Below are 57,671 nucleotides of genomic sequence, written 5' to 3'. Positions count from 1 at the left end.
CAGGTGGGATTCCTACGCAACAGGCATTTAGTCAGGATAAGCGTTGGGATAGTTTAGATACTGACCGTAAAGACGGGTGTATTCGTAGTATAGAACATGCGTATTCTCAAGATGGCGGATTGGCAGTTTTATATGGTAATATTGCTGAGAATGGTTGTGTGGTGAAAACCGCTGGTGTTGATAAATCTATTTTGACCTTTACAGGAAATGCAAAAGTATTTGAAAGTCAAGATGCTTCTGTTGAAGGAATTTTGGGCGATCAAATTGAACCTGGTGATATTGTGGTTATTCGTTATGAAGGGCCAAAAGGTGGGCCTGGTATGCAAGAAATGCTTTACCCAACCAGTTATTTGAAATCTAAAAATTTAGGTAAGCTTTGTGCATTGTTAACAGATGGCCGTTTTTCAGGAGGAACTTCTGGACTTTCGATTGGTCACGTATCTCCAGAGGCTGCATCTGGTGGAGCTATTGGCTTGGTTGAGGATGGCGATAAAATTGTGATTGATATTCCTAATCGTTCTATACAATTGAATGTTTCAGACGCAGAGTTACAAAAACGCCGCGTCGAACAAGATAAAAAAGGCTGGAAGCCAGCTAAACCACGTGCCAGAAAAGTCAGTATGGCGTTAAAAGCTTACGCGATGATGGCAACAAGTGCTGATAAAGGTGCGGTTAGAAATAAAGAGTTGTTTGAGTAGGATTAAAGGGAGCCCTATAGAGATTATTCTATAGGGTTTTATTATGGTTCAATTAAAATATCGTCGTATGAGAATTTTAGATGATGCATTTTGTATGCATGGTGGATATGTTCTGGATTTTAGTAACAGAACATTCTTTGAATATTTTCAGGATGAATTTAATATTAATATTTATGATAATAAATATGCAATAAATGGAGGATCAAAAGCTAAGCATTTGCGAGCTTTTATAGAGCTTGAACCGTCTAGTATAGTTTTAAAAGTTTTAAAATCCTTATGGGATTATCGTATCAAACATTTTTCTTGTAATGAGACGATTGAAGAAAAAGAGGATATAGAAAAGCGCTTCTTACGGTTACTTGAGGAAATTGAAGGTCAGAGTGATGTTATTCAAGCTGACGGGGTAGATAGTTTTATACAAGATCAGACTTTAGAGGAATTAGTTCAATCTATTAAACAGTATATTGATAATAATAAACCTCATGTCGCTATGGATCGTCTTCATACATATTGTATGAAAAAATTTGCATATTTGATTTCTCAGAAGGATTCAACAGTTTGCGTAGAAAGTGATCCTTTACATAGCCGTGTTGGTAAATATATAAAATTATTGAAAAACGAAAAAAAGTTAACCACGACTTCAGAAGCGATCATTAAGAGCTCAATTAGTATTTTTGATAATTTAAATGATATTCGTAATAATCAATCGTTAGCACATGATAATAATTTGCTAGATTATTATGAAGCGAAGTTTATTTTTAATAGTATTAATCTGATTTTACGTTTTATTAGAGATATTGAAAAAGAGCAATTCGAAAAAAGTAGTGTGTGATAAGCGGATAATATGCTTATTGTATATAGACAATTTTTTCTATTTTGGTTGGTTTCCTCAATGAAAACATATTGATATAAATAAAACTTACTAGAGTATTTCTTTGTGGGATATAAATAAATTTACTCTGGAATAGTATAGACAATATGTTTATTACTTCCTTGAGGATAGGTATTAAACGCACTTTTTACACAATATTCCATCACAAAAGAAGCAACATTTGCCGTGCCCGAATAGGTGCAGGTCGCTGTAAAGAGTTGCTGAGCGTCTGTAATCTTTTGTGGTGAAATGCAGATATTGTGATTTTGCTGTTCACTATCGCAATTTAACAGACTATTGTTCGGAGATAAGGGTTTGTAAAGATTCATAGAGTAATGGATATTACTTTTATTTAATGAATCTTGTTGAGCATTCACGACTGCAATTAAAGTTGGGCTTCCTTTATTACTCGAAGCCAGCCCTGTATCAACAACAGAATATCCTAAACGAGTAAATGTTTCTTCAGTTTTGATTTTCGCTTGCGTTATATAGTTCCAGTTATAATTCGTAAATGGATCTTGTGTCGTAATAGACCGATCAGCAATAACGCGAATAATAGCTTTGCTTGGGATAGGGGTATTATAGTGCTGGCTTTGCTCTTGCGTAGTAATATTCTCGGCGCATGCGCTTAGTGCGACAACAATGAAACCAAAAGAAAATAGTTTGACTATCGTGTGAGAGTGAATGGTAATCGACATGATATTTCCTTGAAATTTATTGTTCTTTTATGATTTGGGTAGGAATATATCCATCAGGTGTATTTTGGAAATAAACAAGAGAATTTTGATTCAGAGGATAGGTTGCAAAGATAGCATCTGCCATTTGTTGATATTTTTTAGCATCAATATTTGTATATATTTGATCGGCTATTGGCGTAACATTCGCAATTTTGCTTGATTTATAGTTGGTTTTACTGGAGAAAATGGGATTTTGTTTATAGCCTTTAGAGTCAATATATTGATTAATATCATTAGGAACAGTCTCAGGGCGGTAAATGGTTAAATTATAATCATATATATATGTAAGGGTAGTATGTAACTGGTTATAACATACCGTATATGCATTTTGACTACTACCATAACTATCAATAGGTTGTATGCTAGACATGTCAAGGAAATGCATTTCACATACCAGTTGTCCCTTTTCAAAAGATCTTATTGTCAAGTCTGGATCTATGATTACAAATATATTTGGTTTTATGGAGCTATTTTTTTCAACGACTGTATAACCGCGTTCGGTTAAATGTGATTTTACACGTTCTTTAGCGTCTTTAAATATTCCAAAACCTTCAAATATTGGATGACTGGTTGTGACAAGAATAACATCTGTATGTTGAATAAGTTGTGGAGAGGCAGTATTCTTCACATGCAGTGACATATTTCCAAGATGGTAACATCCCGATAAAAGGCAGCATATTAATAGGCTATAACCAATTTTTGATATAAATTTGAACATATGTTTACTGAGCAATACTGTTTTTTATTCGCAATATTCATATGTAAAATGAAGAGTGATGAAAAGCAATTATTTTTTATGATTGGTATCCCGTACGGGATTCGAACCCGTGTTACCGCCTTGAGAAGGCAGCGTCCTAGGCCTCTAGACGAACGGGACATAGGCTATGTATCATAGCAAAAATATTAGCTTATTATAGTATGAGATTTAGTAATTCGCAGCAATCACATTTTTAAATGATTGGCGTCCCGTACGGGATTCGAACCCGTGTTGCCGCCGTGAAAGGGCGATGTCCTAGGCCTCTAGACGAACGGGACAGAGGCAATGTGTTCTTTTTGAATAGCAGAACGAGCTATGTAGTCTAAACACCAACAATCATAGTTTAAATGATTGGCGTCCCGTACGGGATTCGAACCCGTGTTGCCGCCGTGAAAGGGCGATGTCCTAGGCCTCTAGACGAACGGGACAGAGGCAATGACGTTCTTAATACATGTGAAGGGTAATTAGGTCAAGAACAAAAAAACATTTTTATGCAAAAGCTGCATCTTTTATAAAAAAGTCGGCATTTTCCCTGCCATTCCAGCTATTTGTGCGTAACCAACCTGCTAAATGCATCGGACGACGATTATTATAATCTTCTAAATAAGGTGTAATTGGATTCTGATCAGCTTTAAACATTAATGCTTTGATACTGGAACCATTTTCACCCTGCAAAGTTAATCGTAACGTATTATTATCTTTTCCAATCCTGTCCGAACGAATAATATGAACATGGGATAAGGCAATTAAAGGCTCATCATTGCCATTACCAAAAGGGGTTAATCGTTCAATTTGCTTTGCGAGTTCCACAGAAGCTCCAGAAACCGTTGAAATACCTTCGATTTCTAAATCGACAACCGTTGGATGTTCTGAGGCTTCCGCAAGATATTGATTTAAAAATTGGTGAAGTTCTTCAGCCTTGTCTTTTTGATAGCTATATCCAGCGGCCATTGCATGACCACCACCACTTAATAGCAGGCCAGCTTGTCTGGCAGCAATAATTGCAGCACCTAAGTCTAACCCTGTAATCGAACGCCCAGAACCTTTAACCGTGCCATCTGATAATTCTGCACCAATTAAAGTTGGACGATTAAGTTGCTCTTTGATTCTTCCAGCTACAATGCCAACAATACCAGGATGCCAGTCTGCATGATGTAATAAAATAACAGGAGCACCTTTTTCATGTTGCTCTATCGCTAAATCTGTTGCTTGTTGTAACATGCCTTGTTCGACATTTTGACGTTGCTTGTTAATTGTGTCTAATCGTTCAGCGAGCTGATGTGCTTCAATCGGATTAGAGCAGGAGAGGAGCTTTAATCCTAAATCAGATTCTGAAATACGTCCGCCAGCATTAATCCGAGGCCCCAATGCGAAGCCACAGCTGAATGCATCAGGTGTTTTTTGCACGCCTGAGACTTCTAATAACGCAGCAAGTCCGATACGCTCTCTTTTGGCTAAGATTTTTAATCCTTGCGTTACCAATGCACGATTTAACCCTGTTAAAGGCATCACGTCACAAATGGTTGAAAGTGCGACTAAATCTAATAATTGTAATAAGTCAGGTTTAGGATAATTTTCAAAATAATTTTGTTGTTGTAAAGCTCTGTTAACGGCGATGGCAGTAATAAAACTCACCCCGCCAGCACATAAATATCCTAATCCTGAGGTGCAGTCTAAACGGTTTGGATTAACCGTTGCAAAAATATTGGGCGCACTTTCACATTTATGATGGTCTAAAACAATAATATCGGTATTTTCTTGATTGGTCTCATCAAAAACTGTATGAGATGCAGCACCACAATCTACGCAAATAATAAGCGTTACGTCTTGATCGATGAGGCTTTGCAGGGCTTTGGTGTTCGGGCCATATCCTTCTTTAAAACGGTCAGGAATATAAGTGATCGGTTGATTGCCTAGACTGTTAAAAAACTGCTTTAAAATTGCAGAAGAACAGCCGCCATCAACGTCATAATCACCAAAAATCGCAATTTTTTCATGGTTGATAATGGCTGTTGCAATGCGATCAGCAGCTTTGTTCATATCTTTTAGGCTAGATGGATTAGGGAGTAAATTCTTTAATTTTGGATCAAGAAAATGTTCTACTGATTGAGGAGAGACCCCTCGAACCGCAATCATTCTGCCAACAATATCGTATAAAGATGCTTTTTGAGCAATATGTTGGGCATGTCGATCCAGTGTTGTAGAATCATAAGAAGAAGGCATGCGCCATAGCCACCTTCGTCCAGAAAAGCTTTGTTGAACATTCAGGACAAGGGGAGCTTCAATAGAAGTATTTTCTGTTAAATTAGACACGGGCTGATAAGGGCTGTACTAGTAAATCATGGCGGACATTAAAAAATCTAACGGTTTTAGAACGAGATCGTGTGACTAAAGAGTTTGTCCATACATGTTTTCCTCTCCATTTTACGCCTTGAAGAATATCTCCACTTGTAACACCCGTTGCAGAAAAGAAGACATCTCCACTGGCCATATCGTTTAAAAAGAGCTTTCTTTGAGGATCTTCTTTGCTCATTGTTTTTGCACGGTCAATTTGTGATTGATTTTCGAAGAGTAAACGTCCTTGCATTTGTCCATCAAAGCATCGTAGTGCTGCCGCTGCTAAAACACCTTCTGGAGCACCACCAGAGCCAATGAAAATATCAACATTACTGTTTGGAATACAGGTGGCGATAATTCCAGCGACGTCACCATCAGATAGTAATTTTACGCGTGCACCGATTTCATGGGCTTTAGCAATAATTTCTTCATGACGGTCTCTATCCAAAGTACTTAAGATAATTTCAGAAACATCAACCTTTTTTGCCTTGGCAAGGTTGCGCAAATTGGTTTCAATAGAATTATCAATATCGATAATTCCTTCAGGATAATCAGGGCCAATTGCAATTTTGTCCATATAAATATCTGGAGCATGAAGGAATTTTCCTTCTTCTGCCAATGCAACTACGGTAATTGCGTTGGGAAGGTTTTTTGCAGTTAAATTAGTGCCCTCCAAAGGATCAACAGCAATATCCATTTTTTGGCCACCAGAGCCAACTTTTTCACCAATATATAACATTGGTGCTTCGTCCATTTCTCCTTCGCCAATGACGACGGTGCCAGAAATGCCGACAGTATCAAAAGCACGCCTCATTCCTTCAACCGCGGCATTATCTGCTTCATTCTTTTTGCCACGACCAATCCAATGGAATGATTCGATGGCTGCCGCTTCGGTAACGCGTACTAATTCAAGTGCTAAGTTACGATCAGGGACACGATAAGCAGTAACAGGAGAAGAAAGAGGCATGGAGGAATATTCCTTACGTGATACTTATGCTTCTTCTATACGAAGCATAATATGTTTTTCTGTAATAGCAGGTAGTTTTTGAATTTCGCGTAAAGCGTATAATAAAGATTCTTCTTTGGTTTGATGGGTGACCAGAATGATAGGAACAATATTAGAAGTGTCAATATCAGAAGATGTTCCATGCTGTAATAAGCTACGTAATGATACGTTATGCTCTTTCAGAATGGTTGCAATATCTGCAACAACACCGGGTTTATCTTGTACCATTAAACGAATATAATAGGCTTTATAAAATTCGTTGCGAGACACAACCGTTGCTGGTGTTAATTCTTTCCAATCAGTTCCCCACATTGGAATATTAGAGCCTCTAGCAATATCGATAATATCTGCGCTGACGGCAGTAGAGGTAGGGCCTTCACCAGCACCAGCACCTTCGAGCATTAAACGGCCAGAGAACTCACCTTCGGTAAAGACGGCGTTGGTAACACCGTTTACTCGTGCTAAGGGGGTTTCACATGGGAGTAACGCAGGGTGCACACGTAATTCGATACGATTATCGGCATGTTGCTGTGCAACGCCGATTAATTTAATGGTATATCCTAACTCTTGTGCATAATGTAAATCATCAGGATTAATACCACGAATACCTTCAACGAAAACATCTTCAAAATGAATGGTGTGTCCAAATCCAAGGCTGGCTAAAATTGCCAATTTATGTGCAGCATCAAAACCATCGATGTCTGTGGAAGGGTCCGCTTCAGCATAGCCAAGCTCTTGGGTTTCTTTTAAAATATCATTAAAATCGCAGCCTGTTTTTGCCATTGCGGTTAAAATATAGTTACAAGTGCCATTTAAAATACCGCCAATACGTTTTAAACGATCTGGGGTTAAGGCCTCTTTAATGGTTTTAATAACTGGAATTCCACCAGCAACAGCAGCTTCAAATAAAAGAGGTACATTTTTCTCTTCAGCAAGTTTTGCTAATTCATCGCCATGTAAAGCAATCAGGGCTTTGTTTGCAGTGATGACCCCTTTATTTGCACGTAAGGCTGCGCATACAAGATCGTAAGCAATACCATTTGCCCCGCCAATCAGTTCTACAATCACATCAATATCAGGGTTGGAAACAAGATCAAGAGCATTATCATACCATTGAATATTGGATAAATCGATTCCTCGATTTTTCGCTTTGCTTCTTGCACTGATGGCAACGATTTCAATAGGGCGACCTGCTTTGTGAGTAATGGATTGTGCGTTGGTTTGTAAAACACGTACAACACCACCACCAACAGTTCCAAGACCAGCTATTCCTAGCTTTAAAGGTTTCTGAGAAGAAGGGGTATTCATAAAAAATGTTCTCCAGTTTACGATAGAAAAATGTAAAGTTACTTTGAATACGAATTCATAAAAGTTTTAATCGAACGACAAGCTTGCCTTAATCTTTGTGTATTTTCAACTAGTCCGATGCGAACAAAATCATCTCCATATTCACCAAAGCCAAGGCCAGGAGCAACGGCGACTTGAGCTTCTTTAAGGAGTAATTTAGAGAATTCCACGCTGCCTAGATGTTTAAATTGTTCAGGAATTGGTGCCCAAGCAAACATAGACGCAGGTGGTGAAGGGACATCCCATCCTGCATTATGTAATCCTTTGATTAGAGTATCTCTGCGGTCTTTATAAAGGTCACGCATTTCTTGAATATAATCTTGTGGGCCATTCAATGCTGCAACGGCTGCAATTTGAATCGGAGTGAATGCTCCATAATCTAGATAGGATTTAATACGTGTTAAAGCGGCAATGAGTTTTGGATTGCCTGCAGCAAATCCAATTCGCCATCCAGCCATCGAATAAGTTTTGGACATCGATGTGAATTCAACCGCAATATCTTTTGCTCCAGGAACTTCTAGAATAGAAGGTGGGATTTGATCGCCATAATAAAGTTCTGCATAAGCGAGGTCAGAAAGAATCCAAATTGACTCTTTTTTAGCAAAAGCAACCAGTTCACGATAGAAATCTAAACTTGCAACATAAGAAGTTGGATTAGAAGGGAAGTTAACAATCAGTGCAGTTGGTTTTGGAATAGAATGATGAACCGCACGTTTTAGTGCTTCTAGCATATTTTCATCAGGTGTTGCTGGAATAGAGCGGACAGCAGCGCCAGCAATAATGAATCCAAATTGATGAATGGGATAGGAAGGATTAGGGACTAGGATCGTATCACCTGGGCTGGTAATCGCAGACGCCAGATTTGCTAATCCCTCTTTTGATCCAAGGGTAACAATAGCTTCTTTTTCTGGATCTAAAGCAACATTAAAACGGCGCTCATAATAACTGACGAGAGCTTTGCGTAGTCCAGGAATACCACGGCTAACTGAATATCCATGAACTCTAGGAGAAGATGTTGCTTCAACCAGTTTTTGCACAACATGTTCAGGTGGACGGCTGTCTGGATTGCCCATGCCTAAATCGATAATGTCTTCACCGCGGGCTCGTGCTGCTTTTTTCGCCGCGTTAACTTCTGCAAAAACATAAGGAGGGAGACGGCGGATGCGATGAAATTCTTCAGTCATGGGCTTTTCAACTCAATTAAAAAATGGAAATAAATTATTTATTCATTCATCCATACGAATCCTTACGCCATGACCAATAGCATGCGCACGAATTGCAATAGATGATTCTGGTACATTATGGGCAATTAACATTTTTGCAACTGTTTTTGCACGTAACAATGCCAAAGATAACGCTTGAGACTGTGATTCTGGAGAAATAGAATTTGCGTCACCATAACCATGCACGTAAATCATACGCCCTTGACGCATCCAAGCAATTGAGTTGATTAAACCGTTTTGTCCAATGTTTGGGGTATCAGAATCAATTGGAAATGTTACTAATTCCCCTTTTGGAGCTTCTAATGGTAAAGCGGAAGGTTTGAAAGGTGCAGGTAAGTTTGCATCAGAAGGAATATTAAAGCCTGGGAATTTTGATGGGGAAGGAGGGTTCACAGGAATAGCTGGAATCACAACTGCTTGATCGTCGATCTTTGCACGTAATTCTGGCATAACCACGGGAACAGGTGTAGGTGGTGGTGTTGGTTTCGATTCTTTTGGTTTTTCTTCTGTTTTTTTCTCATTTTGAGGCGCTTGACCAGTAGGTTGATTCGTGGTTGGCGCTGGGTCTTGACCTACAGCATCAAAGCTTGCTGAGCTTTCTTGTGAGTTTTGAGGGTTTGTTTCTGTTTTTGAAGAACCAGCATTCGCAGGAGCTGTCACAGCTTGCTGTGGTGCTGGAGGGATCTTAGGAATTTCAAGAGGCGTAACTGTATTTTGCCAATCAGATAAGGTTCTGTCTTTGGTTAGGTTATCAGTAACTTCCGCTCTGAGCGCAGGTGATGGGAGCGGAGGAGCTTGGGTCGGGGTTAGTCCGACATAAGGGTAAGTCTTTTCATTCCCAGGTACAGGTAATCGAGGCTCAGCTACGATTCCACCTTCAAGATTATGATACCAACCTACAGGTGTTTTAACAATAGGATTGCTTGCACATCCTGTGATAGATAATAAACCCATTAATAAACTATATCGAAAAATTGGCTGATAGATAAAGGGCACGCTTTTGAACCTTAAATTTTAAAAACAGTATTAAATAATTTTAATAGTATTATAGGTTTTTTTTCGAATGCGCTATTTTCCTTTTGCAACACTCAGAAAATAATCACTAAAATAATGTTGTAAAAAAGAAAATATTACTAAAAATAATGATTTTTGATAAGAAATGCTAAAATATTTTCTATTCTGTTTGTTGAAGTGTATAAGAATTATCAATAAACTGATTTATATAAGATTAATAAGATTTTATTAATTCTACTGTTAAGGAAAAATTTGATGAATTTTATGCAAATGACAGCGCATAACAAAATAGTTTTAGATGATAACGATCCTGAAGAGCCCGTAAACCCTTCAGAAAAATCTGAAAAAGAAAACGAAGATGCTGCACCAGGTGCTGCGTTAGAAGGGAAGCTTTTTAAAGAACGCAAAATCTTAATTTTTGGTGAAGTTAATGATAAGCTTGCCAAAGAGGTAACTGCACGTCTTTTGGCATTGGCATATGATTCTGATCGTCCCATTGATATTTATGTAAACTCACCTGGTGGGCATGTCGAAAGTGGTGACACAATTCACGATATGATTCGTTTTGTTGATAGTCATGCACCGATTAATATGATTGGTACAGGTTGGGTCGCATCAGCTGGTGCATTAATTTTCTCAGCTGGTCATAAAAAACGTCGTTTCTGTTTGCCAAATACGCGCTTTTTACTTCACCAACCAATGGGTGGGGTTAGAGGTCCAGCAACCGATATCGATATCGAAGCTAGAGAAATCATCAAGATGCGTGAACGTTTAAATCATATTTTCGCTAAGGAAACAGGCCATCCTTATGAAAAAATTGCAAAAGATACAGACCGTAATTATTGGATGTCTGCAAAAGAAGCTATTGAATATGGATTAGTACATAGCATTATTCACACATGGACGGATTTAAAATAATTTTATTGTTGGAGATTTGATTAAATGTCTAATTTAGAAGCAATTTACACACAACTACCTGAAAACTTGCGTGATTTACCTCAGCCAAAGTCGGATGAAGAGCTAGAGGAAATGAATTACCGCGTAAGACATTGGATGAGTAGTATGCCAGGGTCGATTAAGATCGGTAGCAAAGAGCATAAGCAGGCTGTGTGTCAAATGTTTCGCGAGACATTTAATCCATATCGTCCAACTTTTATGGATTGGCCAAAATTAAGCGAAGAAGAAATTAATCGCTTAAAAAGCCTTCCTATTTGGGATATTGCTGTTCATACGGAAGGGAAAGCCCGTCTGAGAATGGCAGCTTATGTCAAAGAATTACTTGATCCAGAGATGGCTGATGCGATTGCTAGAAATGCTTGGGAAGAAAATCGCCATAAAGAAGTGCTTGCTGATTTAGTCAAATTTTATGGTATTCCATTAGCTCAAGAGCAAGAATATAAAGTTCCTAAAGACGCAGAGTGGGCCTATATGGTCACAGGCTTTAGTGAGTGTTGGGATAGTTTTTTTGCATTTGGTTTATTTGCTGTTGCACAAAAATCAGGTTTCTTTACAAAAGAGCTCATTGAGACTTTTGAACCCGTGATGCAAGAAGAATGTCGTCATATTTTACTTTTTGCAAATTGGTTAGCTTGGCATCGTAAGAATTTATCTTTGTTAAAAAGGGTTAAATTTGAAGCTAAATTATGGGCAGTTCATGCGTTCTTGATTTATGAACGTTTGGGCTTAATCAAAGATGTGGATGTTGATGGTCAAGAATATTATGAAGATAATAACTTTACTATCAATGGTGTTGCAGAGCTTGGCAAAGAAAAAACAAGCATTAAAGATTTTTTAAAGCTTTGTCTTTCCGAAGATGATCGTCGTTTTGCAGGATATGATCGTAGATTAGTCAGACCTACAACGGCACCATTTTTAGCGAAGTTGCTTTTGCGTATTTTGCCTGAAAAAATTGCCAATAAACAATTAGGTTAGCTCTATCTATTCTATTTGTACATAATAATGTTTGTAAAAAAATCCTCTTCATATAGAAGAGGATTTTTTTATGGATTTTTTATAAATGAGTAGCGATGCAAAATTGTTTTGCTGTTTTACTAGAGTCAAGATCGTTAGGCACTTTTCCTAATAATTTAAACTCATCGATATATTGAGCAACTTGTTCCCATAGTTGATTATTAATAGGGGTAATACTTTGATTTTCGTTCTTAAACATTGCAAGGATTTGTTTGGCGTTCATGTCTTTCCATTGATCTGCAAGTAATATGCTAGCCTCTTGTAAATGCTGAGTTCGCCACTTTGAAGCCTCACGAATGCTGAGCGCTAGAGGTCTGGCAATATTCGGGTTTTGAGTTAAAAATTGATTATTAATCCCTAATATATGGTTGGCACGTTTACTCCAGCTGCCGCTTTGGCTGCCTGCAAGTTCAAATAGTTCTTTTTCCGCATGGCTTAATATCTCCCATATGAAAGGGTCATAACCAATAATGGCTTGAACTTGATTCGAGAGTAAGGCAGGTAAAAGCTCTTCTTGTTCCATTTCAATCCATTTAATATTTTGTTCAGGATTTAATCCTTTGCGTCGGAGTAAAATAGAAAAGAAAAGTCGTTCTTTATTTGCGTGGCGGCGTGTGGCAATTTTTAGTCCAGCTAGGTCAACTAATCGATCGATTCGCTGTTTGCGAGATACTAAAAGACGAAAGTTTCCTCCTCCAATACCGACTAATAAACGTGCCTGCATCCCTGTAAGTAGGTTAGGTAACCAATCGAGAGCGGATAAGACAGTGGCATCGCACAGATTTTGCTTTAGTGCGTCTAATGCTTGTAAATGATTTTGAATATTAGGAAGAATCGTAACATTTAATGCATATTTTTTGAAAATATCTTCACTTTGAGCAATGGTTAATAGCGAATCAATTTCACTTTTAGGCCATGCAATCCGAATAGATTGAGGTATAAAATCATGAATAGGGTTTTGTTTATGTGAAAAGAATCGATAAGATGCATATCCTCCCCCTCCGGCAAGGAAAACAGAGCCTCCTAAGCCCAAGAGTGCTTTTCTTCGTGATATCAATGACTTTTTGTCTTTATTTGGGTCGATCATAGAACTATTTTACTAAAAAATTAAAAAAATATTAAAAAAATTAAAAAAAACACTTTACCATTAATATCGAATTAGGCTATAGAGAGTTCATGGCTGATCCCGAATAGCTCAGTTGGTAGAGCTAGCGACTGTTAATCGCTCGGTCGTAGGTTCGAGTCCTACTTCGGGAGCCATATTTAATTATCATTCAAATTATCCCCCATAAAATTAAATATTAATAAAACGTTGTTTACAATTCCGATTTGTAAATATTCTGTTTCTATTTCGACACTGTGTTTGTTTTTTTGCATCATATTGTAAATTTGTCATTCTATTTGTGTTGAGAGTTGAGTAATCATAACTTTATGACAAAAGATCTTTCTGGTTTTAGTTATTACTCTAGTTTTTAAAGCATAAAACGCTCTTCTTATTTTGTTTATATGCTTTAGAGGCTAGCAACTCTTAACTTTATAAGCATGGTAATAGATGAATATGGCGTTATTTTTGAACAAATCTAGCCTTTTACAAAAAAAACAATTCTATTTTCTTTCTTGTTTTTTAATGATGGGCAGCACAGCCTTATTAACCCCTCTTGCAAAAGCGGAAGACAGTAAAAATACTCCTGTAACACATAAAGCCGAAAATAGTGATTCTGCTATTGATGGTATGACAGATGGGTATTTAGTCCCAGTTGGCGGTGGTGGTGACTGGTTAACCAGTATTGGTCGTGTACAAAGTAATCCTTCAGATATTGCTAAAATAGAAAAAATTGGGAACCCCCTTCTTCCTCAACCAGAACATTTTTTAGGTACATGGGGTGGGATTCAACCTTGGTTATATCAACGTGGTATTAACTTTAACCTTGATAATCAAAACGAATTCGCTGGTAATATAACTGGTGGAAAAAGAAAAGGTGCAACAAATGCTGGAGCAGTTGATGCGAACCTTGACGTTGATTGGGCAACATTGGTTGGCCGTAATTGGATGACTGATGGTCTGGTTAGTCATATGACTGTTTTAGGTCGTTATGGTAATAACTTAGGTAAAGTCATTGGTGAAAATATTACTCAGGTGCAGGAAATCTATGGTGCTGGTGGGAATGTTGTTGCCAAGCTCGTGAACCTTTACAGTGATAAATATTTTATGGATGGTAAGATAGTCACCTCCTTTGGTCGTACCAGCGTTGGTGGTTTTTATGCAACCAGCCCAATCCACTGTTATTTCATGAATAATGGTCTTTGCGGAAATCCTAAGCCTTTGAGCGGACAAGCAGCTGGATTTAATGCGTGGCCAGATTCAACTTGGGGAATTACCACTTTATTTAGACCTACGGATCATCTTTCTGTTCGTATTGGTATGTTCCAAGTTAACCGTTATGCTTATGGCAATGAGGGTGGAAAACGCGCAGGCTGGTCATCTATTGTTAGAACAGCAGGAAATGCTGGTGGAGAGTTCCCAATTGAATTTACCTATGAACCTCATTGGGGAAAAAATGATTTAGTTGGCCACTATAAAGCTGGTTTTGCTTATGATACCTCTTCTTATCCAGTTTGGGGTAGTGGTAAAAACGGTGCTAAAATCACCACTATGAATGGTGCGGATCAACGTTGGAAACGTGGGCGCGATGTTGAGTGGTTATTATTGGATCAAATGATTCATCGTAATGGCCCTGGTGATTTGAATGGTGTGATTGGTTATGTTGGGTTTGTTCATAGTAATCCACTAACTTTCCAACGTCAAAACCAAGTGATTGTCGGCATGATTAATACAGGTTTCTGGAAAGCACGTCCTATGGATGCTTTTGGTGTGTTATTTATTCATCAAATTATGAGTGGCAAAATGCGTGATGCGCAACGTTATAATTTGTCTCAGGGGTTTGCTATTGATAATATTGGTAGCGCTTCAGGTATTCAAACTTCAGAAACGACTTTCGAATTAACATATATTATTCATGTTTATAGGGGGATACGTTTCCAACCTGACTTTCAATATGAAATTCATCCAAATGCACAAAAGAATATTAATGATGCTGCCTTTCTTGGATTTAAAAGTCGTGTAGACTTCTGATTTTTAACTCTTTGTAATAATTTAATAAAATTTTTATTGGCCTCGATAATTGTTGTTAAATAATTATCGAGGTTTTTTTTATGTGTGATAGTTTTATTACGGTAAACTAATCGTGATTGATGATGTTATTGACGATCATGGGCGCATTAAGCGTAAACTACAAAAATAGTTTTTACTGATTTATTTTAAGGGCCGTTATTATGAAACGATCTCATATTTTTCTTATGTCATCGATGCTTGTCAGTTTACCTAGCCCAGCTTTTTCAGCTGAGCCAGTATGGAAAGATACTTCACGACCTGCTGCGGAGAGAGCAAAAGCATTAGTGCAAGCGATGACACCAGCAGAAAAATTACAGCTAGTGGTTAGCCATTATGCAGTGGATAACGGCCCTGGAAAATCATCTGTTCCCAAAGGTGCTGTTGGTGGAGCAGGATACGTTCCTGGTATTGATAGATTGGGAATTCCAGCACAACAAATTACAGATGCAGGTTTGGGAATCACGAACCCTAATAATGTTCGTCCAGGTGATGGTGCAACAGCTTTACCAAGTGGTCAGATTTTATCTGGCACTTTTGAACCAGATCTTGCTTACCAAGCAGGTCAAGTTCTTGGTAGAGAAGCATTCCATAGAGGGTTTAACGTATTGCTTGGAGGTGGTGGAGCTGTTTTAGTAAGAGATCCAAGAAACGGTCGTAATTTTGAGTATTTAGGTGAAGATTCTTTATTAGCGGGTAACATAGCTGCGGCACAAATACAGGGTGTGCAAAGCCAACATGTGATTGCTACAGCAAAGCAATTCGCTTTTGGTGCGATTGAAACCAATCGTATGAAAGTGGATATGCGTATTGGTGAAAAAGAAGGCAGAGAATCTGATTTATTAGCATTTGAAATTGCGGTTAAACAGGGGAATCCTGGCGCAATTATGTGTGCTTATAATAAGGTTAATGGGGATTATAGTTGTGAAAATAGTTACTTATTACAACTACCCAAAAGAAATTGGGGCTATCGAGGTTACGTATTAACAGATTGGGGTGCTACACATAGCACTGTAAAATCTGCAAATGCTGGGTTGGATCAAGAGTCAGGTGCGTCATTTGATCAAAAGATTTATTTTGGTAAAGACTTAAAAGAAGCGATTGCGAAAGGTGAAGTGTCAAAAGGTCGTTTAGATAATATGGTCTATCGTATTGTCTATAGCTTAATTGATGTTGGCGCTTATGATCATCCAGCTTATAAGTCTGACCAAGCTGAAAATGTAGCAGCAGACGAAGCTATTTCTCAGAAAATTGCAGAAAATGGTATTGTTCTTTTAAAGAACCATCATAATATTCTTCCGTTATCTTCTCAAATTAAATCTATTGCGATTATTGGTGGTAAGGCTGATCAAGGTGTATTGTCTGGTGGTGGCTCTTCACAAGTAACGGCTCGAGGTGGCAATATTGTTGATCATACACGTATGCAACAATGGCCAGGACCTGTGTCTTATTTCCCATCTTCTCCGATGAAAGCGATTCAAGCATTAGTGCCAAATGCAAAAGTCAATTTTGCAGCTGGAAATGATATTCAACAGGCTGTTGATTTAGCAAAACACTCTGATGTAGCGATTGTGTTCGCAACTAAATGGAGTGCAGAAGGGTTTGATTCTGCTAATTTACAATTATCAGCAGAGCAAAATCAACTCATTGAAGCTGTTGCGAAAACAGGGAAACCTGTGGTGGTTGTTTTGGAAACAGGTAATCCTGTTGAAATGCCCTGGTTGCATGATGTTGATGGAGTGCTTGCTGCTTGGTATCCAGGAACTTCTGGTGGGCCAGCAATTGCGAATATTTTATTTGGTCAAGTTAATCCATCTGGACGGTTAACAACCACATGGCCAAAAGCATTAAGTCAAGTTCCATATCCTTATATTGAAGGCGCTGGTAAAATTGTTAATGCGGATGTGCTTGCGGTTAAACAATATTCGTCTGATAATCAGGCTGTTTCATCTGTGAACTTAAATGAGGATGGTGCAAATGTTGGATATCGTTGGTACGAACAAAAACGGTTAACGCCACTTTATCCATTTGGATATGGATTATCTTATACAACGTTTAAGTATAAAAAATTAATCCTTGAGAAAGATTTTGATAAAGATCGTCATACGATGATTGCGAATGTGACTGTTGAAAATACAGGGAATCGTGATGGTGCCGATGTGATTCAGATCTATGGAAAAATACCAGGTGAAACGACTAGTCGTTTGCTTGGATTTAGAAAAGTTTATTTAAAAGCCGGTGAAACGCAAACTGTTCCTGTGACTCTATTCTCAGTCAGTCTTGCACATTATGTTCCTGTAAAACATTCATGGGAAATTATTTCTGGTAATTACGAAATTTCTGCTAGATCTGATTCCTTGTCACATGACGCACTAAAAACAAATATTCATTTAGATCAAATTGATGTTCAGGATTAATATATTTTTTAATTAGTTTGTTTATTTTATAGCCACGGTTAGTTAATAGCCGTGGCTATTTTTATAATTGGTTTGTTATGATTCAAACTAAATATTAAATATAGATTTTTTAGAAAATATAATATGTTTGTAGATATTTTTTATGTTGTAGATACAAGTGATGTAATTATGATTATTATTTGTAAAATCAATGATCTATCAGATTTTTGAGTTGACTATTTAAAATAAAGGTAAGCTAATGGGATTACATATTTTCATTGTAGGAGGTCATTCTTATGAAGTTGTCCCAGCTTTTTTTACTTTCATCTATTCTGGTTAGCGTCCCATGTGTCGCACATGCAGAAGAAGCGATTTGGAAAGATACCTCTCTTTCTCCAGAAGCTCGTGCAAAAGCCTTAGTTAAGGCGATGACACAAGATGAAAAACTACAATTAGTTGTTAGCCACTATGCAATTGATAATGGGCCGAAACATTTGCCTGTTCCTAAAGGGGCATTAGGCAGTGCGGCTTATGTTCCTGGTATTGATAGGTTAGGAATTCCAGCACAACAAATTACAGATGCAGGGTTAGGGGTAACCAACCCCAATAATATTCGTCCAGGCGATGGAGCAACATCACTACCAAGCGGTCAGGTTATTGCAGGAACATTTGATCCTAAGCTTGCCTATGAAGCAGGCAAGATGACAGGTGCAGAAGCTTTTCATAGAGGTTTTAATGTCTTATTAGGTGGCGGCGTTGTTTTGGTGAGAGATCCAAGAAATGGTCGTAATTTTGAATATTTAGGGGAAGATCCAATTCTTGCAGGGAATGTTGCTGCTCAAGAAGTTAAAGGTGTTCAAAGTCAGCATGTGATTTCTACCGTCAAACATTATGCATTCAATAATATTGAAACAAATCGTTTAAAAGTGGATATGAAAGTGAATGAGAAAGATGGAAGAGAATCAGATCTTCTTGCTTTTGAAATTGCGATGAAAAAAGGCGATCCCGGTTCCGTTATGTGTGGTTATAACAAGGTGAACGGGGATTATACTTGTGAGAATAGTTACTTATTACAACTTCCTAAAAAAGAGTGGGGCTATAAAGGTTACTTCATGACTGATTGGGGGGGTGGGCATAGTACAGTGAAAGCAGCCAACGCAGGATTAGATCAAGAATCCGCTGCAGAAGAATTTGATAAAGAAGTTTATTTTGGTAAGGCATTAAAAAAAGCGATTGCGAAAGGTGAAGTTCCAGAAAGTCGTCTGAATGATATGGCTTATCGTATTGTTTATTCTTTAATTAAAGTTGGTGCTTACGATCATCCAGCAGCCAAATCGGATCAACCTGAAGATGTTGCAGCACATGAAGCCATTTCTCAAAAAGTTGCAGAAAATGGTATTGTCCTTCTTCAAAACAAACAAAATATTTTACCATTAGCAGCAACCGTGAAAAATATTGCGATCATTGGTGGTCATGCGAATGAAGGCGTGTTGTCTGGTGGTGGGTCTTCTCAAGTCACGGCTAGAGGTGGCAATATTAAATTAAAAACCGGCCTACAAAAATGGCCTGGCCCAGAATCTTACTTCCCATCTTCACCAATGAAAGCAATTGAAGCATTAGCACCAGAAGCGAAAGTTCAATTTGCAGCTGGGGATAATATTCAACAAGCAGTTGATCTGGCGAAGAATGCTGATGTTGTGATTGTTTTTGCAACTAAATGGAGTGCAGAAGCGTTTGATAATGCAGATTTGAATTTGCCAGGAAATCAAGATCAGTTAATTGAAGCTGTTGCAAAAGCAGGGAAACCTGTTGTGGTGGTATTGGAAACGGGTAACCCTGTGAATATGCCTTGGTTAAATAATGTTGATGCTGTGGTTGCTGCATGGTTCCCAGGTACTTCTGGTGGTCCAGCAATTGCAAATATTTTATTTGGTAAAGTAAACCCATCTGGACGTTTAACGACTACATGGCCGAAATCTCTTTCTCAATTACCATATCCTGTGATTAAAGGTGCAGGTAAAATTGCGAATGGAGATCCTAACGATGCAACAAAAGAAGATGATTCTATTATTTCGTCGCTTAACCTAGATGTTGATAAAGCAAATGTTGGTTATCGTTGGTTTGAAGATAAGAAATTGACGCCGCTTTATCCGTTTGGATATGGGTTATCTTACACAACATTTAAATATACTAAAATTGCATTGCATAGTAATTTAGCTGCTAAAATACCAACGATTACTGCTGAGGTTACAGTTGAAAATACAGGTAAAAAAGATGGTGCAGACGCAGTGCAAGTTTATGGCACGATGCCTGATGGATCACCAAGCCGTTTAGTTGGATTTGATAAAGTTGAGCTTAAAGCTGGAGAGTCAAAAACGGTTAGTATTCCTTTAGCTTTACAAGGAATTGCGAATTATGAACCGAAAGCACATCATTGGGAATTACCAGCAGGGTCATATACAATTGCTGTAAAACCTGATGCACTTGCTAATGAAGTGGTTAAAACAACCATTCATTTAAATCAACTAACTCTTACTGACTAAATTATAAGAGTAATTTGTTTGCTTTTATATAGCCACGGTCATTTAAGCCGTGGCTATTTTATTATAAGATATTCGTTATTCTGTGATTATTTTGTAGGATCTTCGCAGTATGTTGTGAAGTATTAGATACGGTTAAAAATATTATGACTATTCTTTACAAAATCAACCATTTATTGGTCTAAGTGATATTGACTATTGATGGTAAAAGTAAGTTAATATTCTTACATATTTTAGATTGTAGGAAAGTTATGCAATGAAGTTATCTCAGCTATTTTTACTCTCATCTATTCTTGTTAGTATCCCAAGTTTTGCTCATGCAGAAGAAGCAACTTGGAAAGACACCTCTCTTTCTCCAGAAGCTCGTGCAAAAGCCCTTGTAAAGGCAATGACACAAGATGAAAAAATACAATTGGTTCATAGTCTTTACGCCATTCCCAATGGTCCTAAAAATCTACCGATGCCTAAAGGGGCATTAGGTAGTGCGGCTTATGTTCCTTCGATTGAAAGATTAGGTATTCCAGCACAACAAATTACAGATGCAGGGTTAGGAGTTGCAAATCCAGGAAATGTTCGTCCAGGTGATGCTGCAACTTCGTTGCCAAGTGGTCAGATTTTATCTGGAACGTTTGATCCAAAACTTGCTTATGAAGCAGGGAAAATGACAGGCGCAGAAGCTTTCCATAGAGGGTTTAACGTCTTATTAGGTGGTGGGGTTGTCCTTGCCAGAGATCCAAGAATTGGTCGTAATTTTGAATATTTAGGTGAAGATCCCGTTTTGGCAGGGAATATTGTTGCAGAGCAAGTCAAAGGGGTGCAAAGCGAACACGTTGTTTCCACGGTTAAACATTTAGCCTTCAATAATATTGAAACTAATCGTAAAAAAATTGATATGAAAATCGGTGAAAAAGAAGGAAGAGAATCAGATCTTCTTGCTTTTGAAATTGCGATTAAAAAAGGTAATCCTGGCTCCATCATGTGTGCTTATAACAAGGTGAACGGGGATTACAGCTGTGAAAATAGTTATTTGTTGCAACTTCCTAAAAAAGATTGGGGTTATCAAGGATATGTTATGACCGATTGGGGCGGTGGACATAGTACAGTGAAAGCAGCGAATGCTGGATTAGATCAGGAATCAGCTGCGGATCAGTTTGATAATAAGATTTATTTTGGCAAAGATTTACAAGAAGCAGTGGCGAAAGGTGAAGTTCAACAAAGTCGCTTGGATGATATGGCATATCGTGTTTTATATGCGTTAATTCAGGTTGGGGCTTACGATCATCCAGCAACAAAATCGGATCAACCAGAAGATGTTGCTGCACATGAGGCGATTTCCCAAAAAATTGCTGAGAATGGTATTGTCCTTCTTCAAAACAAACAAAATATTTTACCATTATCAACAACTGTGAAGAATATTGCGATTATTGGTGGGCACGCTAATGAAGGTGTATTATCAGGTGGTGGTTCTTCTCAAGTCACGGCTAGAGGCGGTAATATTAAACTGAAAACAGGCATGCAAACATGGCCTGGCCCAGTATCTTACTTCCCATCTTCACCAATGAAAGCAATTGAAGCATTAGCACCAGAGGCTAAGGTAAAATTTGCAGCTGGGGATAATATTCATGAAGCTGTTAAATTGGCTAGCCAATCTGATGTTGTGATTGTTTTTGCAACAAAGTGGAGCGCAGAAAGCTTCGATAATGCGAATTTAAGCTTACCAGGGAACCAAGATCATTTAATTGAATCTGTTGCAAAAGCAGGCAAACCTGTGATTGTTGTATTGGAAACTGGTAATCCTGTTGAAATGCCATGGTTAAATAATGTTGATGCAGTTGTGGAAGCATGGTTCCCAGGAACATCTGGTGGCCCAGCAATTGCAAATATTTTATTTGGTAAAGTAAACCCATCTGGGCGTTTAAGTATCACATGGCCGAAATCTTTGGCACAAGTTCCATATCCTAAAATTACCAATGCAGGACAAAGATGGAATGAAGATGATCCTGTAAAAGAAGATAAACCAGACCTATCAGGGATTGCGACATTTAACCTAGATGTAGACAAAGCTAATGTTGGGTATCGTTGGTATGAAGCGAAAAAAATTACGCCGCTTTATCCATTTGGATATGGTCTGTCTTATACAACGTTTAAATATACAAAAATTACGTTGAATAATAATTTATCTGAGAAAAATCCAACAATAACCGCTGAAGTTACTGTTGAAAACACTGGTAAAAGAGACGGTGAAGACGCGGTTCAAGTTTATGGCACAATGCCTGATGGTTCACCAAGCCGCTTGGTAGGGTTTAATAAAGTGGCATTAAAAGCTGGAGAGTCAAAAACGGTGAGTATTCCTTTGGCTTTACAAGCGATTGCGAATTATGAATCAAAAGCACATCGCTGGGAAATGCCAGCAGGTGAGTATACGATTACTGCAAAATCAAATGCACTTTCTACGGAAGGGGTTAAAACAACGGTTCATTTAAATCAACTTAATCTTGCAGATTAGTTTAAACGAATAGCTTACTTGTTTTATGTAGCCACGGTTATCTTAGCCGTGGCTATTTTATTATGATATTGTTTATCATCCGTTAGTTATAATTTACATTTTGTTTTACGATAAACTTAGAAAGTTAAAGATTTATTTTCTGCAAACAGGTATGCTTTGTTTATATATAAATTGATAAGAAAAATATTGATAAAGGTCGAACGCTTCTATGAAAATTTATTATGTTATTAGCAGTTTAGAAGGCGGTGGTGCGGAGTTTATTATTCCGGATTTAGCTGATTTTTTTACTAGCCAAGGTCATAGTTTTAAAGTGTTGGCCTGTATTCCTCGGGATATGGAAACAGCAGCTTTATTAGAAAAGAGAAATGTATCCTATCAATTGCTTTCTTTAAATGGAGATTGTCGGTTAAGCTCGACTTATAATTTATTTAAGATTGTAAAAAAATCGCCTCCAGATTTGATATGGACGTCTTTGGCCAGAGGGGCAATGGATGGTCAGATCGTTGGAAAATTATGTAATATTCCTGTTGTTAGTTGGAAGCATAGTGCCAATGTGATGGCTTATAAGGCGTCTGCAGTACGTTTTTTGCAAAGATATAGTCAGTTATGGGTAGCTGATTCAGATGGTGTTGCTGATTTCTTGCAAACTAGCATGGATGTAACTAAAGATAGAGTGATGACATGGCCTTTGTTTAAAGTGCCAGAGAATCTACCTGAAATGCCAGTTTGGGATGGTACAGGGATTTTCCATATTGGCAGTATGGGACGTTTACATCCAGTGAAAAATTTCGATATAATGATTCGATCAATTGATTATATTAATAAGAAATATCCAGAAGTTGGTAAGCGCATTCATTTCTCGATTGCAGGAGCTGGGGATGAAGAGCAAAAACTAACGAATTTAATCCAGGAACTACAATTAAAAAATGTTGAGTTAGCTGGATTTTATACGAATGTTATGGATTATTTAAAAACATTACATTTATATACGGTCACCTCCACCTTTGAAGGAATGTGTATTGCCTTACATGAAGCTCTTGCAGCAGGGATGCCTGTCGTTTCTACGAATGTCGGGGAAATGCGTTTTTGTGTTAAAAATAATCCCATTGGAACATTGTTAAAAGAGAATTCTCCTGAAGCATTAGGTGAAGCAATCGTTGAATATTTTCATAATCCGAAGAAAACGTCTGAATACGCGAAAAATGCACGTGCTTATATTCAATCTCGATATAGCAAAGAATCATTCCAAAATGCAGGTAAAGCGATTTTAAATCGTGTAGAAACCGAGATATTACCTCAGTTTAAATAGATTATTTATATATTTTTATTGTATCGTCTAAAGCTGAAAATAAAAAACCTCTTCTTTAAATTATAAAAAGAAGAGGTTTTTTTTTAGAGTATCTTTATTAACACAAGTTAGAATTAAGCAATTTTTTCTGCAAATTCAATTGCATCTACAAAATATTCTGATGTTGCGGTTAATTCGACTTTAATCAATTTAACCTTATTGCTTACTTCTGAAATTGCTTCAGGAAGTATTGCAAGTCCTTTAGTCCAACGATCTGTTCTGTTTAGTTCAGCTACATGCCAACCTGAAAGACCAGTCATATCTGCAGGCAATACTTCGAATGCTCTATCACCAAAGACGCTGATTTTTGCAACAAGTACACCCAATACACGTCGATCATCAAGGAATGGACCTACGACTTCTGATGGTAACGCTGCTTTTGAATGCATTGCAACAACACAAACATTTGCAGGAACATAGAAGCCATGTATTTCCTTTAACATCAATAGGTTGAATTCTCTCACCTTTTTGTGTGATCAAGCAAAGAGCTGGGTCACGGGTAACTTCAGGTTTAGAAACAAGTGCATATCCTTGTTGTGTTGCGCGACGATCCAAACGTTGCCAAATTGGCTCTACTTGGTCTCTTGCAACAGTCAATGGTGCAGCTGCACTATTTTCCCAACTTTGATGGTCTGCATTTTCGTCAAAGGTTAAGTGCAAGTTAGCAACATCACCGTTGAATAAATGACGATCATCTGTGTTCAAATATGACTCAGTTGATTTTCTGATAACAGAATTGAGTGTGTTTCTGTTTCAATATGGTAAACAGTAAATTGTTCAATGGTTGTATCTACGATAATAGAACGTCCATTAACCAACATACGTGCTGGGATCAGCCCACCATCAACAAAGATTGTATGTTCTGGGGGTACCAATAAATCACGACAAGGTTGGTTTAATCCAAATGCATGTGCTTTAATACGAACAGGATATAATGGACCTTTATTTTCATAATGGTTTACATTCACATCCATCGTACCAGCCCAGACAATTTCCTTGCTGACCTGTTGTCCATTTTCAAGCGTAATAACTTGATCACCAGCTTTGAGATTCTCAACTGTAACTTCACCTTCAGGAGTTAGAAGATGTGTTCCTGTTAAGAAACATTGTGTGATGATAAGGTCATATCCCGTAGGAGAGGAACTACTTTCTTGGATTATTACGTTTGGAACATCTTGACTACTATCTGCTGGACTATAGTTAAACTTAGCAAGAGTTTCTGTTTCTCCAGTAGTTGCGTTAACATAACCTACAGTTAATATTCCGTCAGCATAACTCGTGACATAGCGTGTTTCCTCAAGATATCCTTCTTGAGCAGAAAAGACTAATTTATCAGATAATGTAAAATCAGTTACCGTAAGTTGGTTGTTTGCATCTTGAATGCTGCCTGTATATTGATAAATACCATTATCAATACCAGCAAAATCAACTTCATGAGCAGCTAGGCTAGATGTTGCACGTGTTTCTTGCCCTGCAACAACAACGGTTCCACCATTAACGATAATTTTAGGAATATTATCAGAGCCAACATTGCTTGTTGTTAATGAACTGATGTTTAGTGTTGCATCTTGTCCTACACTAATAGTGACTTGTTGAGAGCCATCCATTGTTAAACTATTAAGATTAACAGTAGTTCCAGAAACAATGCTAACGATTGCTGTTCCAGAAAGATCGACGCTACTACCAGAAACATTTCCATTTAAAGTTAATGTTGCGTCATTCACTAACGTTGCATTACCAAAGGTTAGAGCACTAGTTGTTGTACCAGCAGAACCTGTATTAAAAGAAGCGCTGCTTGCATTTCCACCAAAGGTAATATTTCCTAACGAACCAGATGCGCCGTCACCTAAGGCGATATTATCATTCGTGCCATTTAATACCCAGCCAGTAGTATTATATATAATATTGGAGCCTAAAGTAATAACAGGATTATTAGCATTAATAATAATATTATTAGCACTTAAATGTGTATTATCCCCAATGGTAAAGACAGTACCTTCGGCATTCAAACCAAGTGTAATATCTCCATTAACGTCTAGAGTTCCACTTTGACCATAAATAAAGTTGGTAGAAGTGTTTAGATTAATACCACCAGTTCCAACACTCATGATTGTGCTATCACCAAAGGTAAGGGTAGTAGAGGTGGCACTAATATTGATACTATCTGTAAAGTTGATATTTGCACTATTATTTGCACTAAATATAAGGTCATTGCCTGATATATTTAATGAACTCGCATTAATTGTGGCGTTAAGACCGAAATTTAATGTTTGGCCACTATTATTCATGATAATAGAACCGTTATCGAGTGTTAATGTATTGTCATTTCCAAAGTAAATCAAATTTCGGTCACCATCACTAATATTTGTGCCTCCAGCAGAGAAGTCACCAGAAAGGATGCTGACGTTTACTTGGTCTTCGAATTGAACAGTGCCATTAGAGAGATTATCGGTAAACCCATTATAAATAGTGAAATATGAATATTTCCCAACAGTTAAACTCGTATTTCCTACACCTGCGGTACCACCCAATGATACACTATTTACATTTAATATGAGTTGATCACCAAAGATCATTTGATTTGTATTGCCATCTAAAGCAAGAGTGCCAGATAAATCTATATTTGCAGCGGTACCCATACTAAAGGTTAGGTTATTTCCTGAAACATTTACAGTATCTGCAACGAGAGTGCCTGCATCTCCCCAGTCAAAGGTTTGAGAGGTATTCGTCATAATCAATGAGCCGGTATGAATGCTTAATGTATTATTACTCCCCATATGCACCCAGTTTTGTCCAGAATCTACTCCAGCGCCACCTACGCTAAAATCACCAGCTAGGACGTTAATATGTCCCCCACTACCAAATGATGCAACACCGTTAGAGAGATTATCGGAAAATCCATTGCTTATAGTAATGCTAGCATTATTTCCTGCTGAAACTTGAGTTCCTGTAACACCAGTACTTCCACCCAATGAAACAATACTTGCATTGAGTGTAAGTTCATTGCCAAGCGTCATTAAGTTTGAATTACCATCTGCAGTTAGCGTGCCTACATTTAGGTTTAGGCTATCACCAAAGCTCATTGTATCTGATGTACCATCTAATATTAATGAACCTGATAAATTGACTGACGCATTTGTATTCATTGTAAATGAAAGATTATTTCCATTAACACTTAATGAGTTTGCAGAGATATTTCCACTTGTTCCCCAATCAAAGGTTTGAGACGTGTTCGTCATAATAATAGAACCCGTATCAAGGGTTAGTGTATTATCGCCCAACATATGGAACCAACTGCGTGCACCAGTTGCATTACCAGCACCTCCAATTGAGAGGTCACCATTAATAAGATGTAAATTAGTGCTTGTACCTAACTCTACGACACCATTAGATTGGTTGGCTATTACTCCGTTATCGACGGTAATATTTCCACCAGTTCCCACAGAAAAAGTGTTGTTAGTTTGTGTACCGCCAGCTGCATTAGCACCAAAAGACATGGTGGAAGCGCTGAGGGTCAGGTTGCTGCCAAATTGCATCCATGTAGATGAACCATAGACTAAAACACCATCACCAGAGACTTGTACATTTGCATTATCTCCGACAACGATACTTGCGTTATTATTTCCTACAGCAAGTGCACCCGCATTTAAAGAAAGATTGCTACCGATATTAGTAGAAGCATTTTGATAAACACCAAACGTTCCGCCAATTTCCATTGCATTATTATTGCCAAATTGCGCATTAATAACTGTACCTGTTGCAGGACCAACAGTATAATAGCTAGAAGCAATTTTCATTGAAACACTATCAGCAGCACTAATGAACCCTGTGACCGTCGTGCTAGCAACAGCTCCTAGGTAACCATTAACACTAAGATATGAACCTGAGGCCAAAGTTAATGAGGCTGATGTTTTGCTTGCTACGGTAGTAGGAGTAGCAATGGTTAAATTGGCAGCACTTGTACTTCCTACAATAAAAACATTTCCACGCCCTACATGAACGCCACCATTGACTGTGATTGCGAAGCTTTTTGATAATGTATCATATATGGCATTTCCTGGATAAGTACCAGCTGATTCACCAATATAGAATTGATAATTACCGTCTGTACCATAATTCGCTCCACCAGTGTAACTAATAGCATTACCAGCGACTGTTGCATTATATAGAGTTGCCCATGATGCGCCTGTCATTGTAGCAGTCACATTATAGGTTGGGAACTCAATATTCTCTGTAGATACAGGTTCAGCAAAGGTTTGAACTTGGGTTAATGAGGCAGTGCTCGTAGTAGAAGTTGTATCATCACTATTGTCTGATGTAACAGAAGATGTGTTGGTTGTAATGCTTGATGAATCTGTATATGTGGAAGTCAGGGGGCTACTTGTTAATGAGGAACTATTAATAACTGTATCAGAGCTATATGTTATTGTATTGGTTGACGAGGATGTCTCATCACTTAATGTATCATTATTTATATTTTCATTGGCCACTATTTAAATCCTTAATATTAATAGTTCAAACTTCTTATTCTTAAGTATTTAAAATTATTATTTATTAATTATTTATTTATTTTCAGTAATTATTTTATAGGGTGGACTAAATTTTTATTAGTTCTTTGTATATATAAGTGGTCAATTGAATATATCAAGTTTATATTTTGATAATTAATAATAAAAATTATTTTGTAATTGTTTTTATTTAAGAATTATATTATATAATATTTAAATTTTAATTAATTATTTTATTATATATTTAAAATAATAATGAATTATTTAAGGGTATATGTTGATATGAAAATTTATTTAAAACAATGAGCAGGCAGCGTTATTTGGTTTATCTGCCTACCTATTTAAAATTTACTGAGTGGTATAGTTGTTAAATTATTCTAAGTTTAATATAAGCAGCCATTGTTTTAAAATTTATATTGGTTTGATATTAACTAATATAAAGCGGTTTAATACTATCTGACAGAGCCGTATTATCGCTTTCATCTTTTAAACGGACACCGCTAATTTGTTTGATAAAGCTTTGCTCTAATAACCATGCCAATTTAAACGCAGCAAGATCATGTTTAAGGCCTTCTGGACGAACATTAGAGATACAATTACGATCTGCATCATTGCGTGTATTATCAGGCTGCCATGTCATATAAATTCCAAGACTATCCGCAGAAGATAAGCCTGGACGCTCACCAATTAACATGGCGATAGATTTTGCATGTAAGATACTGCCAATTTGATCCCCTAAAGCAACTCTTGCTTGATGAGCAAGAATAACAGGCCCTAATTGAATATTGAGTTTCTTCAAGTAAGGCAGCAGTGAACGAATGACACTGACAGCTTGACGATCAACAGCATAAGAGGATAACCCATCCCCAATAATAACGATTAAATCAGAAGGGTTTTGATAGGTTTCCTCTAGTTTTTTAATACTTTCTTGATCTAATTTCCGTCCCAAATCAGGGCGGCGTAAATATTCCTCTCGATCTTTAACACAACTATACACAGTCAGTGTTGATAAGCCCATTGCATGGAGTTCATCTTGAATCTTATTGCTATTAAAAGGTTGATGAACTGCATCTCTGGCTTGTGCATGGGACAATGAAAAATTCAACGTTTCTTTGGTGGGTAAACTAACACCATTACGTCCCAATGCAATGCGTGCTTTGGTAAATTGTTTTAAAAATAACCAATTATCAGGAAGGGTCATCTTTATTCTCCTGCAGGTAAAGCAGCTAGCAAAGGATGATTAGAATTTGCAGCTTGTAATTGTCCCATTTTATCCGTGATATGCATTTTTTCTAACCATTCACCAAATTCAGGCGCATGTTTAAGGTTTAATAAACGACGAAGATATAATGCGTCATGAAATGAGGTGCTTTGGTAATTAAGCATAATATCATCAGCACCAGGAACACTGATAATAAAAGGAATACTTGCAGCCCCTAATAAAGTCAGTAAAGTATCCATATCATCTTGATCCGTTTGAGCATGATTTGTATAGCAAATATCGCATCCCAAAGGTAAGCCGAGTAATTTTCCACAAAAATGGTCTTCTAATCCAGCTCTAATAATTTGTTTACCATCATATAAATATTCTGGCCCAATAAACCCAACAACGGTATTTACGAGTAAAGGATTATAATGTCTTGCCACAGCATAGGCTCTGACCTCACATGTTTGTTGATCAATGCCATGATGAGCATCTGCGGATAAACAGCTTCCCTGTCCCGTTTCAAAATACATGACATTGTTGCCAACAGTGCCTTTATTTAACGAAAGAGCAGCATCATAAGATTCTTGTAAGATATTTAGGTTAATTCCAAAACTTGTATTGGCTTTTTCTGTGCCTGCAATAGACTGAAAAACTAGATCAACAGGAATATTCTTTTCTATTAACTGAATAGTATTGGTTACATGCGTTAGAACACACGATTGTGTCGGAATTTCAAATCGTTGAATGACTTCATCCAACATTTGATTAATTTTTCCTAGGATCGGTAAGCTATCACTTGCAGGATTAATCCCAATGACAGCGTCTCCACTGCCATAGAGTAAGCCATCTAACATACTTGCTGCAATTTCTTGTAAATCATCCGTTGGGCTATTGGGTTGTAATCGAGTACTTAAATGTCCAGGTAACCCAATGGTATTTCTAAATTTTGTAACAACATGGCATTTTTTAGCAGCAATAATAAGATCTTGATTTCTCATTAACTTACTGACTGCTGCTGCCATTTCAGGCGTAATCGCAGGGCTGGCCGATGTGATCATTTGTGGTGTCGTGGTATCATCAAGGATCCAATTACGAAAATCACCAACCGTTAGATGACTAATATGTTGGAAATTTTCCTTATCATGACTATCGACAATAAGGCGCGTAACTTCATCTTGTTCATATGGGATGAGTTGATCCTCTAAAAAAGTTTTTAGAGGAATATCTGCCAAAGCCATTTTTGCAGCAGCACGCTCTTCATCACAACTTGCTGCTACACCAGCCAATACATCGCCTGACCGCAAGGGAGAGGCTTTGGCCATTACTGTTTTTAAATCTTCAAAAACCCAAGTTTGGTTCGCTAGAATTGTTTTATACATCATATGACCTATTAATGTTGGTAAGATTTTATTGAGTCATTTTTTCTCTAGAAGATCGTGTTGTTAAAAAATACAGATATCCTATTCCCATAAAGACAATAAAACATCCAGCCAGTTCAAGATTATAGAGTGCCATTGTAATTAAACAAAAGATAGACATAATCATCGCAAAAAGTGGTGCAAAAGGATACAAAATTGCTTTGAATGGACGCTCAAGGTCAGGCTCACTACGACGTAATTTAAATAAAGATGCCATCGAAATAATATACATCAATAATGCACCAAAGGCAGCTACCGTCATAATACTGGCTGTTAAAGGTTGGTTTGAAATAATAATTAAAGAGTCTGAAAAAATCGCACCAATACCAACAAAACCGCCAGCTAAAATTGCAAGGTAAGGGGTATGTGTATATTTATTTACTCTTGCCAAACATGGAGGTAAATACCCATCCCGTGCCAATGAGAAAATTTGTCGAGAATATCCCATAATAATACCGTGCAAAGAGGCAATTAATCCAAAAAGTCCTAACCATACTAATATATTTAACCAGATACTTTTAGCACCAACAACAGCTTTCATTGCTTGAGGTAATGGATCGTTAATACTTGCCAGTAAGCGCCAATCCCCTGCGGCTCCTCCAGCAAATAACATAATCAATAAAGCAAGAACAGTTACGGTAATAATACCAGCGCTTAACGCTTTTGGAATAGTGCGTTGCGGGTCTTTAGCTTCTTCTGCTGCCATAGAAGCGCCTTCAATTGCTAAGAAGAACCAAATGGCAAAAGGGGTTGCAGCGAGCATTCCTTCAATAGTGGAGAAATGAAATTGATTTTGTCCACCCCAGCCATTAGTAGAAAAATGCTCCCATGAAAAGGTGGGAGCAACAATGACCATAAAAAGAATGAGAGCAAATATAGCGAGTAAAGTAACGACCAGTTCAAAGGTTGCTGCAATATGAACCCCAATGATATTGAGAGCCATAAAGAGTAAAAATGCCGAGCATGCAATTAATTTTGTATCGATATAAGGAAATTGCACATTGATATAAGCACCAATGGCCATGGCAATGGCAGGGGGAGCAAAAACAAACTCGATCAGTGTTGCAAATCCTGCAAAAAACCCAACGGTTGGCCCAAAAGCTCTTAACGCATAAGCAAAAGGTCCTCCTGCATGAGGAATGGCTGTACTGAGTTCAGTTAAACTAAAAATAAAACAACAATACATTAAGGCAATTAATAGAACGACAATTAAAAAACCTAATGTTCCAGCGGATGCCCAACCGTAGCTCCACCCAAAAAAAGATCCAGAAATAACCAGTCCAACCGCAATTCCCCAAAGATGAAAACCGCTTAATGTCTGTTTAAGAGCTGTATTCGATGACATAAGCAACCCTTTATATAATTAAATAATATCTATTAAAATGGTAATTAAATTATAAAAATAAAGCAAATTAAAAAATTAATATAAATATTTTTATATATTTATGATTTTTTTCAATTTTTATATGAAGATTAATTAGTCTTATTTTGCAGTGCAGTGTTCTTGTTGCCAGCTGATAATTTATAGCATTATAATTATTTATTATTCTTAGATAGACGTAATATTTTATAAAGGATCAGAGATGTCAGAGCAACGATTGCCTTTACCTCCATTTACACTTGAAACTGCAATGCAAAAAGTAAGAATGGCTGAAAATGCTTGGAACGGAAAAGATCCAGAGAAAGTGGCATTTGCTTATACAGTGGATAGTATTTGGCGCAATCGCTCAGAATTTATTACAGGCCGCAAAGAAATTATTGCGTTTTTAACACGTAAATGGCGTGCAGAACTTGAATATCGCCTGATAAAAGAATTATGGGCATATCATGAGAATAAAATAGCTGTGCGTTTTGCATATGAGTGGCATGATATTAATGGTCGTTGGTTTCGTTCTTATGGAAATGAGAATTGGGAATTTGATGAGCACGGATTAATGAGCAAACGGTTTGCATGTATTAATGATTTACCGCTTCAAGAAAGTGAACGGAAATATTTCTGGTCATTGGGGATAAGGCCAGACGATTATCTTGGACTGACAGCGTTAGGGTTATAAAGGCTTCAAAAGTAACAATCATTTTATGAATAATAAATTGGTTTATTTTCTTTTATAGGATTCTCTTGCAACCAAGTGATGATTTGTTGAGAAATATTTTCTGCCATTTCTAATGAGGCGATGATTTGTTGTTTTGTTATGTAATCAACATGCACGCCAGAGGTAATGACACAGTTCTCAGTGATGATAGGTTGGATAGTGGCCATAATTTTCTCAGCCAGAAGATGATCTTTATGAGGTTTTCCATCATGGCAAAGAAAAACAGTGCTTTCTATTTTTCCACTCGATAATGTTGTTACTGAACCAATATGAGGAACATCTCCGCCAGTTAAGATAATCAGGATGTCAGAGTTTATTCTTTTGAGTTCAGCGTGAATGGTAAAGCCTTCATCCGTAACAGAGAAATGAACAGTTTTAGTTGATGATTGTGTCATTGATTTTATCCTTGCCATCTTGGCATATCAAAATCAACCCCAAAGAGGTCAAGAGCCCTAACAACAGAGTGATGAACGATTTCATCTACGGTTTTGGGTTGTGTATATAAAGAGGGGACAGGGGGCATAATAATGCCTCCCATTTCTGTAACAGTCGTCATGCTGCGTAAATGCCCTAAATGAAGAGGGGTTTCACGTACCATTAAAACTAGTCGACGACGTTCTTTTAACACGACATCGGCGGCTCTGGTTAAAAGGGAAGAAGTTACTCCTGTTGCAATTTCGGATAAGGTTTTAATCGAACAAGGGGTAATGAGCATGCCTTTTGTTTTAAAAGAACCACTGGCGATTGTAGCACCGATATTGCCCACAGGATGAATAATATCAGCAAGGTTTTCCAAATCTTGAGAGGTTATTTGGGATGCTTCGTGCTTCATGACTTGCAAAGCGGATTTGCTGATTACAAGATGTGTTTCAACATCACATTGTTTCAGGATCTCAAGTGCTTTTAATCCATATTGCGTTCCAGAAGCACCAGATATTCCAACAATGATCTTATCCATGATATAACCCCTTTTGATTGTTTATGCTTTATTTATTCTTCATCCATTCAGGCATATAAGGGGTTGGATCAACCTCTTTGAATTGTGCGCGAACAAAAGATGATTTTAAGTGATAGGGAACCGTACAATCAAAGATCGTTTTAGTCGAAATACCATGTCCTAATATTTTAGGATCAAATGCAGGGTCTTGGGATGGGTCAAGTTGGTGGCATCTAACCCCAGGGATAAAGATGGTGCTGATATCTCCTTGATAGCGTGTGGTCATAGCCCATAACACATCATCGGTGTCAAAAGGATCGACATCTTCATCAACTAGAATAACTTGTTTTAATTCAGAGTAGACTCCTAGAGCCATCAGAGCGGCTTGCCTTTCGCGACCTTGATCTGCCTGAGAACGTTTTTTGACTTGTAAAATGGCAAGGAATTTTCCTCCCCCTGATGGATGCGCATAAACATTTTGTAAGAACCCAGGAATACCTGCATCAATCGTATTAAAAATGCTTGCTTCGGTGGGGATTCCTGCAAGATTTACATGTTCTTCACCAGGACCCACTAAGGTTTGCATAATCGCATTTTTACGCATCGTAATGGCTTTAACCTTCATTAAAGGCAAAGAGGGGTTGGCTGGTCCTGTATAACCAGGAAACTCTGGCATTGCATAACCTGTATTCGTGTTTTGATCTTCTCTAACACGAACATTAGGTAAGATTTCTGCTTCAATAACGATTTCTGCTCTGGCGATGGATTTTTGATTAATCGTAACCGCATTGACCAATTCTATGGGTTTGCCACGCAATCCACCTGCGACTTTTAGCTCATCAAATCCAAAAGGGGTCGTGGGGGCTTCAAAACAAGAACCAATCGTAATCGCAGGATCTAGTCCCATATTGATCGTAACAGGTAAAGGTTTTCCTGCTTGCTCTGCTTTTTGGCGGAAAATATCAATATGTCGACCCAGTGCAAAAAAGATAGAAATTTCATATTTACTTTGTACGCATAAACGATGAATGGTGACATCTGTATGGCCTGTCTCTGGATCTGATCCTAGTACTAATCCTTCGCAGAAAAAAGGGCCAGCATCTTGAGGGGTATTGGTAGGGGCTGGAAGGATTTTTCTGAGATCAAAATCTGGATCAGTGGCTTTATAAACGATCTCTTGGCATAGTGCTTTGGATTGATCAACCATAACCGGATCAATCGTATTCTTAACGGCTTTTCCCATAAATTTACCAAGTTCTTTTACAGGGGCACCAAGCATTGTAGCAACTCGTTCACGACTAGCAATTAACCCGACTAAAATTCGTGAACTAGGATATCCTTTGATATTATTAAACATGACCGCAGGGCCAACTTGGGTAGGACGCATTACGGTGCCACCCGCACCAATATATCGATATACTCCAGCTAGATCGTCTTTTGGATCAATTTCTACATTGGTTTCATGATATTGTTTAGGCATTGCTTGCACGACCTCTATCGCCGTGCGGAGGTCGTTAACTTCAATAGATGTTGTTTTTTTCATTGTTCTGTTTTCTTATGGTTGAAATTAAAAATAATTATAATTTCACTTCATCCGGTAATTCTTTTCCTGAGAAATAATCGTCTAATGAGCGTAATACTTTCAAAGCAATTTTTTTTGCAGTTTCATATGTGGCTCCAGCAGAATGGGGTGCCATCACAATATTCGGAAGGTTTTTGAGTGCTTGTGGAACATGAGGTTCATTTGCAAAAACATCTAATCCAGCACCTGCAAGTTTTTTATTTTGCAAACATTCGATGAGAGCCTCTTCGTCTATGGTGACACCGCGCCCAATATTAATAAGAAAACCATGTTCCCCAATAGCTTCGATAATTTTTTTGTTAATCGCTTTTCTGGAGTTATCTCCACCGCTGGCTGCAACAATAAAGATATCAGATTGTTTGGCAAGATCTAATAATGAAGGAACGAAATTCCACTTAACATCTGTATGTTGATGACGTGCTGTGTAAGAAACCTCATTATCGAAAGCTTCTATTCTTTGAGCAATGGCTCTACCAATAGGCCCCATTCCCATAATGCCAACTTTTTTATTAGAAATCGATGTTCCTTGATAAGGAAATCGTTCTTTTGTCCATCGCCCTGCACGTATAAATTGATCACGTAAGGTTAATTGACGAGCAACATCTAATAATAAGCCAATTGCCATATCGGCTACATCTTGAGTGGGGGCACCAGTAGCAATGCTGAGTTTTATGTTTCTTTCTTTTGCTAACTCTATATCAACATTGTCATATCCCACCCCATGCACGGTAATGAGCTTGAGGTTTGGTAATGTATTCAACATATCTGTTGGAGCACCAATGACACCATTGGTAATGACGGCTTCAATTTTATGTAAAATATCAGGCGGGGGTAAATCATCAATATGAATATGATTGGTAAAATTTTGATTAATTTGTTCTTGGATAGATTTATTAATAGGAACAAGTTGTAAGATTTCGGGTTTCATAGGGCTGTATCCTTTTAAATGATTTATCATCAGAATGAAATATTCAGATTGAATCTTGATAAATTATAGTCATATTGTAGGGGTGTTGGACAGAATTTAATTAGAAATAAGTTGAATGTGATGATTCATTTTATCCTTGGCGGTGCGAAATCAGGGAAAAGCCGATATGCCGAAGCGCAACTGATGCAGTATGCTCAACCGTGGTTGTATTTAGCAACGGGCAGAGCATGGGATGATGAAATGCGACAAAAAATTACAGAGCATCAAGAGCGCCGAGGGGATGGATGGATCACATATGAAGAACCTTTAAAAATTGCTGAATATATTGAAAAGCATCACCCATCGCCGATTTTAATTGATTGTCTGATGTTATGGCTAACGAATTTAATGATGGATAAATGTGACATTAATATGGAAATTGATCGTCTTGTGATGACATTACAAGCTTATACAGGTGAGATGGTGATTGTTAGTAACGAGGTCGGTCAAGGGATTGTGCCAGCTGATCCTATGTCGCGTGCTTTTCGAAATTATGCTGGAATATTACACCAAAAAATTGCTCAAATTGCCGATCGTTTTACTTTTATAGTGGCAGGCTATCCAATCGTAATGAAATCTGAAGAATAGGAAAAATGATGACACAAAATGATGCTGATGTGCATAAGAAAAAAATGCAAAAAAGAAAAGAGTTACAAACAGAGCTTGTGGCTTCTAAAACGGAAACTAAAGGGCTCGTTATGGTGCATACGGGTTCTGGAAAAGGAAAGTCCACAGCAGCTTTTGGTTTAGTGTTTAGAAATTTAGGCTATGGTCGTAAATGTGCTGTGGTTCAATTTATTAAAGCCCCAGAATGGCAAACTGGTGAGCGTAAAATGGCAGACTTGTTCCCTGAGCTATTGGAATGGCATATATTGGGGGAAGGTTTTACATGGGATACTCAAGATAAGCAAAAAGATATTGATTCTTGTGCCAAAGCTTGGGATGTGGCGTTACAATATTTGCAAGATGAAGATGTTGCTTTGGTTGTTCTCGATGAGCTGAATATTGCGTTGCGATATGATTATATTGCCATGGAAACTGTTCTTGATGGATTACGTAACAGACCTTCTATGCAGCATGTGGTTATTACTGGACGTAATGCAAAACAAGAATTAATTGATGCTGCGGATTTAGTCACAGAAATGAAGTTAATTAAACATCATTTTGAAGCTGGCGTAAAAGCTCAAAAAGGGGTTGAATTTTAATGGCACGTGCCTTGATGTTCCAGGGAACGGGTTCTAGTGTTGGTAAATCTGTTCTGGTTGCTGGAATTGCCAGGGCATTCAGGCGTAAGGGGTTAAAGGTTTTACCTTTTAAGCCTCAAAATATGTCGAACAATGCTGCTGTAACCAAAGAAGGTGGGGAAATAGGACGTGCTCAAGCATTGCAGGCATTGGCTTGTGGGGTAGAGCCGAGCGTTCATATGAATCCTGTTCTTTTAAAACCGCAAAGTCATATTGGTTCTCAGATTATTGTACAAGGAAAAGTTTGGGGGCAGGCAAAGGCAAGAGAATATCAATCGATTAAACCTCAACTGATGCCGTATGTATTGGAAAGCTTTGAAAGACTTTCTAAAGAGGCAGATATTGTTTTAATTGAAGGAGCAGGTTCTGCTTCAGAGATTAATTTGCGAGAGAGTGATATTGCCAATATGGGGTTTGCTCAAGCAGTTCAAGCCCCAGTTATTTTAATTGGAGATATTGATCGCGGAGGGGTTATTGCGAGCCTTATCGGTACGTATACGGTGTTACCTCTCGAAGATTTAAAGCTGATTAAAGGCTTTATTGTAAATAAAATGCGTGGTGACCCGACGTTATTTACCGATGCAATGCAGTGGATTAGTCAAAAAACACAATGGAAAAATATTGGTTTACTGCCTCACTTTCCTCAGCTTAGTCAATTGCCAGCTGAAGATGCTGCGGATCTTAAATCGGTTGTTCATTTTCAGCAAAAAGGAAAGCTCGTTATGTCCGTTTTGCTTTTACCGACAATTGCGAATTTTGATGATTTTGATCCTTTGAAATATGAAGATAATGTTCAGTTGAATTTTATTGAAATAGGAGATGTTATTCCTAAAAATTCAGATGTAATTATTATTCCAGGTTCTAAAACAACCATTGCAGATTTGGAAGCTTTATATCAAACCGGTTGGGATGTGGATATCAAAGCCCATTTACGACAAGGGGGGTATGTGATGGGTATTTGTGGCGGATATCAAATGTTGGGGACAGAGATTTCAGACCCTTATGGAATTGAAGGGGATACGCGGTCCATTCAAGCGTTAAATCTTTTATCGTTTTCAACGATTTTAGACCGTTCGAAAACACTATCAGAGGTTAAAGGGCATTTGTTTATGAATGATGCTGAATGTTGTGGATATGAAATGCATCTAGGAGAGACGAGGCATCACGAGCATTACAAATCTTTTGCAATACTGGAGAATGGTAGAGCGGAAGGGATCGTTTCTGAAAATGGGAAAATTATAGGAACTTATTTGCATGGCATTTTCCACGGTGATGATGCTCGGAAAGCCTTATTAAATTATTTTGGTAGCAAAGAAAGTTCGATCAATTTTTTAGATCAAGTGGAAAACACTTTAGATCAGTGGGCGGATCATATTGAATATTCTTTAGATATCGCAGCAATGTTAAGTGAGAGTGTGTGATATTGAATAAAAAAACCTCCCCAAAAGGGGAGGTAAATTGAGTAGTTAGGTAGTTTACATAAAGAGACTAAGAAAAATAATCTCATGAAAATCTCTTAGATAACTTTCGACTCTCTATATCTAATATTTAGAAATATAAGTCTCATTCGGCAATATACTCTAACTTGCAATTTATTTGCAATGCTTTTTATAATCATATATTAAAAATAAATGTTATTTGAAATAAAAGATCAAATATAACACGAGTAACTTATTATTTTGGTATAAAAAATAAGTTAAATAATATTAAATTATAATGGATATTGCAGGCAGATAAAAATATTTTTAATGCGTTTTGAATATCATTGCGATTTAGTTCTTTTCTACCGTTTCCAATCCAAGCAGTGTTAAGAACGATATCTTTATATTGTCGTGGTCCTGCAAGATAAATGGATAAACAAGTTGCCATTGCCGCTTCTGGCCATCCTGCATTGGGGGAGTTATGCTTTTTTGCTTCTTTGATAACTTGTTTGATGTCATTGATTGGTTTTTTACTGGCTGTTAAAATAATCCATAAGGCAGATAGTCTAGACGCAGGGTAATTTACATAATCATCTGTTTTGGCTGCTGCATATCCAAAATATTGATATTTAGTCGTTTTATGCCCAATCATACTATCTGCGGTATTAATGGCTTTATAAATAATAATACCTGGTAATCCACCTATACATCCCCAAAAAATAGGTGCGGTTACACCATCAGAAAAATTTTCTGCCAGACTTTCAATTGCTGCTCTGACAATACCAGAGTGGTCAAGTTGGCTGGTATTTCTGCCAACAATTTGACTGACTGCATGACGAGCAATATTGATATCAGGATGCTCTAATGCATTTGAAACATCTTGAACGTGCTCATATAAAGAACGACGTGCAATAAAAATACTCCCAATGATTCCAGACAAAAGACACGCAATAGGTTTAGGAAAGATTTTAAAAAGGCTTTTTTGTATGAAATATCCAATGAGGCAAGGAAGTGCTACGGTTAATCCAAGAGTAAGAAAACCGTTTCTTTTTTGTTGCGGTGCAGTATCTTGTGGGTGGTTAAGTTTTTTATCTAAATAGTCAATTAAATTCCCTATCCAAATAATAGGATGCGGGATTTTATTATAAATTTGTTTCGGATCTCCCCAGATTGCGTCGATAAAAATAGCAATAGCCATGATTTTTAAATGACGAAGCAGAAGTGTTTGAATATGATAAAGAGTGATTTTTTTCATGAGATCCGAAGGTCAATCGTGTAAAGCGTTTGATAGAAGTGACTTACATATTAGATTGTTTATAACAAGGTAGAGCAAATCACAATGATTCATGGTGGTCAGTTACAAGAAGCAAAAAGGCAATTTCCGCATGCTGTCATGCCTTGGATTGATTTATCGACAGGGATTAATCCTTATGCTTATCCTTTCGTGCCAATCTCGTCGGAACGATGGGCAGAGTTGCCGAATATGCAAGATGAAGAAAATTTAAGAAAAATTGCAGCAATAGCTTATGGAGTAAGAGATGAAAACTATGCTGCTGCGGCTCCAGGAACGCAAATTTTAATTTCGTTATTGCCGTATATTTTTCAAGCGAAACAGGTTTGTATTTTATGTCCAACTTATATGGAACATATAAAGACGTGGCAGCAAGCTGGGGTAAAAGTCTATCAAGTAAAATCACTAGAAGCATTGATGCGTTTTGGATCTCAAGAACAGACGATAGGGGTAGTTTGCAATCCTAATAATCCTGACGGTCGTTTATTTTCTATAGAACAAATTAAAGAGGCTCTTGTTCATTTTGGACAGTTTAATAATCATTTTGTCGTTGATGAAGCGTTTATGGATTTTGAAGGGCAGGGAGTAGGTAAGCTTTTGCCTCATCCATTTTTAACGATTTTACGTTCTTTTGGAAAAACTTATGGATTGGCAGGTGTTCGTCTAGGGTTTGTATTGTCTAACTCTGATCATATTCAAAAAATCAGACAAATGTTAGGTCCTTGGGCAGTTAGTGGCGCAGCATTACAAATTAGCCAGCAAGCTTTGCAAGATGATGCTTGGTTTTTACAGTCTCAACAGCAGCTTGCTCGTCAAGTCAAACAACTTGATCAACTATTTCTACGCTATGGATGTAAAGTGATTGGTGGGACGCATTTATTTAGATTAATAGAATATATAAAAGCACAAGAGTTATGGTCTTATTTAGCCAATCATGGGATTTGGGTGCGTAAGTTTGATTATAATAATCAATGGTTACGTTTTGGTCTGTCCCATCATCAAGAATGGGACAGAGTGCAGAAAGTCATTCAAGGTTATTTTGAATTGAGTTGTTGATCTTTTTTGTAAAGCTGTTCTACATCATGGGTTAATGTGGCTCTACTTTTTGGATTTGTATAAAGCATGTGTCCGCCTTTATAGAGTTTTAAATTGATACGGTCTTGGTCGCTTGTGGGCATTTGATTGATAATCCATTGTGATGTTGAAAAAGGACAAACAAGATCAAAGTAACCATGTGCAATAAAGATTTGCATAGATGGGTTTAATGCCATTAATTTGCGCATAATGGGCATGCCTCGGACAATTGAAAAACCGTTATCTGTATAATCCCATTTACTATTGAGAGGCATATTTAACAGATTATAGGTTAAAGGTGTCTGGAAATGTAACTCTTGTGCGGCATAAGTGGCAAACATATTCCCATAAGCTTTACCAAATCCAGATAAAACAGGTTCAGGACTATCTTCATTATTTGTGCCATCAGGATAAGGATCATTGATGGTTAACGTATAATCATAGAGGCTGTGTAATTTACCATCACGACTGCGAATATCATGTGCAGATGGATCTAATACAGCTTTATGTTGGGCAATGATACTAACAGGTAATCCCGTTTGTTGGCTAAGATCTTGATAGAATGATTGCTGTTCTTGGGGAGATACAGGATTAACCATCTTTTGCAAATAACTACCCATTGCATAATGATATGCTTCTTTGATTTTATCATCAGAGAGTTGATGAGTAGTTTCAAGGTGGCTAGCGATATAAGAGGGGAGTAAAAATGCATTGGCCATTGGATTATCAGATTGATCTAAAAATCCCATTTCAATGGCAGGGGAAAGCATGACGATGCCTCTGACAAAAATATTTTGATTTTTAAGCAAATCATTGGCAACCAGAATAGAGCGTATGCCACCATAGCTTTCACCGACTAACCAAACTGGCGGGTCTTTACGATCTGACGTTGATAAATATAATTGAATGGCTTTGGCAAATATTTTTGCATCTTGTTTGGATGTATAAAATTCTTTGGGTGCTTTATCCTGATCCGCAGAAAGACTATAACCCGTATCGACAGCATCGATAAAAACCATATCGGTAAACGGGAGCCAACTATCAGGATTTGATTCTCTGATGGCATGCGCACCATCCGTAGGATTGCTTTTCGGAAAGTTAATAACTTCAGGTCCAGCAGCGCCCAGATTTAAGAAAGAGCTTCCTGCACCAGGACCCCCATTGAAAAAGAAAGAAATTGGACGGTTTTTATTCTCTGGATGATCCACTGTATAGGCGACATAAAATAATTTGGCAGTAACTGTGCCTTTGTCATTGCGAATTAATAAAGTGCCGGCATGGGCTGTATATGGAATAGTTTGATGAGGCAGAGTTAGGATATGTTGTGTAATACTATCTTTAGGTAAAAGAGCAAAACGATTTTGAGTATCTTTTACATCAATATTATTAGTCTTGGACTTAATTTCTACTGTTTTGTCAGAAGAGTTTTCCTGGGCAAAAGAACATGGACTGAATGTAGTCAAAGATAGTAAAAATGTAGTAGTCAGACAGGATATTAAAAGGTTTTTTTTCATTTAAATACTCTTTTAGTAGGAAAATATATATAAAACGTTTTTTATAATGTAAAAGTTATATTATTCTTAATAAAGGAAAATAATAGGACGATAAAGGTACTTTTATTATAAAATACTTTATATATATTTATGTTTTTTATAATAATTTGTTACAAATATGCCTTAATGTCGCCTGATTTATAGACTTTTCTATGTTCAAGTTAATTAATAATTAAAGGTATTTTAAAATTATGACAAAGATGTCAAAAACGCTTATATTATCAGCAGGTTTATTTAGTGCATTTATTGCAGTAGGTACAGTTTCTCAAGCACATGCTCAAATGCAAGATCCAATTCAAAATTTACAACAAAAAGAAGATAATCTGCATAACCAAATTACTCAGCATAATCAAGCAATTCAAAATCGTGTTCAACAACAACAAGACGAAATTAATCGTGTTAAAAATTTACCACAAGCAGAAAGAGATCGTTTAAATCAGCAAAAACAACAATTTAAAGACAATATCAATGCTGAAAAACAACGTGGACAAGATGAAATTAATCGTGTTAAAAACTTGCCACAAGAACAAAAACAACAATTTGAAAATCAAAAAGCTCAATTAAGAAAAAATATTGATGCAAGAAGAGCTCAAAGCTTGAAACAACAACAACAACAACGTCAACAATTGAAAAGTTTAAGAAATAACACACGACGTGATGTGCATAGCTTAACCCATCCTTTTGGGAACTAATTTAGCGTTTAATTATAGACGTTTGTATATTTTAAAAGGATCTGTTGGAATATAGAACAGGTCCTTTTTCTCTAGGTTATAAACGACAATTTTTCTATGATAGTTTATCATTTGTATAATCATTGTCGTCATTAGCAAATAATGTTACATTGCTTTCTCTTAAGTCACTGGGTTTTTTGCTATTTAATTCACTTTTAAAAGGTAGTTATTCATGAAAAAAATATCAAAGCGTTTAATGCTTTTAGCGGGTGCTTTTACTGCATTTATGGCTGTAGGTACGGTTTCTCAATCACAAGCACAAACCACAGCAACAGCTCCTGTGGCAACTCCAGTTCAAACACCAGAATTGTCAGCAGAGCAACAAAAAGTAAAAGCAGAAGTTGATCGTTTTAGTCAAATGACTCCTGCAGAGCAAGATGCTTATATGGATAAAACTCAACAACAAGCTGATGCACAGTTTGAGCGCCTTTCAAAGAATTTAACGCCAGAGCAGAAAGTTGCGCTTGAAGCATCAAGAGTTAAAGCAAAAGCGGAAATGAATCGCTTTAAGAAAATGACTCCAGAACAAAGAAAAGCTTATATTGAGAATGCTCAGCAACAAGCTGGTGCACAACTTCAAAAGTTGACCCCAGAACAACAAGCAAAAATTGAGCAATTAAAACAAAAATTAGCTAAATAAATTTAATTTATTTTATTTATGTTAAAGAAAAAGCCATCTATATTATTATATAGATGGCTTTTTTATTAGATAACTTATATCTGACCTTTATTAAAAGGTCAGATAGTTTGTTTTATTTTCTTCTTTTTCTAGAAGAGCCAGCATTGCCTCTTGGAGGTGCGCCTGAAGACGGTCTTTTTCTACCAGAAGAACGTTCGCCTTCTGGTCTTCCTCTTCCGCTGCTACGGCTTCTATCTCTTCTTTCGCCAGAATCATTGCCTCTTTCTCTGCGTTCTCCGAAGTCACCGCTTCTTTCTTTGCGTTCGCCGAACTCTCTTCTTTCTCCTCTATCTCTGTCACCGCGGCCACGACCACCGCCATCTCTTCTACGGTCTCCACCGCCACGACCTTTATATCCACCTTCTCTTCTGCCTTCAGAAGGGGCAGCAGGAGTTGATGGAGAAATTTTAGGCTCATCATCTCTCATTTTATTGATAGATTGATTAAACTCTGCCACTTTATCTGCAGCAATTTCAAATTTAGTCGCTTTATCAGAAATACGAATAGAACCAATATCTTTTTTCTGGATATTTGCAATTTTACAAAGCATCGGAATTAACCATTTTGGATCCGCATTATCACTGCGACCAACTGGCATTTCATACCAGCTACCAGAGTCGAAAGAGTGAGAAGAGCGTTCTTCTCTATCGCGTCCACGACCTCTTGAATTGTCTCTGTCAAAGCCAGAAGAACGTCTACTTTCAAGAGAAATCGGTGTGATTTCTTCTGGGTTAGGAATGGTAGAACGATATAGAGAGATCACAGCATTCGCAAGATCAGTTGTAGAGAACTGAGAGGTTAGTTGATCAATTAAGATTTGGTCTTCTGTTAAAATTTCTTTACTACCGAGTAAAGAAGGATTGTTTAAAAGACGTTCATTATCTTTTTCACGAATAGCAGTAATGCTTGGTGCAATTTCCCAAGTTGCTGCAACTTTAGCTTTGCGTAATAATTGTTCAGCACGACCGCGTTGGCTGCTAGGAATAATTAATGCACAAACCCCTTTACGTCCAGCACGTCCTGTACGACCAGAGCGGTGAAGTAAGGTTGCATGGTTGGTTGGTAAGCTTGCATGAATAACCAAATCTAGTGTTGGTAAATCCAAACCACGTGCAGCAACGTCGGTTGCCACACAAACGCGGACTTGACCTGTACGTAGGCTTTTAATAGCCTGCGTTCTTTCTTCTTGCCCTAAATCTCCAGATAAAGCAGCACAAGAGAAACCACGTTCGATCAAAGCAGATTGCATATGACGAACAAGTTCACGTGTGGCACAAAAGACCATTGCTGTAGGGCTGTCGATATAACGTAGTAAGTTTACAACGGCATTATCGACCTCTTTAGGATGTGTAACAACAGCATGATATTCAATATCAATATGTTGTGCCGTAGAAACTGTATTAATGCGAATTGCATTATTTTGATAGCGTTTTGCTAGTGATTCAATTGCTTTATCAATGGTTGCAGAGAACAATAGGGTTCTATGTTCATTTGCACAAGCAGATAATAATTCCTCAAGCTCATCACGGAAACCAAGATCCAACATTTCATCAGCTTCGTCTAAAACCATAACTTTTAGGTCAGACAAATCAAGGTGACGGCGACGAACATGGTCACATAAACGACCAGGGGTTCCAACAACGATGTGACATCCACGTTCTAGCGCGAATGATTCTTTACGAACGTTCATTCCACCAATACAGGTGATGATTTTCGCATTTGTATTTGCATAGAGCCAAGTAAGCTCTTGATGAACTTGAAGTGCAAGTTCACGGGTCGGTGCAATAATAAGAGCCTGAGGTGAGTTAGGCGCATTAAAGTTAGGTTTGTCCCCCAATAAAGTTGGAGCCATAGCAATACCATAGGCTACGGTTTTTCCTGATCCTGTTTGTGCAGAAACCAAAAGATCTTGATGAGGATCTTGTTGTTCTAAAACAGCTTGCTGAACTGGGGTTAATGATTTGTAACCTTTATTTTCAAGAGCTTGAGCAAGTGAGGAATTTATTTGTGTAAACGGCATTTAGAAATCCGATAAAGTTTATTTATTCTTAATTATGTAAGAAATATACAAATGTAAAAGGTCATTCACTATTGTAAAGTGATGATCCAAGGAGAGGTGATCATCAAATGCAAAGGCAGGATTCTGGGAATAGTTGAGTACATTAAAACCTGAAATGTCATGTGATTATTTTGGCTTTTTTAGTTATAATCGATTTCACCAAAATGTGTAGATATAAATTAATCGACATAGATTAACATACAATATGTTTTTTTAGAAAAAATATCAAGGAGTAACCATCGTGAAACGTTCAGAAATTAACAAAGCAATAAAAGAAATGGAACGAATGATTGGAAAAGTTGGTTTTTCTTTACCTCCATTTTGTCATTTTACCCCGAAAGATTGGGAGAATAAGAGTCATGAATATGACGAGATTCGCGATAATCTATTAGGGTGGGACGTGACGGACTATGGCAAAGGTGATTTTGATAAGATTGGATTTTCATTAATTACATTACGAAATGGTAATTTAAAAAATAAAAAATATACAAAAACTTATGCCGAAAAATTACTTTATTTAGAAGAAAGCCAATATGCCCCTATGCATTTCCATTGGAATAAAATGGAAGATATCATTAATCGTGGGGGTGGAAATGTCTTAATTCGTGTTTATAATTCTACGAAAGAAGGCGATTTGGATAAGGTTAATCCCGTCAAAGTGCATTGTGATGGTCGTGAAACAGAAGTTCCAGCAGGCACACAGATTAAATTAACGCCTGGGGAGAGTGTAACTGTTTACCCTTATATGTATCATGACTTTGAGATTGAAAAAGGAACAGGGCCAGTTTTGCTAGGTGAAGTTTCTATGTGCAATGATGACGAGCATGATAATCGATTTTATGAGGAAATGGGACGTTTCCCTAAGATTGATGAAGATGAAGCACCTTATCGTTTATTATGCACAGAATATCCAAAAGCAAAATAGAAGCTATTTGTAAATGAATGACCTTAGTTGGATAGAAAATGAACTAAGGTCATTGAGGATTAATTACCCAAATCGATATCCTGTAATCGGTTTGTGAAGTACACTATCTTTATAGATACATTGCCCGATATCTTGATCACCAGCGCCAGCAGCGACCATTAAAGGAAGTAAGTGCTCTTCTCTAGGGTGATTAGATCTTGCACCAGGTGCATTTAACCAATCGGATAATAGTTGATTACGCTCTGTGATAACAGGTTTGGTGACGGCTTCGGTTAACCAATCATGAAATAAACCTGCGTTTGCAGATTCTTTACCAGAAAATAAATAGGGAAGGTTATGATAGCTCATCCCACTTCCTAAAATAAGGATATTTTCGTCTCGTAAAGGTGTTAATATTTTACCCATTTCAATATGAGTTTGTGGATCTAATGAATGATGCAAAGAAACTTGCACAATTGGAATGTTTGCATCAGGAAACATGACTTTTAAAGGAATGAACAGTCCATGATCCCATCCGCGTTGATATTCGAATTCTGTTTCAATGTTCTGATTGTGAAATAGTGTTTGAATTTCTTTTGCTAGCTCAGGATTGCCAGAGGCAGGGTAGGTGAGCTCATAAGTATGATCTGGGAAACCGTAATAATCATAATAAAGAGATGGTTTTTCGGCAGCATGAATTTTAATGGGTGTATTTTCCCAATGCCCAGAAATAACTACGATGTTAGAGGGGAGTTGTGGTAGGGTTTGTGGGAGTTTATTCAGGAAATTCCCCATATTCGTCCAAATGTTATGCGGATCGTCCATAAAAAAACAAGGCCCTCCACCATGAGGGATATAAAAAGTTGGTTGACGTTTCATTTTTCTATTCCTTGTTTTTTGCGTTGAGCTCGTCTTTCTCGTGAAAGCTTAAGTCTATTTTGTCGGTTATATGCATATTCTAGAAGGTCAAGTGTGAAATTAAATAAATCTTCTAAATTATTTTGATCCATTTTTCCTTCATGTACTGCATAATTACCGTCTAATCGAATTTCATCGGCAACATCTTTGATGTTTTTATCAATTATATTTTTGTCGAATAGAATCTTTATTTGCACATGTAATTTTTCTTCTTTTTCTTTTTCCGTCTCTAATAAATCTTTTGTAACTGTTTCTAAACAAAGCCTAAGCATAATACTACTAGCAACAATACAATCATTTGCATAACATTGGGCAGCTTCATCAAATTTTGCTTTAATATCTTCAGGAATATGTTCAGGGCATTGATATGATATATTCTCTGGTGGGCGAATAATTTTTCCAAGTTGAAAATTACTTGCTAAATTTTGCTCTGGATTTTTTCGTACTATAGAAGGTGTTTCTTTGATTATTTCGTTTACTGTATCTTCATTTATATAAGTATCACCATCAACATTATATTCAGTAACTTCCTTTATTATATTTTTATATATGGAAAAAATAGTGGGGGCTCCACATCCTCTGCATATTGAGAAAATACTGAAGTAGATAATATAACTGCTATTATCTTTTGTAATATTCTGGAAATTAATCCCCTCAATATCAAAAGGGATTTTTTCTGTTTGGCAATATGGGCATTTTGAGACTAAAAACATGATTAAACCTCCATAATAAGAATATGTATCTAAGGCTTCCTTGCCACCACACTATAAATAGAATCTTTCCATACAGTCTGATCTTCAGGGGGGTGCACCTCTCCTTGGTCGGCTTCTACAAACCCAATACGGGTTAAAAATACTTTGATTAACTTCTGGCGATCAGCATTATCCAATGCTTGCCATAATGCTGTCGCACGTAGAGGCAAAAGTTGTGATGAAAAAGAAATAATAATCCGTCCTCTAGGTTTTAAAATGCGTAAACACTCTTCCAGTGTGGTAAATGGATGACGCAAATATTCAATAACGCAGCATAAACAAATATAATCAACGCTGTTATCTTTCAAAGGAAGCTCTGGTTTATCGTTGATATCCTGCGTAATTTTACGGGTTAAAGCACTATTCTCTTTTAATGCTTGTGGGTTTAAATCAATGCCAATTAAATTTTTATAAGTCACGTCACTGGGCATATGGCTGTTTGAACCACACATAAGATCAAGAATAGTATCGCTTTCTTGTATAAGAGTATGATATAAGGCTTCGATTGCCTTATAACCACCTTGATCCAACATAGGAGGAACAGAGTGCTTTGTAAAATATTGAAGATCACTTTCGTTACTTGCGATGTCGAAAGATCGGGGATGAAAATCTTTTAAGTGGTTCATGATGTAAAAAGTTAGCGCTTTTTATAATTTGTTGGTAAATTGATTTTATAGTCTATAACTGTATTTAGAAGAATAATGAACATTCCTTTTTATAAAATGCACGGTATTGGCAATGATTTTGTCATTATCGATAATTCTGTTAATAATATTGAATTGAATGAACGTCGAATCAAAACTTTATGTGATCGTCGTTATGGGATTGGTTGTGATCAATTAATCGTTCTTTCTAAACCAAAGGACAGCAACGCAGATATTTATGTCCAGTTCTTTAACGAGGGCGGTGATGAAGCAGGGGCATGTGGAAACGGTTCCAGATGTGTTGCTGGATGGTTGCATCATAAATATCAACGTAAAGAATTTGTCTTGCAAACCAATGCAGGATTATTGCCTACAGAAGTCATTGACGAGCATACAATGAAAGTCAATATGGGTAAACCCAGAGTAAAATGGCAAGAGGTTCCATTGGCTCATGATGTGGATACATTGGCATTACCATTGGCAGGGTCTCCTTCTGCGGTTTCTATGGGCAATCCACATGTCACATTCTTTGTGGAAGATTTGACAACGGTTGATCCTGTTTTTTCTGGTAAGATTTTAGAGAAAGATCCTTTATTCTCAGAAGGTGCCAATATTGGGTTTGTCCAGATGTTGGATCGCCAAAGTATGCGTGTTCGTGTATGGGAACGTGGGGCTGGGTTAACGTTGGCTTGTGGTTCTGGTGCATGTGCCTCTGTTGTGAATGCAGTTCGTCGAGGGTTTGCTGATCGTTATTGCGAAGTAAAAATGGATGGTGGCAATTTGATCATTGAATGGGACGAAGAAACAGATAATGTATTAATGACAGGTGCAGTTCATTTTTCTTTTACTGGGCAATTCCAATTGGATGATTATCCTTTATGAATGATGAGACAGCAAAGAAACCACAAATTTTAACTTTTGGTTGTCGTCTTAACCGTTACGAGAGTGAGGTTATGGGACAGTATGCCGATGGGTTAGGGGATGTGGTTGTTGTGAATACCTGTGCGGTGACTGCGGAAGCAGAACGTCAAGCCCGTCAAGCTATTCGTCGATTAAATCGAAAAGATGATCAAAAGAGAATAGTGGTGACAGGCTGTGCCGCACAATTAAATCCTCAAAAATGGTCTGAGCTACCTGGTGTGGTTCAGGTTCTGGGGAATGAAGATAAGTTACAAGCAGAAAATTGGACGAATGAAGCGATTGCTTCTGGAAACCAAGTTTCGGATATTATGTCTGTTAAACACGCTGCGGTTCAAGTCGTGACCGAATTTACAGGCCGTACCAGAGCTTTTGTTCAAGTACAGCAAGGATGTGATCATCGTTGCACGTTTTGTGTGATTCCTTTTGGTCGCGGGCCATCTCGCTCAGTGACGATTGAAGGCGTTATTGATCAAGCCAGAGCATTGGTTGAAAGAGATTATAAAGAGGTCGTATTAACGGGTGTTGATATTGCGTCTTGGAAAAGCAATAGTGATGAGAAAATTGCTTTAGGAGATTTATGTAAGGCTGTTTTAAAGGCCGTTCCGGAGCTACAGCGTTTGCGTTTGTCCTCTATTGATCCGATTGGTTTTGATGAAACTTTGTGGGAATTATTGGCGACAGAACCTCGTTTGATGCCGCATTTGCATTTATCTGTGCAGGCAGGTTCAGATATGATTTTAAAACGCATGAAGCGTCGTCATTTAACAGCAGATGTAGATCAGTTGGTTAAAAAGTTACGTTCTATTCGTCCTGACATTGGATTAAGTGTTGATATTATCGCAGGATTTCCAACGGAAGATGATGTGTATTTTCAAGAAACTTATGAGTTTTTAAAAGAGCAAGCGTTCCCTTATTTACATGTATTTCCTTACAGTGAGCGTAAAGATACCCCCGCAGCACAAATGCCTGCGGTTGCGGTTGCTGTGCGTAAGGAACGAGCTGCTAAATTAAGAGAGTTGGGATTACATTCCTCTAAAATTTTCCATGAGTCTTTGATTGGTAAAGAGGTGAGTGTATTAATGGAGATGCCAGATCGTGGGCATTCTGAACAATTTGCTTTTGCGACTTTAAAAGAGGAGTTAGCAACTCCTGGTGAAATAATTTCTGCTCGCGTGATCGCGGGTGATTCTGATGGTATAGTGGTGGAAAGAATATAAATGGCACTCGGTTTTTTTTCACGTTTAAAAGAAGGGTTATCTCGTTCAACGCAAAAGTTGGGCACAAACCTAACGTCTGTTTTTACAAAACGTCGTTTAGATGAAGAATCTCTAGAACAATTAGAAGAAGTCTTGATCGCAGCTGATTTCGGCCCAGAAGTTGCAGAGAATGTTATTGAAACATTTCGTAAAACGCGTTTTGGTGCAGAGGTTAGCGATCAAGAAGTTAAAGATGCGCTGGCTAAAGAAATTTCCAAAGTTCTGACACCTGTTGCATTACCATTCAAACCTAATCCAGAGTTGAAACCTCATGTTGTTTTGATGGTTGGCGTGAACGGTACAGGAAAAACGACTACAATTGGTAAAATGGCAAAGTTCTTTGGCGATCAAGGGCTAAAGACGATGATGGTTGCAGGGGATACTTTCCGTGCTGCTGCGGTGGAACAATTGCAAATTTGGGGTGATCGTGTTGGGGCTCCAGTGATTTCTGGAAAACCAGGTGCTGATGCTGCAGGCTTGGCATTTGAGGCTTTGAAGCGTGCAAAGAATGAAGGCGCAGACATCTTATTTATTGATACGGCTGGGCGATTGCATAATAAAAGTGCTTTGATGGAAGAGCTGGCAAAAATTATTCGTGTTATGCGAAAATTTGATGAAACGGCTCCTCATTCTGTTTTGTTGGTTCTGGATGCGACTACGGGACAAAATGCGATTGAACAAGTGCGTATTTTCAAAGAAATAGTTGATGTTTCTGGATTGGTTATTACGAAGTTAGATGGTACGGCTCGTGGTGGGATTGTGATTGCGTTGGCTCAACAGTTCCAAATTCCTATTCATGCAGTGGGTGTGGGTGAAAAAGCCGAGGATTTAAGGGATTTCTCAGCAGAAGAATTTGCATCAGGATTAGTTGGTGATACGAATGTAGAAGTTTCAACGACTGAGGTTGTTGAAGAAAAAGAAGCTGAATAATTTAATTTAAATAAAAAGCCGACAATTTAATTTGTCGGCTTTTTTTATATATAACAGCAGATGATACCGTCACTTTATATGTGAATAATTATTCTGTTAATAGATCGTCTTGAGCATCATCAATATCATTCGTCATCATTGCATCATTGACAATACCTGATTGTTCACGAATACGTTGTTCTATGCTTTGTGCAACTTCAGGATTTTCACGTAGGAACTGTTTAACGTTTTCACGGCCTTGTCCAATACGTTGACCATCACAAGAAAACCAAGAGCCAGCTTTTTCAACGATTCCAGCTTTGACGCCCAAATCAATGAGCTCGCCTGTTTTACTGATTCCTTCTCCATACATAATATCGAATTCAACTTGACGGAAAGGAGGTGCCATTTTGTTTTTTACGATTTTAACGCGAGTTTGATTTCCAGAGATTTCTTCTTTATCTTTGACCTGACCGATACGGCGGATATCCATACGAACAGACGCATAGAATTTAAGTGCGTTTCCACCTGTTGTCGTTTCAGGAGAACCAAACATCACGCCAATTTTTTGACGAATTTGGTTTAAGAAAACTAAACAAGTATTTGAACGAGAGACAGAACCTGTTAATTTTCTAAGCGCTTGGCTCATTAAACGTGCATGAAGGCCAACGTGACTGTCGCCCATATCGCCTTCTAACTCTGCACGAGGCACTAAGGCTGCAACACTATCAACAACGAGAACATCAATTGCGCCCGATCTTACCAATGTGTCAACGATTTCCAATGCTTGTTCGCCAGCATCTGGTTGAGAGATCAAAAGGTTATCGATATCTACGCCTAATTTGCGTGCGTAACCAGGATCTAACGCATGTTCGGCATCAATGAATGCACAGGTGCCACCCATTTTTTGAGCTTCTGCAATGATATGCAATGCCATTGTTGTTTTACCAGAGCTTTCTGGGCCATAAATCTCAACAACACGTCCTCTGGGAACGCCACCAATTCCCAAGCCAATGTCTAATCCAATAGATCCTGTTGAAATGGTTTCGACTTGAATAGAGGGTCTTTCGCCCATTTTCATAATGGAGCCTTTACCAAAAGCACGTTCTATTTGTGCCAAAGCGCCATCTAATGCTTTATTTTTATCCATTTGTTACAAACTCTCTTTTTGTTATAAACCGTTAGTGATGTTATGCGCTTGTTTTTACGCAGGGCTATTATAAAAAATGTCATTTCCATTCTACTGAAAATGACATTTGAATACATCATAAAATTATATTTTTTTATCTTTTGCTAAGAGCAAGTCCTGCACCTTGAGGATCTGTATAAGCACGGCATTTATCGGTATCTCCCGGAAGTCCATCTTGGCAGTAAACAGCATTAACACGTCCTTGAGATGTGTTTGGATGCGCGATGGCTGAATTTTCTTTGTTTTTACCAGAATTAAGCAAGTTGCTTAATGCTTCTGCACCAGCGGCTGCGGCATCATTTTGTCCAGATGCACCAATTGCTGCAAGGAAGCGATTTTTATACGTAACGATTGCTGCGGTTAATAAAGGTTGTGGTGCAGAGTTTGGAGATGCTGCCATTACAATGCCAGTGGTTCCTGCAATACGCCCTGTTCCAAAAAGGTTATTCATCGTTAATGCACAAGAGACAGCTTCACCGTCTCTGTCGACAACAGTAAAGGAGGTTGATGCTGGTAATGAAGGTAAAGTTCCGTTTCCAGCTTGACCGTTATTTAATAAAGATTGTGCTTTTTCTTCTTGAGCTAGAATATCTTGTTTATCAAATTTGGTTGGGTTATTAGCACGCCATTTTGCAACTGTTCCTTGAGAGGTTGTTAAAGCGTTTCCTTGTGTTTTCCAAGCCATCCCCATGCCTAGACCACCATCAGCTGGAGGAGAAACAAGATAAAGGGTTTCTTTGTTTGGAAGGGAAATTGATAAAGCTGGAGCTGCGACAGGTAAAGCATTTCTGAAGTCAGCACCATTTAATCCACCACCAGCAGCTTGAGCACCAAGGATATAACTGTGTGCTAAAGAGCCGACATATAAATCTGAAATTCCTGCAGTTGTCAGACGATCATAAATAATTTTCAAGCGAGGTTGGATTAATGTGTCACCAGATTGTAAGGTTGCCCCATCTCTGCGAGTAAATAGTCTTTGCATTGCAGGATCTTGGAATAATGGGCCTTGTACGGCAGCTAGATCGCTTGCAAAGATATCAGAAACGGTCACACCATTTCCTGCTAAGTTACTGGTAACTTGTAGAATATCGTTAATATCAGCTTTGCCATTGCTTGCTTGTAGCAAATATAATCCTCGAGCCATCATCGGAATTGCAGCAGGACGGTCTGTTTTTCCTTGAGTTGCGGCCCCAGGTTGAGGAAGGAAAAGGAAAGATTCAGCAGGTTTCCCTGGACGATAAGCCACACATGCTCCGCCACCGCCTAATGAAGCACGAGAAGGCAAGGTGACAGTTAATGCAAATCCTAGTGCAGTCGCTGCATCAGCTGCATTTCCGCCTCTGATTAGAACATCACGTGCAATCATTGCTGCTTGGGGTTCATCAGCTGAAATACTGCCAACATATCCAGTGATTCGATCTTGCATTGCTTTATTTTTTAAAGATTGATGGCCAGTTTTTCCATCGCCACAAGCGGTAACTGAGAACGCCACGATAGAAGATAATGCTATCTTACTCGCTTTTTTAAGCCAGCTACTGTTGAGTTGAGTAGAAGAAACAGGTTGTTTTAAGAAGGTACAACCTTTTAAAAAATAATGACTATACAAGGTATGATGACGCTTAGACACGCGGTTGCTCTCCGATGAATAACCAGATAAAAATAAAGCTTTTACTTTTACTAGAACCAGTAAATACAAATAGTAATTCTATTGATAAGTTTTTTTTTATAACATAACAACTATTATCCTGTATAATGTTATAATAACTTAAAATAAATTTACTTTTCATTTCATGGAGATTTTTAATGACAAAGTCGCTATTTCAGCGCAATTTGCATTTACCTTTGGCGTTCACTTTATTAGCAGGTGTATTTTTTATGCCATTATCTGGTCATGCTCAAAGCACCGATCAGTTCACCCCACAACAACGTAAAGAAATTGTTTCTATTGTTCGGGATGCATTAAAAAATGATCCAACGATTTTAGAAGATGCGGTTATTGCAGCACAAAAAGCAAGAACTCAACAAAAAGCAGAATCTGCAACAAAAACACTTGCTGATAAGAAAAATGTTTTAAATAATGTTTTACCAACTGATGGATTTATCGGAAATCCAGATGCAAAGAATGTTATTGTAGAATTCTTTGATCCTCGCTGCCCTTACTGTAAAAAAGTTCTTCCAGAACTTATTCAGTTAGTTAAAGATGATAAAAATGTAAAGGTAATCTTTAAAATTGTTCCAATTCTTGGAGAGAATAGTGTTCTCCAAGCCAAAGCAATTACAGCAGCTGCGCGTCAAAATGGTTACGTTGTAATGATGAAAGCCATTATGGATTCTAAAGAGGAAATTACGGAAGACACGATTAAAACAATTGCTAATCAACAAAAGCTTGATGGTGATCGTTTAATTCAAGATATGAAAGCTGCTTCTATTACGCAAGCATTAGAAGATAATGTAAAATTATTGCGTGATTTAGGAATCGATGGAACACCTGCATTGGTTATCAATGTTTCTAAAATCATTCCAGGTGCTGTGAGTTATGATACTTTAAAAACAATTATTCAAAACAAAGCATCTGATAAATAAGTAAAAACTTAATAAATAAAATAAGTTTTAAAAAAGCGATTATACTTTGGGGTATAATCGCTTTTTTTATTTTTATAAGAGAGATTTTAATGCTTGAACCATATCATCCATCATAGCATCTGTATGAAAAGGATTAGGGGTTAAGCGTAGTCTTTCGGTGCCTTTTGGAACCGTTGGATAGTTAATTGGCGTTGCATATAAAGAGAATTCTTCCAATAAACGTTTGCTAATTTCTTTACAACGTTCTGCATCACCAATCATGACAGGCACAATATGGCTTTCGGTTTGTAAATAAGGGATACCAGCTTCTTTTAATTTCTTTTGGAACGTATGCACACGTTCAAAAAGTTTTTCACGGCGCCAATTTTGTTGACGAGCCAAACGAACACTTGCTAATGCTGGCGCGACGATGGATGGTGGTAAAGCTGTTGTAAAAATAAAGCCAGAAGCAGCTAATCTAAGATATTCAATAATTTCTTTTTTAGCAGTCACATAGCCACCATGAACACCAAATCCTTTGGCTAAAGTGCCTTCGATAATATCGACTTGATCAGCAACATTGTCTCTTTGAGAAACCCCACCACCTTGTTCACCATATAAGCCAACGGCATGAACTTCATCGAGATACGTTAAGGCATTATATTTGCGAGCAAGAGCACATATTGCACCAATATCAGCAATATCGCCATCCATAGAGTAAACGCTTTCAAAAGCGATTAATTTAGGAGCAGAGGCAGGGGCTGCTGCAAGTTTTTCCTCTAGATCTTTTAAATCATTATGTTTGAAAATAATACATTCTGATTGTTTAGCACCTTTAATACCTGCAATCATTGATGCGTGATTTTGTTGATCTGAAAAGGTAATCCAACCGCCAGACATACTGGCTAAAATTGTTTGTAAACTGGCTTGAT

Annotated in this window: 48 protein-coding genes and 4 tRNA genes (2 of these 52 cut by a window edge); 22 read left to right on the top strand and 30 right to left on the bottom strand. The window is 37.6% G+C overall.

Going from position 1 to position 57,671, the window contains the following annotated elements; genetic code table 11:
• On the top strand, window positions 1-698 hold the 3' end of the coding sequence (gene ilvD, locus CIN_RS10460) for a dihydroxy-acid dehydratase (RefSeq protein ID WP_008855070.1). 1,138 nt of this gene lie to the left of the window's left edge; only the last 698 of its 1,836 coding nucleotides appear in the window; its start codon lies off the left edge, out of view; its stop codon occupies window positions 696-698.
• Window positions 699-741: 43 nt separating this feature from the next.
• Entirely contained in the window at window positions 742-1,530 is a 789-nt protein-coding gene (locus tag CIN_RS10455) for an abortive infection family protein (RefSeq protein ID WP_008855069.1), read from the top strand.
• A 122-nt stretch (window positions 1,531-1,652) separates the two neighbouring features.
• On the opposite strand, the gene CIN_RS10450 is transcribed toward CIN_RS10455, so the two are convergent.
• The 10 genes from CIN_RS10450 to CIN_RS10405 form a co-directional block, all read right to left on the bottom strand.
• Complete coding sequence (locus CIN_RS10450; protein WP_008855068.1) at window positions 1,653-2,267, bottom strand: hypothetical protein; 615 nt, start codon at window positions 2,265-2,267, stop codon at window positions 1,653-1,655.
• 16 nt (window positions 2,268-2,283) lie between these two features.
• On the bottom strand, window positions 2,284-2,946 hold the full coding sequence (locus CIN_RS10445; protein ID WP_040364410.1) for a hypothetical protein: 663 nt from the start codon (window positions 2,944-2,946) through the stop codon (window positions 2,284-2,286).
• 161 nt (window positions 2,947-3,107) lie between these two features.
• A tRNA-Glu gene (locus CIN_RS10440) sits at window positions 3,108-3,183 on the bottom strand.
• An 82-nt stretch (window positions 3,184-3,265) separates the two neighbouring features.
• Window positions 3,266-3,341 (bottom strand) — tRNA-Glu (locus tag CIN_RS10435).
• A gap of 74 nt (window positions 3,342-3,415) precedes the next feature.
• Window positions 3,416-3,491 (bottom strand) — tRNA-Glu (locus CIN_RS10430).
• A gap of 61 nt (window positions 3,492-3,552) precedes the next feature.
• A complete protein-coding gene (recJ, locus tag CIN_RS10425) occupies window positions 3,553-5,376 on the bottom strand; it encodes a single-stranded-DNA-specific exonuclease RecJ (RefSeq protein WP_008855066.1) in 1,824 nt (607 codons plus the stop codon).
• A complete protein-coding gene (glpX, locus tag CIN_RS10420; protein WP_008855065.1) occupies window positions 5,369-6,367 on the bottom strand; it encodes a class II fructose-bisphosphatase in 999 nt (332 codons plus the stop codon). Before glpX ends, recJ begins: the two co-directional genes overlap by 8 nt.
• Window positions 6,368-6,391: 24 nt before the next feature.
• Window positions 6,392-7,714, bottom strand: a complete 1,323-nt coding sequence (locus tag CIN_RS10415) for a homoserine dehydrogenase (RefSeq protein WP_008855064.1) — start codon at window positions 7,712-7,714, stop codon at window positions 6,392-6,394.
• Window positions 7,715-7,752: 38 nt separating this feature from the next.
• Window positions 7,753-8,937, bottom strand: coding sequence for an LL-diaminopimelate aminotransferase (locus tag CIN_RS10410; protein ID WP_008855063.1), 1,185 nt, complete (start codon window positions 8,935-8,937; stop codon window positions 7,753-7,755).
• Between the two features lie 42 nt (window positions 8,938-8,979).
• Entirely contained in the window at window positions 8,980-9,972 is a 993-nt protein-coding gene (locus CIN_RS10405) for an OmpA family protein (RefSeq protein ID WP_040364409.1), read from the bottom strand.
• A gap of 273 nt (window positions 9,973-10,245) precedes the next feature.
• On the opposite strand from CIN_RS10405, the gene CIN_RS10400 reads away from it, so the two are divergent.
• Window positions 10,246-10,908, top strand: a complete 663-nt coding sequence (locus CIN_RS10400; protein ID WP_008855061.1) for an ATP-dependent Clp protease proteolytic subunit — start codon at window positions 10,246-10,248, stop codon at window positions 10,906-10,908.
• A gap of 24 nt (window positions 10,909-10,932) precedes the next feature.
• A complete protein-coding gene (locus CIN_RS10395; protein WP_008855060.1) occupies window positions 10,933-11,922 on the top strand; it encodes a hypothetical protein in 990 nt (329 codons plus the stop codon).
• 79 nt (window positions 11,923-12,001) lie between these two features.
• On the opposite strand, the gene CIN_RS10390 is transcribed toward CIN_RS10395, so the two are convergent.
• On the bottom strand, window positions 12,002-13,048 hold the full coding sequence (locus CIN_RS10390) for an ABC transporter substrate-binding protein (protein ID WP_008855059.1): 1,047 nt from the start codon (window positions 13,046-13,048) through the stop codon (window positions 12,002-12,004).
• A 97-nt stretch (window positions 13,049-13,145) separates the two neighbouring features.
• Between CIN_RS10390 and CIN_RS10385 the strand changes: the two genes are divergently transcribed.
• The 6 genes from CIN_RS10385 (at window position 13,146) to CIN_RS10360 (ending at window position 23,881) form a co-directional block, all read left to right on the top strand.
• Window positions 13,146-13,221: transfer RNA gene (locus CIN_RS10385), tRNA-Asn, on the top strand.
• Window positions 13,222-13,519: 298 nt separating this feature from the next.
• The gene (locus CIN_RS10380) at window positions 13,520-15,094 is read left to right on the top strand and encodes a carbohydrate porin (RefSeq protein WP_008855057.1); all 1,575 of its coding nucleotides are present in this window, start codon (window positions 13,520-13,522) and stop codon (window positions 15,092-15,094) included.
• A 200-nt stretch (window positions 15,095-15,294) separates the two neighbouring features.
• Window positions 15,295-17,547: a beta-glucosidase gene (locus CIN_RS10375; RefSeq protein ID WP_040364406.1), complete on the top strand. Its 2,253-nt coding sequence runs from the start codon at window positions 15,295-15,297 to the stop codon at window positions 17,545-17,547.
• Window positions 17,548-17,822: 275 nt separating this feature from the next.
• Window positions 17,823-20,069 carry a glycoside hydrolase family 3 C-terminal domain-containing protein gene (locus CIN_RS10370; RefSeq protein ID WP_008855055.1) on the top strand — a complete coding sequence of 749 codons (2,247 nt, stop codon included), beginning with the start codon at window positions 17,823-17,825 and terminating at the stop codon, window positions 20,067-20,069.
• A 253-nt stretch (window positions 20,070-20,322) separates the two neighbouring features.
• On the top strand, window positions 20,323-22,572 hold the full coding sequence (locus CIN_RS10365) for a glycoside hydrolase family 3 C-terminal domain-containing protein (RefSeq protein ID WP_008855054.1): 2,250 nt from the start codon (window positions 20,323-20,325) through the stop codon (window positions 22,570-22,572).
• 208 nt (window positions 22,573-22,780) lie between these two features.
• Complete coding sequence (locus tag CIN_RS10360; protein ID WP_008855053.1) at window positions 22,781-23,881, top strand: glycosyltransferase; 1,101 nt, start codon at window positions 22,781-22,783, stop codon at window positions 23,879-23,881.
• A gap of 113 nt (window positions 23,882-23,994) precedes the next feature.
• Here CIN_RS10360 and CIN_RS11600 read toward each other — a convergent pair whose 3' ends face one another.
• From CIN_RS11600 to eat, 6 genes are all read right to left on the bottom strand, one after another.
• Window positions 23,995-24,363, bottom strand: a complete 369-nt coding sequence (locus CIN_RS11600; RefSeq protein WP_139017006.1) for a hypothetical protein — start codon at window positions 24,361-24,363, stop codon at window positions 23,995-23,997.
• A complete protein-coding gene (locus CIN_RS11595; protein ID WP_008855051.1) occupies window positions 24,260-24,625 on the bottom strand; it encodes a hypothetical protein in 366 nt (121 codons plus the stop codon). Before CIN_RS11595 ends, CIN_RS11600 begins: the two co-directional genes overlap by 104 nt.
• Window positions 24,622-28,410 carry a Hint domain-containing protein gene (locus CIN_RS11590; RefSeq protein WP_050798429.1) on the bottom strand — a complete coding sequence of 1,263 codons (3,789 nt, stop codon included), beginning with the start codon at window positions 28,408-28,410 and terminating at the stop codon, window positions 24,622-24,624. The genes CIN_RS11595 and CIN_RS11590 overlap by 4 nt, the downstream gene beginning before the upstream one ends.
• A 445-nt stretch (window positions 28,411-28,855) precedes the next feature.
• The gene (eutC, locus tag CIN_RS10350) at window positions 28,856-29,629 is read right to left on the bottom strand and encodes an ethanolamine ammonia-lyase subunit EutC (RefSeq protein ID WP_008855049.1); all 774 of its coding nucleotides are present in this window, start codon (window positions 29,627-29,629) and stop codon (window positions 28,856-28,858) included.
• Between the two features lie 2 nt (window positions 29,630-29,631).
• A complete protein-coding gene (locus CIN_RS10345; protein ID WP_211475724.1) occupies window positions 29,632-31,017 on the bottom strand; it encodes an ethanolamine ammonia-lyase subunit EutB in 1,386 nt (461 codons plus the stop codon).
• Window positions 31,018-31,042: 25 nt separating this feature from the next.
• Window positions 31,043-32,398, bottom strand: coding sequence for an ethanolamine permease (gene eat, locus CIN_RS10340; RefSeq protein WP_008855047.1), 1,356 nt, complete (start codon window positions 32,396-32,398; stop codon window positions 31,043-31,045).
• A gap of 238 nt (window positions 32,399-32,636) precedes the next feature.
• Here eat and CIN_RS10335 point away from each other — a divergent pair, with 238 nt between their 5' ends.
• Window positions 32,637-33,107, top strand: a complete 471-nt coding sequence (locus CIN_RS10335) for a nuclear transport factor 2 family protein (RefSeq protein ID WP_008855046.1) — start codon at window positions 32,637-32,639, stop codon at window positions 33,105-33,107.
• A gap of 23 nt (window positions 33,108-33,130) precedes the next feature.
• On the opposite strand, the gene lpdD is transcribed toward CIN_RS10335, so the two are convergent.
• Genes lpdD through CIN_RS10315 form a run of 4 tightly spaced genes read right to left on the bottom strand, consistent with a single transcriptional unit; the run spans window position 33,131 to window position 36,593 of the window.
• Window positions 33,131-33,541 carry a prenylated flavin chaperone LpdD gene (lpdD, locus tag CIN_RS10330; RefSeq protein WP_008855045.1) on the bottom strand — a complete coding sequence of 137 codons (411 nt, stop codon included), beginning with the start codon at window positions 33,539-33,541 and terminating at the stop codon, window positions 33,131-33,133.
• Between the two features lie 5 nt (window positions 33,542-33,546).
• Window positions 33,547-34,104, bottom strand: coding sequence for a UbiX family flavin prenyltransferase (locus tag CIN_RS10325; protein ID WP_008855044.1), 558 nt, complete (start codon window positions 34,102-34,104; stop codon window positions 33,547-33,549).
• Between the two features lie 28 nt (window positions 34,105-34,132).
• Window positions 34,133-35,626 (bottom strand): UbiD family decarboxylase, encoded by a 1,494-nt coding sequence (locus CIN_RS10320; RefSeq protein ID WP_040364405.1) that lies wholly within the window; start codon window positions 35,624-35,626, stop codon window positions 34,133-34,135.
• Between the two features lie 34 nt (window positions 35,627-35,660).
• Complete coding sequence (locus CIN_RS10315; RefSeq protein ID WP_008855042.1) at window positions 35,661-36,593, bottom strand: 2-hydroxyacid dehydrogenase; 933 nt, start codon at window positions 36,591-36,593, stop codon at window positions 35,661-35,663.
• A gap of 120 nt (window positions 36,594-36,713) precedes the next feature.
• Here CIN_RS10315 and cobU point away from each other — a divergent pair, with 120 nt between their 5' ends.
• The 3 genes from cobU to CIN_RS10300 are packed head-to-tail and all read left to right on the top strand — an operon-like array spanning window position 36,714 to window position 39,297.
• Entirely contained in the window at window positions 36,714-37,220 is a 507-nt protein-coding gene (cobU, locus tag CIN_RS10310; protein WP_040364404.1) for a bifunctional adenosylcobinamide kinase/adenosylcobinamide-phosphate guanylyltransferase, read from the top strand.
• A 5-nt stretch (window positions 37,221-37,225) separates the two neighbouring features.
• The gene (gene cobO, locus CIN_RS10305; RefSeq protein ID WP_008855040.1) at window positions 37,226-37,837 is read left to right on the top strand and encodes a cob(I)yrinic acid a,c-diamide adenosyltransferase; all 612 of its coding nucleotides are present in this window, start codon (window positions 37,226-37,228) and stop codon (window positions 37,835-37,837) included.
• Window positions 37,837-39,297 carry a cobyric acid synthase gene (locus CIN_RS10300; protein ID WP_008855039.1) on the top strand — a complete coding sequence of 487 codons (1,461 nt, stop codon included), beginning with the start codon at window positions 37,837-37,839 and terminating at the stop codon, window positions 39,295-39,297. The genes cobO and CIN_RS10300 overlap by 1 nt, the downstream gene beginning before the upstream one ends.
• 253 nt (window positions 39,298-39,550) lie before the next feature.
• On the opposite strand, the gene cbiB is transcribed toward CIN_RS10300, so the two are convergent.
• On the bottom strand, window positions 39,551-40,552 hold the full coding sequence (cbiB, locus tag CIN_RS10295) for an adenosylcobinamide-phosphate synthase CbiB (protein WP_008855038.1): 1,002 nt from the start codon (window positions 40,550-40,552) through the stop codon (window positions 39,551-39,553).
• 84 nt (window positions 40,553-40,636) lie between these two features.
• Between cbiB and cobD the strand changes: the two genes are divergently transcribed.
• On the top strand, window positions 40,637-41,644 hold the full coding sequence (gene cobD, locus CIN_RS10290; RefSeq protein ID WP_008855037.1) for a threonine-phosphate decarboxylase CobD: 1,008 nt from the start codon (window positions 40,637-40,639) through the stop codon (window positions 41,642-41,644).
• Here the strand turns inward: cobD and CIN_RS10285 are convergent.
• Window positions 41,623-43,176 (bottom strand): S10 family peptidase, encoded by a 1,554-nt coding sequence (locus CIN_RS10285; protein WP_139017005.1) that lies wholly within the window; start codon window positions 43,174-43,176, stop codon window positions 41,623-41,625. The genes cobD and CIN_RS10285 overlap by 22 nt on opposite strands.
• Window positions 43,177-43,406: 230 nt before the next feature.
• Between CIN_RS10285 and CIN_RS10280 the strand changes: the two genes are divergently transcribed.
• Window positions 43,407-43,907: a hypothetical protein gene (locus tag CIN_RS10280; RefSeq protein WP_040364403.1), complete on the top strand. Its 501-nt coding sequence runs from the start codon at window positions 43,407-43,409 to the stop codon at window positions 43,905-43,907.
• A gap of 211 nt (window positions 43,908-44,118) precedes the next feature.
• Window positions 44,119-44,586 carry a hypothetical protein gene (locus CIN_RS10275; protein WP_008855034.1) on the top strand — a complete coding sequence of 156 codons (468 nt, stop codon included), beginning with the start codon at window positions 44,119-44,121 and terminating at the stop codon, window positions 44,584-44,586.
• Between the two features lie 112 nt (window positions 44,587-44,698).
• Here the strand turns inward: CIN_RS10275 and CIN_RS10270 are convergent, their stop codons facing one another.
• Complete coding sequence (locus CIN_RS10270; protein WP_008855033.1) at window positions 44,699-46,645, bottom strand: DEAD/DEAH box helicase; 1,947 nt, start codon at window positions 46,643-46,645, stop codon at window positions 44,699-44,701.
• A gap of 280 nt (window positions 46,646-46,925) precedes the next feature.
• Here CIN_RS10270 and CIN_RS10265 point away from each other — a divergent pair, with 280 nt between their 5' ends.
• The gene (locus CIN_RS10265; RefSeq protein ID WP_008855032.1) at window positions 46,926-47,609 is read left to right on the top strand and encodes a D-lyxose/D-mannose family sugar isomerase; all 684 of its coding nucleotides are present in this window, start codon (window positions 46,926-46,928) and stop codon (window positions 47,607-47,609) included.
• Between the two features lie 63 nt (window positions 47,610-47,672).
• Here the strand turns inward: CIN_RS10265 and CIN_RS10260 are convergent, their stop codons facing one another.
• The 3 genes from CIN_RS10260 to CIN_RS10250 are packed head-to-tail and all read right to left on the bottom strand — an operon-like array spanning window position 47,673 to window position 49,884.
• Window positions 47,673-48,467, bottom strand: a complete 795-nt coding sequence (locus tag CIN_RS10260) for a DODA-type extradiol aromatic ring-opening family dioxygenase (RefSeq protein ID WP_008855031.1) — start codon at window positions 48,465-48,467, stop codon at window positions 47,673-47,675.
• Window positions 48,464-49,219 (bottom strand): DUF4145 domain-containing protein, encoded by a 756-nt coding sequence (locus CIN_RS10255; RefSeq protein WP_008855030.1) that lies wholly within the window; start codon window positions 49,217-49,219, stop codon window positions 48,464-48,466. Before CIN_RS10255 ends, CIN_RS10260 begins: the two co-directional genes overlap by 4 nt.
• Window positions 49,220-49,248: 29 nt before the next feature.
• Window positions 49,249-49,884: a class I SAM-dependent methyltransferase gene (locus CIN_RS10250; RefSeq protein ID WP_040364402.1), complete on the bottom strand. Its 636-nt coding sequence runs from the start codon at window positions 49,882-49,884 to the stop codon at window positions 49,249-49,251.
• Between the two features lie 75 nt (window positions 49,885-49,959).
• Here CIN_RS10250 and dapF point away from each other — a divergent pair, with 75 nt between their 5' ends.
• From dapF to ftsY, 3 genes are read left to right on the top strand one after another with little or no spacing between them, the layout of a single operon-like run.
• The gene (gene dapF / locus CIN_RS10245) at window positions 49,960-50,784 is read left to right on the top strand and encodes a diaminopimelate epimerase (protein WP_008855028.1); all 825 of its coding nucleotides are present in this window, start codon (window positions 49,960-49,962) and stop codon (window positions 50,782-50,784) included.
• Window positions 50,781-52,040: a tRNA (N(6)-L-threonylcarbamoyladenosine(37)-C(2))-methylthiotransferase MtaB gene (gene mtaB, locus CIN_RS10240; protein WP_040364401.1), complete on the top strand. Its 1,260-nt coding sequence runs from the start codon at window positions 50,781-50,783 to the stop codon at window positions 52,038-52,040. The genes dapF and mtaB overlap by 4 nt, the downstream gene beginning before the upstream one ends.
• Entirely contained in the window at window positions 52,041-53,009 is a 969-nt protein-coding gene (gene ftsY, locus CIN_RS10235; RefSeq protein ID WP_008855026.1) for a signal recognition particle-docking protein FtsY, read from the top strand. It abuts the gene before it with no gap.
• 88 nt (window positions 53,010-53,097) lie between these two features.
• Here ftsY and recA read toward each other — a convergent pair whose 3' ends face one another.
• Complete coding sequence (gene recA / locus CIN_RS10230; RefSeq protein ID WP_008855025.1) at window positions 53,098-54,138, bottom strand: recombinase RecA; 1,041 nt, start codon at window positions 54,136-54,138, stop codon at window positions 53,098-53,100.
• 133 nt (window positions 54,139-54,271) lie between these two features.
• A complete protein-coding gene (locus CIN_RS10225) occupies window positions 54,272-55,804 on the bottom strand; it encodes a gamma-glutamyltransferase (RefSeq protein WP_245527838.1) in 1,533 nt (510 codons plus the stop codon).
• A gap of 176 nt (window positions 55,805-55,980) precedes the next feature.
• On the opposite strand from CIN_RS10225, the gene CIN_RS10220 reads away from it, so the two are divergent.
• Window positions 55,981-56,760, top strand: coding sequence for a DsbA family protein (locus tag CIN_RS10220; RefSeq protein ID WP_050798428.1), 780 nt, complete (start codon window positions 55,981-55,983; stop codon window positions 56,758-56,760).
• A gap of 72 nt (window positions 56,761-56,832) precedes the next feature.
• Here the strand turns inward: CIN_RS10220 and hemA are convergent, their stop codons facing one another.
• On the bottom strand, window positions 56,833-57,671 hold the 3' portion of the coding sequence (gene hemA / locus CIN_RS10215) for a 5-aminolevulinate synthase (protein WP_008855022.1). Its footprint extends 379 nt past the window's final position; 839 of the gene's 1,218 nt are visible here — the last part of the coding sequence; its start codon lies off the right edge, out of view — the gene reads right to left on this strand; its stop codon occupies window positions 56,833-56,835.

Origin of the sequence: Commensalibacter intestini A911, assembly GCF_000231445.1 — a bacterium.
GTDB classification, from domain to species: Bacteria; Pseudomonadota; Alphaproteobacteria; order Acetobacterales; family Acetobacteraceae; genus Commensalibacter; species Commensalibacter intestini.
The sequence above is the reverse complement of the archived record's forward strand: the minus strand, read 5'-3'. Positions and strand labels throughout refer to the sequence as shown.

Coding starts and splice junctions, on each gene's coding strand:
- CIN_RS10365 (WP_008855054.1), top strand. CDS start 20,323: ATGAAGTTATCTCAGCTATTTTTACTCTCATCTATTCTTGTTAGTATC.
- CIN_RS10450 (WP_008855068.1), bottom strand. CDS start 2,267: ATGTCGATTACCATTCACTCTCACACGATAGTCAAACTATTTTCTTTT.
- eutC (WP_008855049.1), bottom strand. CDS start 29,629: ATGACCCTTCCTGATAATTGGTTATTTTTAAAACAATTTACCAAAGCA.
- CIN_RS10445 (WP_040364410.1), bottom strand. CDS start 2,946: ATGTCACTGCATGTGAAGAATACTGCCTCTCCACAACTTATTCAACAT.
- CIN_RS10390 (WP_008855059.1), bottom strand. CDS start 13,048: ATGATCGACCCAAATAAAGACAAAAAGTCATTGATATCACGAAGAAAA.
- CIN_RS10410 (WP_008855063.1), bottom strand. CDS start 8,937: ATGACTGAAGAATTTCATCGCATCCGCCGTCTCCCTCCTTATGTTTTT.
- CIN_RS10315 (WP_008855042.1), bottom strand. CDS start 36,593: ATGAAACCCGAAATCTTACAACTTGTTCCTATTAATAAATCTATCCAA.
- mtaB (WP_040364401.1), top strand. CDS start 50,781: ATGAATGATGAGACAGCAAAGAAACCACAAATTTTAACTTTTGGTTGT.
- CIN_RS10375 (WP_040364406.1), top strand. CDS start 15,295: ATGAAACGATCTCATATTTTTCTTATGTCATCGATGCTTGTCAGTTTA.
- CIN_RS10275 (WP_008855034.1), top strand. CDS start 44,119: ATGAAAAAAATATCAAAGCGTTTAATGCTTTTAGCGGGTGCTTTTACT.
- eat (WP_008855047.1), bottom strand. CDS start 32,398: ATGTCATCGAATACAGCTCTTAAACAGACATTAAGCGGTTTTCATCTT.
- CIN_RS10335 (WP_008855046.1), top strand. CDS start 32,637: ATGTCAGAGCAACGATTGCCTTTACCTCCATTTACACTTGAAACTGCA.
- cobD (WP_008855037.1), top strand. CDS start 40,637: ATGATTCATGGTGGTCAGTTACAAGAAGCAAAAAGGCAATTTCCGCAT.
- CIN_RS10270 (WP_008855033.1), bottom strand. CDS start 46,645: ATGCCGTTTACACAAATAAATTCCTCACTTGCTCAAGCTCTTGAAAAT.
- CIN_RS10360 (WP_008855053.1), top strand. CDS start 22,781: ATGAAAATTTATTATGTTATTAGCAGTTTAGAAGGCGGTGGTGCGGAG.
- CIN_RS10285 (WP_139017005.1), bottom strand. CDS start 43,176: ATGAAAAAAAACCTTTTAATATCCTGTCTGACTACTACATTTTTACTA.
- CIN_RS10320 (WP_040364405.1), bottom strand. CDS start 35,626: ATGAAAAAAACAACATCTATTGAAGTTAACGACCTCCGCACGGCGATA.
- CIN_RS10220 (WP_050798428.1), top strand. CDS start 55,981: ATGACAAAGTCGCTATTTCAGCGCAATTTGCATTTACCTTTGGCGTTC.
- CIN_RS10370 (WP_008855055.1), top strand. CDS start 17,823: ATGAAGTTGTCCCAGCTTTTTTTACTTTCATCTATTCTGGTTAGCGTC.
- CIN_RS10455 (WP_008855069.1), top strand. CDS start 742: ATGGTTCAATTAAAATATCGTCGTATGAGAATTTTAGATGATGCATTT.
- ftsY (WP_008855026.1), top strand. CDS start 52,041: ATGGCACTCGGTTTTTTTTCACGTTTAAAAGAAGGGTTATCTCGTTCA.
- CIN_RS10345 (WP_211475724.1), bottom strand. CDS start 31,017: ATGATGTATAAAACAATTCTAGCGAACCAAACTTGGGTTTTTGAAGAT.
- CIN_RS11600 (WP_139017006.1), bottom strand. CDS start 24,363: ATGTTAAAGGAAATACATGGCTTCTATGTTCCTGCAAATGTTTGTGTT.
- CIN_RS10395 (WP_008855060.1), top strand. CDS start 10,933: ATGTCTAATTTAGAAGCAATTTACACACAACTACCTGAAAACTTGCGT.
- CIN_RS10300 (WP_008855039.1), top strand. CDS start 37,837: ATGGCACGTGCCTTGATGTTCCAGGGAACGGGTTCTAGTGTTGGTAAA.
- cobO (WP_008855040.1), top strand. CDS start 37,226: ATGATGACACAAAATGATGCTGATGTGCATAAGAAAAAAATGCAAAAA.
- glpX (WP_008855065.1), bottom strand. CDS start 6,367: ATGCCTCTTTCTTCTCCTGTTACTGCTTATCGTGTCCCTGATCGTAAC.
- CIN_RS10400 (WP_008855061.1), top strand. CDS start 10,246: ATGAATTTTATGCAAATGACAGCGCATAACAAAATAGTTTTAGATGAT.
- CIN_RS10255 (WP_008855030.1), bottom strand. CDS start 49,219: ATGTTTTTAGTCTCAAAATGCCCATATTGCCAAACAGAAAAAATCCCT.
- cobU (WP_040364404.1), top strand. CDS start 36,714: ATGATTCATTTTATCCTTGGCGGTGCGAAATCAGGGAAAAGCCGATAT.
- dapF (WP_008855028.1), top strand. CDS start 49,960: ATGAACATTCCTTTTTATAAAATGCACGGTATTGGCAATGATTTTGTC.
- CIN_RS10380 (WP_008855057.1), top strand. CDS start 13,520: ATGGCGTTATTTTTGAACAAATCTAGCCTTTTACAAAAAAAACAATTC.
- CIN_RS10325 (WP_008855044.1), bottom strand. CDS start 34,104: ATGGATAAGATCATTGTTGGAATATCTGGTGCTTCTGGAACGCAATAT.
- CIN_RS10415 (WP_008855064.1), bottom strand. CDS start 7,714: ATGAATACCCCTTCTTCTCAGAAACCTTTAAAGCTAGGAATAGCTGGT.
- CIN_RS10280 (WP_040364403.1), top strand. CDS start 43,407: ATGACAAAGATGTCAAAAACGCTTATATTATCAGCAGGTTTATTTAGT.
- recA (WP_008855025.1), bottom strand. CDS start 54,138: ATGGATAAAAATAAAGCATTAGATGGCGCTTTGGCACAAATAGAACGT.
- CIN_RS10260 (WP_008855031.1), bottom strand. CDS start 48,467: ATGAAACGTCAACCAACTTTTTATATCCCTCATGGTGGAGGGCCTTGT.
- CIN_RS10250 (WP_040364402.1), bottom strand. CDS start 49,884: ATGAACCACTTAAAAGATTTTCATCCCCGATCTTTCGACATCGCAAGT.
- cbiB (WP_008855038.1), bottom strand. CDS start 40,552: ATGAAAAAAATCACTCTTTATCATATTCAAACACTTCTGCTTCGTCAT.
- lpdD (WP_008855045.1), bottom strand. CDS start 33,541: ATGACACAATCATCAACTAAAACTGTTCATTTCTCTGTTACGGATGAA.